41 protein-coding genes (2 of these 41 only partly in view) are annotated in these 57,671 nt (G+C 47.7%); 19 read left to right on the top strand and 22 right to left on the bottom strand.

Annotation, left to right across the window (positions count from 1 at the left end):
* Together J2X05_RS09825 and glgP are read left to right on the top strand one after the other, a co-directional pair.
* Positions 1-1,969: the 3' portion of a cation-translocating P-type ATPase gene (locus J2X05_RS09825; RefSeq protein WP_310071926.1), read on the top strand. It extends 818 nt beyond the left edge of the window; the window shows 1,969 of its 2,787 coding nt (coding positions 819-2,787); its start codon lies beyond the left edge, outside the window; it ends in the stop codon at positions 1,967-1,969.
* On the top strand, positions 1,956-4,502 hold the full coding sequence (gene glgP, locus J2X05_RS09820) for an alpha-glucan family phosphorylase (protein WP_310071924.1): 2,547 nt from the start codon (positions 1,956-1,958) through the stop codon (positions 4,500-4,502). The genes J2X05_RS09825 and glgP overlap by 14 nt, the downstream gene beginning before the upstream one ends.
* 37 nt (positions 4,503-4,539) lie before the next feature.
* On the opposite strand, the gene J2X05_RS09815 is transcribed toward glgP, so the two are convergent.
* Positions 4,540-4,980 carry a DUF4174 domain-containing protein gene (locus J2X05_RS09815; protein ID WP_310071922.1) on the bottom strand — a complete coding sequence of 147 codons (441 nt, stop codon included), beginning with the start codon at positions 4,978-4,980 and terminating at the stop codon, positions 4,540-4,542.
* Between the two features lie 179 nt (positions 4,981-5,159).
* On the opposite strand from J2X05_RS09815, the gene J2X05_RS09810 reads away from it, so the two are divergent.
* Positions 5,160-6,365, top strand: a complete 1,206-nt coding sequence (locus J2X05_RS09810) for an MFS transporter (protein WP_310071920.1) — start codon at positions 5,160-5,162, stop codon at positions 6,363-6,365.
* Positions 6,366-6,462: 97 nt separating this feature from the next.
* Here the strand turns inward: J2X05_RS09810 and purU are convergent, their stop codons facing one another.
* The 3 genes from purU to J2X05_RS09795 form a co-directional block, all read right to left on the bottom strand.
* Complete coding sequence (gene purU, locus J2X05_RS09805) at positions 6,463-7,323, bottom strand: formyltetrahydrofolate deformylase (RefSeq protein ID WP_310071918.1); 861 nt, start codon at positions 7,321-7,323, stop codon at positions 6,463-6,465.
* Between the two features lie 86 nt (positions 7,324-7,409).
* Entirely contained in the window at positions 7,410-8,324 is a 915-nt protein-coding gene (gene ilvE, locus J2X05_RS09800; protein ID WP_310071915.1) for a branched-chain-amino-acid transaminase, read from the bottom strand.
* On the bottom strand, positions 8,317-9,114 hold the full coding sequence (locus tag J2X05_RS09795) for a PhzF family protein (RefSeq protein WP_310071913.1): 798 nt from the start codon (positions 9,112-9,114) through the stop codon (positions 8,317-8,319). Before J2X05_RS09795 ends, ilvE begins: the two co-directional genes overlap by 8 nt.
* A gap of 189 nt (positions 9,115-9,303) precedes the next feature.
* On the opposite strand from J2X05_RS09795, the gene J2X05_RS09790 reads away from it, so the two are divergent.
* Both J2X05_RS09790 and fusA read left to right on the top strand, forming a co-directional pair.
* Positions 9,304-10,701 (top strand): aminotransferase-like domain-containing protein, encoded by a 1,398-nt coding sequence (locus tag J2X05_RS09790; RefSeq protein WP_310071911.1) that lies wholly within the window; start codon positions 9,304-9,306, stop codon positions 10,699-10,701.
* Positions 10,702-10,921: 220 nt separating this feature from the next.
* Positions 10,922-13,012 (top strand): elongation factor G, encoded by a 2,091-nt coding sequence (gene fusA / locus J2X05_RS09785; RefSeq protein ID WP_310071909.1) that lies wholly within the window; start codon positions 10,922-10,924, stop codon positions 13,010-13,012.
* 94 nt (positions 13,013-13,106) lie between these two features.
* On the opposite strand, the gene J2X05_RS09780 is transcribed toward fusA, so the two are convergent.
* From J2X05_RS09780 to J2X05_RS09750, 7 genes are all read right to left on the bottom strand, one after another.
* The gene (locus J2X05_RS09780; protein WP_310071907.1) at positions 13,107-20,294 is read right to left on the bottom strand and encodes a fibronectin type III domain-containing protein; all 7,188 of its coding nucleotides are present in this window, start codon (positions 20,292-20,294) and stop codon (positions 13,107-13,109) included.
* Positions 20,295-20,446: 152 nt separating this feature from the next.
* The gene (locus tag J2X05_RS09775) at positions 20,447-21,013 is read right to left on the bottom strand and encodes a phage tail protein (RefSeq protein WP_310071905.1); all 567 of its coding nucleotides are present in this window, start codon (positions 21,011-21,013) and stop codon (positions 20,447-20,449) included.
* Positions 21,014-21,318: 305 nt separating this feature from the next.
* The gene (locus J2X05_RS09770) at positions 21,319-21,801 is read right to left on the bottom strand and encodes a GNAT family N-acetyltransferase (protein WP_310071903.1); all 483 of its coding nucleotides are present in this window, start codon (positions 21,799-21,801) and stop codon (positions 21,319-21,321) included.
* A complete protein-coding gene (locus tag J2X05_RS09765) occupies positions 21,791-22,957 on the bottom strand; it encodes a sulfotransferase family protein (protein WP_310071901.1) in 1,167 nt (388 codons plus the stop codon). Before J2X05_RS09765 ends, J2X05_RS09770 begins: the two co-directional genes overlap by 11 nt.
* The gene (locus J2X05_RS09760; RefSeq protein WP_310071899.1) at positions 22,954-23,559 is read right to left on the bottom strand and encodes an aspartyl/asparaginyl beta-hydroxylase domain-containing protein; all 606 of its coding nucleotides are present in this window, start codon (positions 23,557-23,559) and stop codon (positions 22,954-22,956) included. The genes J2X05_RS09765 and J2X05_RS09760 overlap by 4 nt, the downstream gene beginning before the upstream one ends.
* Positions 23,560-23,623: 64 nt before the next feature.
* Complete coding sequence (locus J2X05_RS09755) at positions 23,624-24,514, bottom strand: AEC family transporter (protein ID WP_310071896.1); 891 nt, start codon at positions 24,512-24,514, stop codon at positions 23,624-23,626.
* Positions 24,444-24,668 carry a hypothetical protein gene (locus J2X05_RS09750; RefSeq protein WP_310071894.1) on the bottom strand — a complete coding sequence of 75 codons (225 nt, stop codon included), beginning with the start codon at positions 24,666-24,668 and terminating at the stop codon, positions 24,444-24,446. Before J2X05_RS09750 ends, J2X05_RS09755 begins: the two co-directional genes overlap by 71 nt.
* A gap of 134 nt (positions 24,669-24,802) precedes the next feature.
* Between J2X05_RS09750 and J2X05_RS09745 the strand changes: the two genes are divergently transcribed.
* A complete protein-coding gene (locus J2X05_RS09745; protein WP_310071891.1) occupies positions 24,803-26,284 on the top strand; it encodes a tryptophan halogenase family protein in 1,482 nt (493 codons plus the stop codon).
* Between the two features lie 113 nt (positions 26,285-26,397).
* On the top strand, positions 26,398-27,423 hold the full coding sequence (locus J2X05_RS09740) for a DUF72 domain-containing protein (RefSeq protein ID WP_310071889.1): 1,026 nt from the start codon (positions 26,398-26,400) through the stop codon (positions 27,421-27,423).
* A gap of 59 nt (positions 27,424-27,482) precedes the next feature.
* Here J2X05_RS09740 and J2X05_RS09735 read toward each other — a convergent pair whose 3' ends face one another.
* Entirely contained in the window at positions 27,483-28,424 is a 942-nt protein-coding gene (locus tag J2X05_RS09735) for an HDOD domain-containing protein (RefSeq protein WP_310072530.1), read from the bottom strand.
* A 211-nt stretch (positions 28,425-28,635) separates the two neighbouring features.
* On the opposite strand from J2X05_RS09735, the gene J2X05_RS09730 reads away from it, so the two are divergent.
* From J2X05_RS09730 to J2X05_RS09700, 7 genes are all read left to right on the top strand, one after another.
* Positions 28,636-29,289 (top strand): protease inhibitor BamI-like protein, encoded by a 654-nt coding sequence (locus J2X05_RS09730; protein WP_310071887.1) that lies wholly within the window; start codon positions 28,636-28,638, stop codon positions 29,287-29,289.
* A gap of 21 nt (positions 29,290-29,310) precedes the next feature.
* Positions 29,311-30,720: a M12 family metallo-peptidase gene (locus J2X05_RS09725; protein ID WP_310071886.1), complete on the top strand. Its 1,410-nt coding sequence runs from the start codon at positions 29,311-29,313 to the stop codon at positions 30,718-30,720.
* 168 nt (positions 30,721-30,888) lie between these two features.
* The gene (locus tag J2X05_RS09720) at positions 30,889-32,562 is read left to right on the top strand and encodes an Aq_1262 family (lipo)protein (protein WP_310071885.1); all 1,674 of its coding nucleotides are present in this window, start codon (positions 30,889-30,891) and stop codon (positions 32,560-32,562) included.
* A gap of 244 nt (positions 32,563-32,806) precedes the next feature.
* Complete coding sequence (locus J2X05_RS09715; protein ID WP_310071884.1) at positions 32,807-34,594, top strand: alkaline phosphatase PhoX; 1,788 nt, start codon at positions 32,807-32,809, stop codon at positions 34,592-34,594.
* A 238-nt stretch (positions 34,595-34,832) separates the two neighbouring features.
* A complete protein-coding gene (locus tag J2X05_RS09710) occupies positions 34,833-36,125 on the top strand; it encodes an AGE family epimerase/isomerase (RefSeq protein WP_310071881.1) in 1,293 nt (430 codons plus the stop codon).
* A gap of 743 nt (positions 36,126-36,868) precedes the next feature.
* Positions 36,869-39,811, top strand: a complete 2,943-nt coding sequence (locus J2X05_RS09705) for a ribonucleoside-diphosphate reductase subunit alpha (protein ID WP_310071878.1) — start codon at positions 36,869-36,871, stop codon at positions 39,809-39,811.
* Positions 39,812-39,965: 154 nt separating this feature from the next.
* Positions 39,966-41,276 carry a ribonucleotide-diphosphate reductase subunit beta gene (locus J2X05_RS09700; RefSeq protein WP_310071876.1) on the top strand — a complete coding sequence of 437 codons (1,311 nt, stop codon included), beginning with the start codon at positions 39,966-39,968 and terminating at the stop codon, positions 41,274-41,276.
* Positions 41,277-41,403: 127 nt separating this feature from the next.
* Here the strand turns inward: J2X05_RS09700 and J2X05_RS09695 are convergent, their stop codons facing one another.
* Genes J2X05_RS09695 through J2X05_RS09650 form a run of 10 tightly spaced genes read right to left on the bottom strand, consistent with a single transcriptional unit; the run spans position 41,404 to position 53,117 of the window.
* Positions 41,404-41,613 carry a KTSC domain-containing protein gene (locus J2X05_RS09695; RefSeq protein WP_310071874.1) on the bottom strand — a complete coding sequence of 70 codons (210 nt, stop codon included), beginning with the start codon at positions 41,611-41,613 and terminating at the stop codon, positions 41,404-41,406.
* Between the two features lie 14 nt (positions 41,614-41,627).
* Positions 41,628-43,499, bottom strand: coding sequence for an ATP-binding protein (locus J2X05_RS09690; protein ID WP_310071871.1), 1,872 nt, complete (start codon positions 43,497-43,499; stop codon positions 41,628-41,630).
* Entirely contained in the window at positions 43,492-44,754 is a 1,263-nt protein-coding gene (locus tag J2X05_RS09685) for an SIR2 family protein (RefSeq protein WP_310071867.1), read from the bottom strand. The genes J2X05_RS09690 and J2X05_RS09685 overlap by 8 nt, the downstream gene beginning before the upstream one ends.
* Positions 44,755-44,774: 20 nt before the next feature.
* Positions 44,775-46,055: a DUF2130 domain-containing protein gene (locus J2X05_RS09680; protein WP_310071864.1), complete on the bottom strand. Its 1,281-nt coding sequence runs from the start codon at positions 46,053-46,055 to the stop codon at positions 44,775-44,777.
* A 19-nt stretch (positions 46,056-46,074) separates the two neighbouring features.
* Positions 46,075-47,100: a hypothetical protein gene (locus J2X05_RS09675; RefSeq protein ID WP_310071860.1), complete on the bottom strand. Its 1,026-nt coding sequence runs from the start codon at positions 47,098-47,100 to the stop codon at positions 46,075-46,077.
* Positions 47,101-47,106: 6 nt separating this feature from the next.
* Positions 47,107-47,838, bottom strand: a complete 732-nt coding sequence (qatD, locus tag J2X05_RS09670; protein WP_310071856.1) for a Qat anti-phage system TatD family nuclease QatD — start codon at positions 47,836-47,838, stop codon at positions 47,107-47,109.
* Entirely contained in the window at positions 47,835-49,109 is a 1,275-nt protein-coding gene (gene qatC, locus J2X05_RS09665) for a Qat anti-phage system QueC-like protein QatC (RefSeq protein ID WP_310071854.1), read from the bottom strand. The genes qatD and qatC overlap by 4 nt, the downstream gene beginning before the upstream one ends.
* Positions 49,106-49,936 carry a Qat anti-phage system associated protein QatB gene (gene qatB, locus J2X05_RS09660; protein ID WP_310071852.1) on the bottom strand — a complete coding sequence of 277 codons (831 nt, stop codon included), beginning with the start codon at positions 49,934-49,936 and terminating at the stop codon, positions 49,106-49,108. The genes qatC and qatB overlap by 4 nt, the downstream gene beginning before the upstream one ends.
* Positions 49,937-49,939: 3 nt before the next feature.
* Positions 49,940-51,790, bottom strand: coding sequence for a KAP family P-loop NTPase fold protein (locus J2X05_RS09655; RefSeq protein WP_310071849.1), 1,851 nt, complete (start codon positions 51,788-51,790; stop codon positions 49,940-49,942).
* A 37-nt stretch (positions 51,791-51,827) separates the two neighbouring features.
* Positions 51,828-53,117 carry an AlbA family DNA-binding domain-containing protein gene (locus tag J2X05_RS09650; RefSeq protein ID WP_310071846.1) on the bottom strand — a complete coding sequence of 430 codons (1,290 nt, stop codon included), beginning with the start codon at positions 53,115-53,117 and terminating at the stop codon, positions 51,828-51,830.
* Positions 53,118-53,474: 357 nt separating this feature from the next.
* Between J2X05_RS09650 and J2X05_RS21185 the strand changes: the two genes are divergently transcribed.
* The 5 genes from J2X05_RS21185 to J2X05_RS09630 all read left to right on the top strand — a co-directional run.
* A complete protein-coding gene (locus tag J2X05_RS21185; protein WP_374725268.1) occupies positions 53,475-53,708 on the top strand; it encodes a BcepMu_gp16 family phage-derived protein in 234 nt (77 codons plus the stop codon).
* Positions 53,709-53,952: 244 nt separating this feature from the next.
* A complete protein-coding gene (locus J2X05_RS09645) occupies positions 53,953-54,714 on the top strand; it encodes a hypothetical protein (protein ID WP_310071844.1) in 762 nt (253 codons plus the stop codon).
* 2 nt (positions 54,715-54,716) lie between these two features.
* Positions 54,717-56,642 (top strand): TnsB C-terminal domain-containing protein, encoded by a 1,926-nt coding sequence (locus J2X05_RS09640; RefSeq protein ID WP_310071843.1) that lies wholly within the window; start codon positions 54,717-54,719, stop codon positions 56,640-56,642.
* A gap of 4 nt (positions 56,643-56,646) precedes the next feature.
* Positions 56,647-57,606, top strand: coding sequence for a TniB family NTP-binding protein (locus J2X05_RS09635; RefSeq protein ID WP_310071842.1), 960 nt, complete (start codon positions 56,647-56,649; stop codon positions 57,604-57,606).
* Positions 57,593-57,671: the 5' end (the start) of a TniQ family protein gene (locus J2X05_RS09630; protein ID WP_310071840.1), read on the top strand. Its footprint extends 1,910 nt past the window's final position; 79 of the gene's 1,989 nt are visible here — the first part of the coding sequence; its start codon is at positions 57,593-57,595; its stop codon lies beyond the right edge, outside the window. The genes J2X05_RS09635 and J2X05_RS09630 overlap by 14 nt, the downstream gene beginning before the upstream one ends.

Raw genomic sequence — 57,671 nt, 5'->3', positions numbered from 1 at the left:
TTTGGTGGTGACGGCAGCAACTATGGCCTTTGGTATTTTGATTCGCGACTACACTATCGCGCAGATGTTCCAGGCGGCCATTGGTATCGCCGTCGCCGCCATTCCTGAAGGACTACCCGCAATAGTGACTATTGCCTTGGCATTGGGTGTGGGGCGCATGGCAACGGAACATGCGCTGGTGCGCCGCCTGCCCGCGGTGGAAGTGCTGGGTTCGGTGGATGTGATCTGCACCGATAAAACCGGCACCCTTACCGCCAATGCCATGACTGCGCGCCAGTTGATTACCGCCAATAACCATTATCTGATCAGTGGCGAAGGCTATGAACCGCGCGGGGATTTCCGCCGCAAGGGTGAACACCACGCCAGCTCAATTCACACTGATGATCAGCAGTTGGCCAGCGCCTGCCGCATCGCACTGTTATGCAACGACGCCAACCTCACACATGCCAACAATCGTTGGCAGCTGCATGGCGACCCAACCGAAGGGGCACTCTACGTGTTGGCGCTCAAATTTGGCCTGTCCGCTGAGCGGGCACAACTGAGGCCGAGGCTGGATGCACTTCCATTTGAGTCGGAAAAGCGTTACATGGCGGTATCACACAGCGCTGAAAATGGTGTCCAAACCATGGCCGTAAAAGGGGCGCCCGACCGGCTGCTGGAACTTTGCCAATGGCAGTTAGGTATCACCGGAAATGAGCCGCTAGATAAAACTTACTGGCTACAACAACTCAATAGTCTGGCCGCGCAAGGCATGCGGGTAATGGCGCTGGCCTACAAACATCTTCCCGACGACCAGCAATCGCTAACACACCAGGATATGGACGAAGGCCTGGTGATGGTGGCACTCGCCGGTTTGAGCGACCCGCCCCGCCCCGAGGCTATAGCCGCGATTGATACCTGCCACAATGCCGGCATCCGGGTGATGATGATTACCGGCGACAATCCGGTCACTGCAGCTGCGATCGGTAAGGAGCTCGGGCTCAATGCCAAACGGGTGATGACCGGTGCCGAACTGGACTTACTGGGCCCCGCTGATTTCAGCCAGATCGCCGAAACGGTGGACATTTTTGCGCGCACCAGCCCCGCCAATAAATTGCAATTAGTTGAAGCCTTACAAACACGCCACCACACGGTTGCCATGACCGGTGACGGGGTTAACGATGCCCCCGCCCTGCGCACTGCTGATATCGGCATCGCGATGGGCATGAAAGGGACAGACGCCGCGCGCGAGGCAAGCGCCTTTGTGCTGACCGATGACAACTTCGCCACTATTGAGCAGGCCGTCGCTGAAGGGCGCACTATCTACGACAATATCGTCAAATCCATCGCGTTTATTCTGCCGACCGACTTGGCCGAGGCGAGCATTATTATCCTCGCCATAGTGTTTGGCTGGATGCTGCCGATCACCCCGGCGCAAATTCTCTGGGTCAATACCATCACCGCTGTCACCCTCGCGTTGGCGCTGGTATTTGAACGGAGCGAGGCTAACATCATGGCGCGCCCGCCGCGTAACCGCCGCCAGGGCTTACTCACCACTGCGTTGCTATACCGGATTTTGCTGGTCGGTGGGCTGGGCGCCGCCACTGTATTTGCGCTGTTTCGCTGGAAGCTGGAACAGGGAGCGAGTATCGAACAGGCACGCGCTATGGCGGTGAATGCGCTAGTGCTGTTTGAATGTTTTTATCTGCTGACCGCGCGCACGTTTTACGATTCGATCTGGCACACTCGATATTGGCACGGCATACGCCCCAGCCTCCTGGCGATTATTGTGGTAGTTATCTTCCAGTTGCTGTTCACCTATCTTCCTCTGAGCCACACCATTTTTGCCGTCGCCGCGCTCAGCCTTGCGGATTGGCTGATCATTGCACTTGCCACCAGCCCGATCTTGCTGGTGGTCGAGCTGGAGAAAGTTATCGCCCGACGTTACAACAAAATCACCAAGGGAGTATCAGCCCATGCCCGGTTTTGAACGCCTGCTACCCGCGCCGCTGCTGATACTGGAGGAGCTTGCAGCTGACTTGCATTGGAACTGGAACCACGCCAGCGACCAACTCTGGCGCAGCCTGAATACCGAGGTTTGGGAGCAGACCCGCAACCCGGTAAGTGTGCTGCAACTCACCAGCGGTGCCACACTCGAACAGCTCGCCAGTGACCCCGTATTTCTTACGCAACTGCAGCAAGTTGTCGATGCACGGCGATATTATCTGCTCGACCCGGGTTGGTACTCGCGCACCTATCTCAACCAACCCGATAAACCCAACACCGGGGTGCGCGGTATCGCCTACTTCAGTATGGAGTTTGGCATTTGCGATGCCCTGCCGCTCTATGCTGGCGGGTTGGGTATTCTCGCTGGCGACTATCTCAAAACCGCGAGCGATTTGGGGCTGCCGCTGGTGGGGATTGGGCTCTTGTATCAAGAGGGTTATTTTCGCCAAAGCATGAACCGCGATGGCTGGCAGGAAGAAACTTATCTCTACAACGACCCTGGCAGTTTGCCCATCCGCCCCCTGCGCGATAGCGATGGCCGCTGGCTGGATATCGAAACCGGATTTTTATGCCGCCGGGTGCGGTTTCGTATCTGGGTGGCACAGGTCGGCAAAGTAAAACTCTATCTGCTCGACAGCAATCATCCCTGCAATCAACCACACGACCGCGGCATTACCAGCAAACTTTACGGTGGCGGTACCGAGCTGCGGCTGGTGCAGGAAATCGCACTGGGCATCGGCGGCTGGCGGCTGATTGAAACCCTCGGGTTGGATATCGACATCTGCCACCTGAACGAAGGCCACGCGGCCTTTGCCACGCTCGAGCGCATCCGCAGCTTCAGCGTGGAAAATAACACCAGCTTTTGGGAGTCACTCTGGGCGACGCGCGCGGGCAACTTGTTTACCACTCATACGCCCGTTGCCGCCGGGTTTGATCGCTACCCCACCGAATTATTGCGCCGTTATGCGGGAGAATCGGCGCTGGCTATGGGGGTGACGCTGGACGATATTCTGGTCCTCGGGCGCGCCGATCCCAAAAATACCAATGAACCCTTTAACATGGCCTATCTCGCTATGCGCACTTGCGCGCACAGCAACGGCGTAAGCGAACTGCACGGGCGTGTGAGCCAGCGGATCTTCCAACCCTTATTTCCGCGCTGGCCCGAGCGCGAGGTGCCCGTAAGCCATGTCACTAACGGCGTACATATGCCGACCTGGGATTCCCCCGAAGCCGATGCCATCTGGACCCAAGCCTATGGCAAAGAGCGGTGGAGGGATGACCTGCAAAAAATGAATCCCAACGCCCTGCAACAAGTCACTGACCAACAGCTCTGGCATATGGCCGCCAGCGGACGAGCGCGTTTGGTGGACTACGCTCGCCAGCGTTTCGCGCGCCAATGGCGCCATGAAGTACTCGTTGAAACCAACCTGCCCCCGGGCTCCCCCAACTGCGAGATTCCGATTGAACTGCCGCTCGACCCCAATATTCTCACCCTGGGTTTTGCGCGGCGTTTCGCCGAGTACAAGCGCCCTGATTTACTGCTGCATGACCCGGAGCGACTGGCACGTATCCTGTGTAATCCCAAATACCCGGTGCAGTTGATTGTCGCGGGCAAGGCGCATCCAGCCGACACTATCGGCAAAACCAAACTGCAGGGTTGGCAGAGGTTTTTGCTACGGCCAGAGGTAGCGGAGCATTTGCTATTTATCGAAGATTACGACATCAGCCTCGCGCAACATTTGGTTCAAGGTGTGGATGTGTGGATTAACAACCCGCGCCGCCCCTGGGAAGCCAGTGGTACCAGCGGGATGAAAATCCTGGTTAATGGCGGATTGAATTTATCCACATTGGATGGCTGGTGGGCCGAGGCCTACAAAGCGGAATTTGGCTGGGCGCTTGGTGACGGCGAGGAGCATGATCCTGCGCAAGACAGCGCTGACGCGGAGCAACTTTATCGACTGTTGGAAAACGACATTATCCCGCGCTTTTACGCGCGCGATGCCGAAGACATACCCCGTGAATGGATTGAGCAGATGCGCAGCAGCATGGCGCAACTCACACCGCGTTTTAGCAGTAATCGCATGCTGCAGGAATACATCGAGAAGCATTACCTACCCGCCGCCACGGCGTTTCAGGCGCGGGTTGAAAACCACGGTCAGCTCGCCAAAACCCTCAATGACTGGACGCGACATTTACACAGGCATTGGCATGAAATTCATATCGGCGAGCGCAGTTTCACTGACGCCGAGACAGGCTGGCGGTTGGAGGTGAATATCTACCTCGGAGCGATTACACCGGACAATATTACCGTGGAGGCAATCGCCGATAACGAGGGCAAACAGCCCGCAGAACGCATCAGCCTGACACTTACCCGCGCCGGTATCGCCAACACCTATCACTACAGCGGCTTGCTGCCGAAGGCCCGCCCCGCTGGCGATTTTAGCCTGCGGGTGATTCCCGCTCACCCACAGGTGCAAGTGCCAATCGAGACCACTCTGATTTGTTGGCAGACGTAATCATCAATACATGACATGGAAAGGTAGGCCTCAGGATTTAATTCGGGGTTTTCTTTTCGCTGCGCCGCATGGGCATGCCGTCAATTAACGTAAATAACTGCTGACTGGAAACCATCTGACTCTCTCGCAGCTTTATGCCACCATCCTTACCGATCAGTACCACCTGTAACTTATCATCCTTGGCAATACCCAAGGCAGTTTTGACGGACAACGCGTTTATAGTTGCCATCTCAGGCTGTTTGGTCATGGCGACAAGCACATCATTGTGAATCTGGAAAACAACCAAATCCCGCTCCTCAAAGGCATCCTTGTTTTGAGTAAATTCTTGTACCTGCCCAAGAAATTCGTCAGTGGAATTATCTGCTGTATAAATTACGAGAATCCTGTATTGCCACTGATACACACCAAAAGGATTGTCCTGGCTCACAGCAATAGACATGGAGAAGAAACTCAGGATAAAAATAAAAACCGATCTCATAAACTTTACCCTCCGCGCGTAATTGGCTTTTTTTGCCTCGGGCGAAGCCCTTAGTCGGCTTGCAATTAACAAATCCTCACTCGGGCGATGCAGACCCGATGTTATAGTACCAATCACTTTTTATCCCCCCACCTTAGTACTTACTATCCGCAGTTCACAACCGTTATTTGAGAAAACCTATGCTTGACAAGGATCTACCCGCTCCAGCGACACTCAGCACCGGAGCCCCCCAAACCTTGGGGTTCGCTCAACAAATGTCCACCCGCTTCGCCTTCCTCATCACTGGCCTCGCCATGTCCGCTTGGGCGCCGCTGATTCCGTTTGTCAAAGCGCGCCTCGCGATTGGCGAATCCACACTCGGCCTCTTAATCCTGTGTTTTGGTGTTGGATCACTACTCGCCATGCCAGTCACGGGATTATTAGTGAATCGCTACGGGTGCCGCCGTGTTATCACCAGCAGCCTATTGTTGATGTGTTTGAGTTTGGTGTGCCTCGCGATCGCTCCCGGCGTGCGGGGCATGGCTGTTAACTTGCTGATATTCGGGATGATGCTCGGCGCGACCGACGTGGCCATGAACATGCAAGCCGTAGTCGTGGAAAAAGCCAGCGTCCGGGCGATGATGTCGGGCTTCCACGGTTTTTACAGTTTGGGCGGGATATTCGGGGCAGTGGTAATGAGCGCATTGTTGTGGCTGGGTTTATCGCCCTTTCACGCGCTCTTGAGCCTCACCTCCGTATTGCTGCTGATGCTGGCCTATTGCGCAAAAGATCTTTTACCCAAGAGCAATAACGACAACAACCCCGACAACATCAGCGGCGAACGCGAACCCTTTTTTGTATTGCCGCGCGGCAAAGTATTACTGCTCGGCAGCCTCTGTTTCATCGCCTTTTTATCGGAAGGTGCGGTGCTGGATTGGAGCGCTGTATTCCTCAACAGCGTACGCGAGATCGATCCTGTCCTCGCCGGTTTGGGCTATGCCTGTTTCTCTGTCGCTATGACCATTGGCCGTTTCACTGGCGATAAAATTGTTAACTCCCTCGGCGGCACCCGGGTTGTGCTTTGGGGCGGGCTCTGCGCCGCCACAGGATTTTTACTCGTCGTATTTGTCCCCTTTACTGCCGTCGCATTTATCGGTTTTACTCTGATCGGCGTGGGCGCGTCCAACATAGTGCCGGTGCTATTTACCGCCGCCGGCAATCAAGATTCCATGCCGATGGGCTTGGCAATTTCAGCAGTGGTCAGTATGGGTTATGCGGGATTATTGGCAGGTCCAGCGGTGATTGGTTTTATCGCGGAGTTGAGCAGTTTGAATGTGTCGTTTGGGATTGTTGCGCTGGGGCTGTTGGCGCTGGCAGCATCGGCTAAAAAGGCGACTAGCAAATAGTGTAGCCACATTATTGGTTCCAATAAAAAACGCGGCGATAACCATATCGCCGCGTTTTTTATAATACACCTCTTCACCAACAGACTTATGAAAAGTCTTATCGCGAAAACACCACCGTTTTGGTGCCATTTAACAACACCCGATGCTCAGCATGCCAGCGCACCGCGCGGTTCAACACCACCGCCTCAATATCGCGCCCAATTTCCGCCATTTCATCCGGCGAATTCACATGGGATACACGTTCAACAGATTGCTCGATAATCGGGCCTTCATCCAAATCGGCCGTAACAAAATGCGCGGTCGCACCGATCAGTTTTACACCGCGCTCAAAAGCTTGGTGATAAGGTTTTGCACCTTTAAAACCCGGTAAAAACGAGTGATGGATATTGATCGCACGGCCATTTAATTTACGGCACAAATCGTCGGAGAGAATTTGCATATAGCGTGCGAGCACCAAAAATTCCGCCTGCAAATCCTGCATCAATTGCCACAACTGCCCTTCTTGTTCAGCTTTGGTATCTGGAGTAATCGGTAAATAATGAAACGGCAATTCATACCATTCAGTTAAATCGCGCATTACATTGTGGTTAGAAACAACACCCACAATATCAATCGGCAGCGAGCCATTTTTCCAACTATTAAGTAGCGCATTCAAACAATGTCCCCACTGGGAAACTGCAATCAACACACGCGGTTTGGTGTGGCTATCGAAAATATTCCAATCCATTTGATACTGTTCACCGAGCGGCTTAAACAGCGAGCGAATCTGCCCAAGGTTGTAACCCACCGGGCACTCAAATACGGTGCGCATAAAAAAGCGGTTACTTTGCACATCTTCAAATTGAGAAGACTCTTTAATATTAAAACCCAAGGTCGCAAATAAGGTAGCAACAGCGGCCACTAAGCCTTTGGAATCCTGACAACTAAAGGTTAAAACGATCTCTTTGACGGCAGACATTGCGTGAATTCCCGTTGGTTATCTCAAAACAGTGACTATGAATAGCCGGCAAGCCTACGGGATCAAGCGGGTGTAATTCAAGCACTTCACACCTCCTGATTCACCAACTCCCTAAACGCCGCCGCCAAACGCGAATAAATCGGACCGGGGCACTCAGGTATTTCGCGTCCATCGGCGTAACCAACAGGAATCAATTCCGCACCAGTACCGGTTAGAAAGCATTCATCTGCCGTGAATAGATCGTAAGGGGCGAGTGGAATTTCACGCGCTTTTATGCCGAGTTTTTCAGCGAGTTCCAATACCACTTGGCGGGTGATGCCGTCGAGTGCGCCTTCAATAACGGGCGGTGTTAGTAATTCGCCGCGTTGCACGATAAAAATGTTATCCGCACTACCCTCTGCAATCCTGCCTGCGCTATTGAGCAAGATTGCTTCATCGGCGCCCGCGTGGGTGGCTTCCATGCGCGCGAGAATATGGTTGAGATAATTCAAACTTTTGATGCGTGGGTCTAGGCCATCAGCACCTAAACGGCGCGTGGCGGCGATAATGACTTTTGCACCTTCGCTGCGCACTCTTTCGCTCACCAATTGCAAACGATCGGCAACGATAAACACTACCGGCGAATGGCAACGCGCGGGATCAATTCCTAACGGGCCGGGGCCGCGCGTGACGACTAAACGTAAATAACCATTTGCTTCCGGTGCGGCAGAAATGGTTTCAATGACAGCGTGAGTTAATTGTTCGATGCTGTAGGGAATGCTGAGTGCAATCGCACGCGCCGAGAGAAATAATCGCTCAAGGTGCGCTTGCAAACGAAATGCTCGCCCGTTGTAAAAACGTATTCCTTCGAATACGCCATCGCCATATAAAAGTCCGTGATCGAAAACAGAAACGGTCGCTTGTTCGAGCGGGACTATTTGGCCGTTGCGCCAGCATACCGGAGTGGCTGCAGTAAGTTTCTGCTCGGCAATTGCTAAATCAACCATGCTTAAATTAACCATAAAAGTCTCCAGTCAGCATAGTGCGGGCTTTGCCGCTTATTAGGACGCGATCATCTTGCCAATCCAGCGTTAATAAACCGCCGCGCGGTGATGCTTGTTGCGCGCGCAAATGAGTTTTGTCGAGGCGATTGCCCCAATAACAGGCGAGTAAACAATGCGCGGAACCCGTGACGGGATCTTCATTGATGCCGACCTTGGGTGCAAAAAAACGCGAGACCATATCCAAACCAGAACCTTCGTCACCCAGTGTGGTGAGGATTAATCCGCGCGTAGTGAAGGAGGCGATTTGCTCAGCATTGGGTACAAAATTGCGCACAGCCTCGGCGGAATCCAAGACGGCGATAAGATCATCCCGCCCTCGTCCAAACCAGTGAGGTTGACCGCCGAGTAATTGCAAAAGCGCCGGAGGAACGGTGGAGACTGACTGGGGGAAATCAGCGGGAAAATCCAGTTGGATTTCATCGCCTACGCGGGTAGCAGTGAGCCGGCCGCTGAGGGTGTGGAATTCCAGGGTCTCGGCTGTTTCACCAGCGTGCTGCCAAAGTGCATGGGCAGCAGCGAGAGTGGCATGTCCGCAGAGGTTCACTTCCACCTGCGGAGTAAACCAACGCAGGTTCCAGCTGCCCTCTGCCCGTTTATGCACAAAAGCTGTTTCGGCCTGATTCATTTCCAGTGCGACATTTTGCATCCAACTGGCAGGCTGCTCTTTATCCAAAATACACACGCCCGCGGGATTACCGCTAAACGGTTGGTCGATAAAAGCATCGACCAATAATAGTGGGTAACTCATGACTCCTCCTGTAGTGTCCTTGCGGTGTGGTGGTGACTGTTTTTTTGTGAGAAAGCAGTATATTTCTTGTGCAACAACCATTACAGTTTCAAAATAATATAATTGATACGGTACAGATTAAATTAACTGCATCTGTATCTATCGATTTTTATTAAAACTGTACCTATTGAACGCAAGCATGGAGCCTTGATGGACATTCTCTACCGCAAACTTGCAGATGAACTGGCCAGCCTGATTAACGCCGGTGGATTCCAATCGGGAGACCGCTTGCCCGGTGTGCGCAATCAGGCGCAATTGCGTGGTTTGAGCATCGCCACAGTGATTGCAGCCTATCGCCAACTCGAGGATTGGGGTTTGCTGGAAGTGCGCAACCGCTCGGGGTTTTACGTTAAAACTAAACCTGCCGCAGCAGCGGCTCCACCGCGCATAGTGGTAACCACCATGCGCCCTGCTCCGGTTACCGGGCAGGATATGGTGCTGCAATTAATTAAAGCGGCCAATGACCCCGCTGTTGTGCAACTGGGGGCGGCGGTTCCCGCAGCGGAGTTTTTGCCGACCCGCGCGATAGAACAGGCGCTTACCAAGGCCGCGCGCCAGTATCGGGTGCGCACTGCTAACTATGAGTTCTCGCCCGGCGCGCCGGAACTGCGACGGCACTTATCGCGCCGCCTGGCTGATGCCGGTTGCGCAGTGCACCCGGATAATCTGGTAATCACCAATGGCTGCCAAGAGGCACTTACACTGGCGTTGCGCGCGGTGACATCGCCGGGCGATGTGGTTGCCATCGAATCGCCGACCTTTTATGGATTGTTACAAGTCATCGAATCGCTGGGCTTGGAGGCGTTAGAAATTCCTACCAATCCGCACTCAGGTATGTCGTTGGAAGCGCTTGAATTGGCGCTCAGCCGCTGGCCGGTAAAGGCGTGTGTCGTCACGCCCAACTTTAGTAACCCGCTCGGCTGCCTGATGCCAGATGCGCACAAACAGAAACTAGTGGCGATGCTCAAGGCGCGGGAAATTCCGCTGATTGAAGATGATATTTACGGCGATTTGAGTTTCAGCCATGCGCGCCCTTCGCTGCTCAAGGGTTTGGATGAGAATGTCATTCTGTGCAGCTCGATTTCCAAAACCCTGTCACCTGGTTTGCGCGTAGGCTGGATCGCGCCGGGGCGCTACCAGGATAAAGTCGAGTACATGAAATACGTGCTAAATCTGGCGACAACGACCATCCCGCAACTGGCGGTGACCGCGTTATTGGAAAACGGGCAATACGAGCGTCACTTGCGCCGCGTACGTGGGGATTATGCGCAGGCAGTAGCGCGCATGATCGATGCGATCATCCATTATTTTCCAGAGGGCACTAAAATCTCGCGCCCTGAAGGTGGTTTTGTGATTTGGCTGGAATTGCCAGGCGATGTTGATAGCTTTTTATTGGCAAAAAAAGCGCTGGCGCAAGGAATTAGTATCGCACCCGGGCCGATCTTTTCGGCGAGCCAAAAATACCGGCAATTTATCCGGCTCTCGTGCGCTTGCGTATGGAGCAACAGGATTGAGCGCGCATTGGTGAGTTTGGCGGGGCTACTGTGAAGGTGGATAGGATACAAGTTCGGACACTGCATTTACTTAAGCAAGATCATGTTAAATCTCCCGCCTGCATGCATTTGCCGCTTGGCTGTAACCTAACAACGATAGATTAACGAAATTGACCACTTTTTCTTTGGGCATTTTTGGATAACTTCCTGTATATTACGCCGCTATTTTACAACCCAGCTTTTCTAACCTTGCTTAACCTATAAAAGAGAGTCCTATGGCTGACTTATCCCTTTACAGAAACATCGGTATCTTCGCTCACGTTGACGCCGGTAAAACCACTACCACCGAGCGTATCCTCAAGCTCACCGGTAAAATCCACAAAATCGGTGAAGTTCACGAAGGTGAATCCACCACTGACTTCATGGTTCAGGAAGCTGAGCGTGGTATCACCATCCAATCGGCAGCGGTTACCTGTTTCTGGAAAGGTTATCGCTTCAACGTTATCGATACCCCCGGACACGTTGACTTCACCGTAGAAGTTTACCGTTCATTGAAAGTATTGGACGGCGGTATCGGCGTATTCTGTGGTTCTGGCGGTGTTGAGCCACAATCAGAAACCAACTGGCGCTATGCGAACGACTCTAAAGTTGCCCGTCTGATTTTCGTAAACAAGCTTGACCGTATCGGTGCGGACTTCCTGCGCGTTACCGACCAGGTGAAGAAAGTTCTGGGCGCTCATCCATTGCTGATGACCCTGCCAATCGGCCGCGAAGACACTTTCGTCGGTGTGGTTGATCTGTTGAACCGTCAAGCCTATGTATGGGATGACTCTGGCTTGCCAGAAAACTACAAAGTTGTCGAAATCCCAGCTGACATGGTGGACGATGTTGAGTTGTACCGCGGTCAATTGGTTGAAACTGCTGTAGAACAAGACGACGATCTGATGATGGCGTACATGGAAGGCGAAGAGCCTTCGATTGAAGACATCAAACGCTGCATCCGTAAAGGTACTCGCGATCTGGTGTTCTTCCCAACTTTCTGTGGTTCTGCATTTAAAAACAAAGGTATGCAATTATTGCTTGATGCCGTTGTTGATTATCTGCCAAGCCCAACTGAAGTTAATCCACAGCCACTGACTGACGCTGAAGGTAATGAAACTGGCCAATACGCTATCGTTTCTGCTGATGAGCCATTCCGTGCGTTAGCGTTCAAAATCATGGACGACCGCTTCGGTGCCCTCACCTTCTGCCGCATCTACTCAGGCGTGTTAAACAAGGGCGATACCCTGCTTAACTCCTTTACCGGTAAAACCGAGCGTATCGGTCGTATGGTGGAGATGAATGCTAACGATCGTACCGATTTGACCACTGCGCAAGCGGGCGACATCATTGCTTTGGTAGGTCTGAAGAACGTTCAAACTGGTCACACCCTGTGTGATCCAAAACATGAATGTACTCTTGAACCTATGGTATTCCCGGAGCCAGTAATCTCTATTGCGGTAACTCCGAAAGACAAGAGCATGATCGAGAAGATGGCTACTGCCATCGGCAAATTGGTTTCAGAAGATCCAACCTTCCGCGTTGAGACCGATCAAGATTCAGGTGAAACCATCCTTAAAGGTATGGGTGAATTGCACTTGGATATTAAAGTAGACATCATGAAGCGTACTTATGGTGTTGAATTGAACGTTGGTCAACCACAAGTAGCCTACCGCGAAACCATTACTCGCGGCATCGAAGACAGCTACACCCACAAGAAGCAATCAGGTGGTTCTGGTCAGTACGGTAAGATCGACTACCGCATCAACCCGGGCGAGCCAAACACTGGCTTCGTATTCAAAACCTCATGCGTTGGCGGTAGCGTTCCAAAAGAATTCTACCCAGCAATTGAGAAAGGTTTTGCATCTATGATGGGCACAGGCCCATTAGCTGGCTTCCCGGTATTGGACGTTGAAATTGACCTGTTCGACGGTGCATTCCACGCCGTTGACTCCTCGGCAATTGCGTTTGAAATCGCTGCTAAAGGTGCTTTCCGTCAATCTATGCCAAAAGCGGGTCCACAACTGCTTGAGCCAATCATGAAAGTTGACGTGTACAGCCCGGAAGATCACGTAGGTGATGTGATCGGTGACTTGAACCGTCGTCGCGGCATGATCTCTGGCCAAGAAGCTAACGTAACTGGCGTGCGCATCAAAGCTAATGTACCCCTTTCAGAAATGTTTGGTTACATCAGCACCCTGCGTACCATGACCTCAGGTCGCGGTCAGTTCTCCATGGAATTCTCTCACTACGCTCCATGCCCTGCGAACGTAGCTGAAGCAGTAATCGCCAAAGAGAAAGAAAAGAAAGCTGCAGCTGCCAAGTAAGTTTTAGGCAACCGCAAAAAGAAAGCCCCGCCAGTGCAAATTGGCGGGGCTTTTTTATTACAACCGATGTTTTTAACCGTACTACAAACCAATACTAGAAGCTGAAACTACTACTCAAGGCATACAAATCGATATCCTGATCGCCAAAGAATATCCGGCGACCACTTAAACCCAGGCTAAAGGCATCACTCAAGGCAAGGTCGATTTTTACACCGGCCAATGGATCTACACCATCGTCTTCCTCCAAAGCGAAAGCGGCCTTCTCTAATTCCACCTCGCTGTTCCAGATAAACGCACCAGCTTCTGCTGAAAGGGTGATGGCCGATCCGGCTTTGAAGCTCAAGCCTTGCACCAAAGTCACGCCGGTTGCCGTAACTGGATACTCTTTTGCAAAGTCGCCAGCAAAGGCATCCAGGTCTGCATCTCCATCCAACGACAAGTTGACTTCTACATCACCCAGATCGAGATAACCCACTTCACTATAGGTCAGCTCGCTCCACCGGTAGCCAGCGGCAATCTGAAAACCGGTGCGGCTGTCATCATAACTATCAAGAGTGAACTCGTGTCCCGCATCTTGCAGCGCGCCGGTAAAATCCGCCTCACTTTGGCTGCTATTGACTGTGAAAACATCCAATCGAAAATAGGTATTTTCAAGAGCCTGGGTGTTAATAGAAAACGCAGCGAGCGCGATGGCCGCCAAGCGCGCGGGTGTAGCGCGCTTGGCGATTACCAAACAACCCAATAGCAACAGCCAGAGCACAGGTACTGCACCGCCACCTTTGGAGTTCACTTGAACGGGTGGCTTGGACGGTGGTGGCTCAACTGCTTTGGCCTCACTAACTGCACCCGGGTCTACCACAGCAGAGTTGACCAAACCATCATCATCATTCGGACCACCATCCTCAATTGTCAATTGCACACAAACGTGGCCTGCAGTTAAACCAGGCGTCCACTCGGCGCTACCCGGTGGTGGACAATAACCTGGGTTGCCAGCCGCTGAATGCACCGCGTTATCAGCATCCGATACAAACGTCACCCAAGCTCCGCGCTGGTATTTGCGGTAAACCGCATTGGCTGGAATTGCCGAACGTTGGGGTATTACCACACGCACTGATTGGCCTGGTGTCGGCAAATCCCGTATTGCAAAGTCAAACACACCACCCACTGGCTCAAAGGCCGGGTCAATCACCAAATCATCCAGAGTACCGACCTCCTGATCCAGTATTTGCACACCACCGGAATTACCGCTGCGTGCAAACAAGCCCAGACCACAACGTACACCCGGATCACACTCAATCAGATAGGCATTAGTAGTATTACTTTGCTGCGGCAGAATATTGCTGGACGGCATGTTATCCAGATAATCCGGTATACCATTGTCATCGCTGTCGCCGGTACCTTCCAGGCTATCACCAATACCATCCAGATCGGTGTCGGTGTTGGTATCCAACACCGGCAGTGCAGTGACTACACGGAAGTAAACCGACGCATTCACAGTGACACCAGCGGAATCGCTGACTGCAACTTGCACCTGGTTACTGCCGTTCAAACCAGATGGATCAAATACACGGGTTGCATTGGTTGGATTGCCATCGGTATCAGCCAAGCCGCTGGTGGCTGACCAGTTAAAGCTATGGGTATCACCAGGATTGGCATCAGTCACCGTCGCCGTCACCGTCACAGGTCCGCCAGTGGTAGTAATCAGGCTGGTACCCACTCCACCCTGGGAGATAGCCATGCTGACTACTGGCGGCACATTTCCCTGACGCAGATCGATGACATGGCGATTGGCAGCACCGGCATTGACGCCATCGCCAAGCACTACCACCAATTGGCTGTCGCTAAAACCGGTAACCGCCGCCAGCGCAACGGGAATTGCTAGCTCTATCTGGCCGGATTGGGTGAAGGTTGCAGTGCCGCTCACCAGATTGTGCTCTTGCGCTGTCGCTGTGGTCGATGCATCTATCGCATAGGTAACGGTTAATGGATAAACCGGTGATGCGCCATTCAGCAACACCTTGAATTCCACATTACTGCCGCGCACCGCAACCTGGGATTTGCTCAGGGACACCAATGGTTTGATGTTGACCACCTGAATCGCCTCTCCCGTTACGCCCACTGCATTAGTAGCCTTCCATTTGATTTCATGGCGGCCGGGGGACAACTGCAATACGTTGCCAACACCCAACCCTTCCAAGCTTGCAGTGCAGCAACTGTTGCCACTGACTCCATCGCTGGCCATGGTTTTCAGCGCCTGCTCTATCTGTGCCTGAGTGGCTCCACTGGCAAGACCCAGCAATTGACGCAAGCTAACCGGCGTAAATAACGCTGTTGCATTCAATTCCAGATCAGCGGGTGGAGTAACAATCGGCTGCAGCGGGTCAATAGTCGCAATGACTTCAATTTCAAATGCGGGCAACGCCACTGTTACAGTGCCATCGTTAACACTAATCACTATACCGCCAGAAATACCGGCATCGGCATTCGCAGGCGTACCAGTCAAGGCACCCGTTGCTGTGTTGAAACTGGCCCAGGTAGGTTTGTTGGCGATGCTGAAAGTCAGTACATCAGCTGCATCTACATCAGCCGCCGTCGGAGTGAAGCCATAGGCCACATCCTGGTCTACCGTAAGCGCGGGAGCGCCACTGATGACAGGCAGGTCATTAACGGATTCTATAGTGACACTGACGGTAATACTGGCTGCATCTTCACCATCACTTACCTGCACGACAAAGCTGTCGCTGCCGTGATAATCCGCTGCTGGCTGATAACTCACGTTACCGGTAGCAGAAACACTGGCAGTACCCTGCTGGGCTGGACCACTCATGGTCCAACTCAAGGGGTCACTATCACCATCGGTTGCATCCAACATCAATGCAAAGGCGGTCGGCACGCCGTCTTCACTCATGGTGACACTAACCTCAGAACCCTGGCTAATAACGGGTGGCTGGTTCGGCGGCGGCAATACGGTGAATGAATGACTAACTGTCGGCGCAGGATTAAAAGCAGTGTTACCTGCTTCATCTGCATTGAGTGTACAGGTGCCTTCCATAAGTAGAGTCACAACACCTTCTGGTGTCACCGTACAAATCGATAATGTTGATGATGTAAAAACTGGTACAAGTCCAGATGAGGCAGTAGCAGTAACGGTTAGTGCGACACCCAGGGGATGGTCGCCCGGATCAGTAAAACTAATCGTTTGCCCACCAATAGGAGTGACTGTATTGGAGACCGCCGATTGGGCACCTGCACCTGCAGTGTTGCTGGCACTAACACGGAAGCTGTAGGCAGTTCCGTTCGTCAAACCAGTTACGTTAATTGGGGAACCAGTGCCTGTCGCGGTGATCCCGCCCGGGCTTGCTGTCACTGTATAACTGGTAATGGCCGCTCCGCCATTGTTAGCCGGTGCATTAAAACTGACGCTGGCACTGGTGTCACCCGGCACCGCTATAGCAGCGGTAGGAGCGCCCGGCACGGCAGGGTTGACGCTAAATGAGCGGCTAACCGATGGCGCCGCCAACCAACTTGCATTGCCGGCCTGATCAGCTGTCAGAGTACAGGTACCTATAGCTACCAGAGTGACCACTCCTCCGCTAGTAACGGTACAAACCGCGTTAGTTGTCGAGCTGAACACTGGTGTAAGGCCGGACGATGCCGAGGCAGTCACAGTCAAAGGCGTACCCAGTATCTGATTACCGGGTGAAGAGAAGTTAATGGTCTGCGTGCCTCGCGGCGTCACTGCGTTGGATGCACCGGAAGCACTACCGCTACCGATAACGTTAGTTGCAGTGACACTAAAGGTATAACTGGTGCCATTGGTCAGACCGCTAACGGTAAGAGGAGAACTCGCACCTGATGCTGTAGCACCACCGGGGCTGGCGGTGACGGTATAACCAGTGATAACTGAGCCACCGTTTGACGCAGGTGCAGTAAACGCGACCGTAGCCTGGGCATTACCGGCCGTGGCAGCGCCGATTGTAGGAGCACCCGGAACCACTGCGTTCACAGTAAAGCTATTAGTAACTTGGGGGGCAGGTAAATAGCTGGCATCACCTGCCTGATCAGCGTTGATAGTACAAGTACCAGCAGTTACAAAGGTTAAAGCACCGCCCGTCGTGATAGTACAAACAGCAGGCGTCGATGAGGTGAAGGTTGGCGTTAAACCAGTCGCATCCGTAGATGCAGTAAGTGTTGGCGAGGTACCAAAATTTTGCGCACCCGGATTCGCAAAAGTGATGGTCTGGATTGCCGCAGGTGTTATCGAGTTGGACGCAGCTGATGCCGGGCTGGTGCCGGCTGAATTATCCGCCGTCACAGTAAAGGTGTAGGCTTGTCCATTAGTCAAACCTGTTATCACAATGGGTGAAGAAGCTCCATTTACTGGAGCAACGTCCGGCGGACTCACTGTCACCGTGTAGCCAGTAATACTGGTGCCGCCCGTGTTCACCGGCGCAGTGAAAGCAACACTCGCTTGGGTATCACCGGCTATTGCAGTTCCTATGGTTGGAGCATCGGGAACTACGGGGCTAACTGTGAAAGACTGGCTCACCTGTGGTGCAGCCAGGAAAGACGAATCGCCCGCCTGGTTCGCATTGATCGTACAGGTTCCTGCAGTTATAAAGGTCAACACACCGCCACTGGTGATAGTACAAACACTGGTGGTAGATGAGGTGAAAGTGACAACATAACCACCACCTGCCGACGAACTTGCGGTCAGCGTTGGTGAAGTACCAAAGCTCCGTGTTCCTGGATTAGCAAAGGTAATGGTTTGCGGAGATGCCGGGATAATCGAGTTGGAGGCAGCCGATGCTGCGCCCGTTCCCGCCGAGTTGGTAGCGGTCACAGTAAAGGTATAAGCCACTCCGTTTGACAGCCCGGTCACCGTGATTGGCGAACTTGAACCAGTACCGGTTGCGCCGCCGGGACTTGCAGTGACGGTGTATCCACCAGCAAGGATCGACGCGCCGCCAGTGCTGGCCGGTGCGGTAAAGGTCACTGTCGCCTGGGTATCACCGGCGGTTGCAGTGCCTATCGTTGGGGCACCGGGAACTACCGGATTCACAGTAAAGGTTTGGGATACCGTCGGGGCTGGGTTGGTAGCTGAGTCACCCGCTTGGTCAGCATCGATAGTACAGCTACCGGCTGTCACGAAGGTCAGTACGCCACCGCTGGTGATGGTACAAACACCGGTAGTGGATGAGCTGAAAGTGACCGTCAACACGGACGTTGTTGATGCACTCAAAGTCGGCGTAGTACCAAAGTTCTGCGCACCGGGGTTGGCGAAGGCAATAGTTTGGTTAGCTTTAGGCGTCGCCGAGTTGGATGCACCCGATGCGGTACTGGTACCAATTGCATTGGTCGCTGTAACGGTAAATGTATAAGCAGTTCCATTACTCAGGCCAGTTACTGTAGCAGTACACGCTGCTGGTCCGGCACAGGTACCAAACGCACCGCCGGGGCTAGCTGTTGCAGTATAAGTGGTAATTGCTGAGCCACCGTTGTTGCCCGGAGCTGTGAAGGTGACAGATACCTGGCCGTCGCCTGCAGTGGCTGTACCGATGGTGGGTGCATCGGGAGCTGACAACGCATTGCTGGTCGTGATGCCATTGCCTGTTAAATCAGCTACAACAACTGCGGAATCGGCACCCGCAGCCCAATCTTCAGCGGCAGCAAGATTGTAGGTTGTACCACCGATTGAGCTAGTACCATTTTTATTCAGAATCAGATTAACCGCATCTTTATCGGTTGAGCTGAGTGTCAGGGTAAAGCTGGTACCGGAAGTTACTTCTACATCGCTGGTATCGGTCAGTGCGTAAGTACTTCCACCTTGGCCGGTAAACGTGAACTTATTGGCAACGATGTCGTTGGTGGCACCATTTGATTTCAACAATCCGGTGCTCGTTACCACCAGCGCACCAGTCGATGCATTGTAGGTGGCACTGGTGATGGTCGGTGCAGCCACATTACTGACGGTAACGCCATTGCCCGTTGTATCAACAATAGCGACTCCCGCATCAGCACCCGCATTCCAATCCTCAGCGGCAGCCAGATTGTAAGTAGAAATATCTGTAGAGAGAGTGCCATTTTTATTCAGGATCAGATTAGCGCCCGCTTTATCGGTAGCGCTTAGCGTCAAGGTAAAACTGGTGCCGCTTGAAATCTCCACATTGGCAGTATCTGTGAGAGTGTAAGTGCTGCCACCTTCGCCCGTCAGCGTGAATTTATTAGCAATAATTTCGTTAGTGGCGCCAGTGAGTTTTTTCAGGTTGGTACCAGTAGCGACCAATACGCCTGTACTGGCATCGTAGGTAGCTGATGTAACAGTGGGTGCAGCAACAGTCGCCGTTATGCCGTTACCTGTTAGATCAGCAGTGGCCGCCGAGTCTGCAATAAAACCTGCCGCACCAGCGAGGTTATACGTAGTACCACCAGTGGAGCTGGTGCCATTTTTATTGACGATTAAGTTCACTGCCGCGCGATCAGTCGCGCTGAGTGTCAGAGTGAAACTGGTAACAGAAGAAATCTCTACATCGGCCGTATCAGTAAGGGTGTAAGTGCTGCCACCTTCGCCGGTCAGGGTAAAATCGCTAGCGTCAACATCATTGGTTGCACCGCCGGTTGCCGTGAAGTTGGTGCCAGTCACGACTAACGCACCCGTGGAGGTGTTGTAAGTAGCGGAGGTGATGGTGGGAGCTGGAATCACTGGTGGACTGAAATCAATATCATCAATATCAATATCTAAATCTGATCCAGATATACGAACCTCATCAATGTATTCCCAACTGGCATTAGCGGACACATTAAATGTACCAAAAAAGATGCCACCCAAATTATACGTAGTGCTAATCACTTCCGAGTTATCACGGTAACCTTTTATGGTGAGATTAGTAGTACCACCAAGGCCAGTAGAGACCACAAAAGTGTTGAGTTTAAACTCATCACCATCACTCGTTTTAAAACCCACAACCGTTGAAGAATTTGGACCCGAACTCCGGTAACCCAAGGCAAATTCTGCCCCAGTGGCAATATCGCCATCATTAACTATCTGAATTTGGGCAACGTCATTGTTGCTGTAGATAATCCCATCGATAGTGACAGAGTTGCTTCCTTTGTTACCAACTGATTGGGCATTAAAATTTTGATCTGCTGGGGTAACGGCATAAGCGGTTGGCATCACCATTGCCAATGCAGCGCCAAAAAGCAGTGAGCGCCATTTCAAGAGATGTGTTTTGGCGTAGGCCGCTTTTATTTGTTTGACGCTGTTTGAGGTGATCCACCACATGATATTTCCCCGGTAATCGTTAGAGGTGTTTACATTTTCTGTAAATATTCGGCACAAGATTCAAAATTTTTCTATTCAAATGGGACGCATCCGTTGCGAGCCCATGTATTTCGAATCAATAGTTACTACACAACTTGTATTCAGTATTCAAATTAATTGCGCGAAGGATAAATTCCCTCCAGTGCGATAATAAAATTCATACCCAAATACGGGTTGCGGATTGGCACAGGCAAGTTATTTCCTACCGGCGTGACGGTAACTCCGGCGGCAAATGGTTTGAGTGTTACATCAGGAGTATCCGCAGCGTATAGAGTACCTGCCCGTCCCGCAGCCGCCACTGGCCCAAGATTGAGATTTGCAGCAGGTGCTCCCACCGCTGTTGTGCTCGCTGCAACAGCCGGGATCGCCACATTCACAGCTACCGTTGGAGCATGGCTAGGTAATTGGCCAGTTGTAAGGGAGACATTCTCTGTACCTGACACTTGACCCAATGTGATGTTAGTTAAACCTGCACCGGTACCCGTACCTACCGGACTACGGCTTTGCAAGTTAGGTAATGCAAAAGTGGTTACACCATCGCCACCGTAATTGGTTCCCAACAGCGAGAACAAAGCAGAGTTGCTGGAAATTGCCAACAATTGACCGTTACAGAATGCCCAACCTCGCGGAGCATAAGTACCAGCAAACATGCGAATTTCACCCATAAATGGATCAGCCATCATTTTCTCCTTAACTAGTTTTAGGTTTACTTAATGTGTACAGAATTTACTCCTTGTGTTTTTAATAACGCCTGATTTTTCATCAGGCTAATCAAAAAACAGCACAACTCCCAATAAAAACTCATGCTTTTGCAATAAAAAAACGTGAATCAATCTTGACTGATATTCAAAAAAACACCGATTTGTATTTTCTTATGCCCAAATTGCGTCACCCAAAATACCCATACTTGAGTTTATAAGAATTCGGTTGTGCATCCTATTACGCCCCATAACAGGAGACAAAATTAATGAGCAAACAAGCTCTACTACCACAACAATATGTCATGTGTAGTAGATGATTCGGATAATGCAAACCCAAGATTCAGGTAAAGCTTTTTTGCGCGGGTGTTTTGTTGATCAACGGCAAGGCGCACAGGCCGCCTCGCTTGATCAGCCAAATGTTTAAGCGCACGCAATATACTTGACCCATAGCCTCTGCTACGCATGGAGGGCAAAAAAGCAATATCGATCAGATGCAGACTATCGGAAGTATTATTCAAGATTAATTTTCCAATAGGTTCTGCAAACAGATGGATAATAAATGTTTCTGCCAAAGGAAAGGAAGCGCCATAAGAAGCCTGCTGCAGGATGAATTGTTGCTTTATCAGCAAATCCACTTGCGCTTTTGGCAGTGGCATTTGATAGAGAAATACACGTGTAGAAAAGAACAAGGTTTCTGCAAAGGCTTGGTCTTGCGGCTGCAGCTCGCGCAGGTGCAACCCCAGCGGCAAAGAAATGTCATTGAGCATTTATAACTGTCCCTATCGAATTATTAGTTAACACCAACAAACGATTATAAGTAGAAGAAAGGTGTGCTTGTATTTTTTCCTGCTCTTGTCGCGTAAACAAAGACTGCTTCTTTTCTGCATCAGGTAAAAACACTTGCCCCGGACTCTTTGAATGAAACTGCATGCGAGCTTGTATTTTAAAAAAACCAAGCTCATCGAATGCAATTTCTAAAAACTGAAATAGTGTTGTTATAGTGTCAACATTCAACTGACAGTAATCAACTACGAGTCCGCCCTGCCCAGGATAACAATCGTGCATTGCCCATAACAATCCATGCAATACCTGCACTCTTTTCGCCAACAGCGTACCTGCATCATCCCAACCAGCAAATACCGGATGATAATCTGCCAAGCTCGGATCACCAATCATATGCCGCCCTGCCGAGCGATGATGTGAAGCCAAAATCTCCACCGGATTGCGCACCAAAAAAACCACCGGCACTTGCGGGTAATTTGCGCGAATCAAATCCCAACGGAAAATATCCCAGGCATTCCATTTAATAACAACATCTGGCCGCGTAGGAAATACACTCGCTTGTAAATTGATAAGCTGCTGCAGATGTTGTTGCTGGGCAGCCTCTTTGAGCGTTTGATCTAGCAGGATTTCGGTTAACACCGGGGATTCAGAAAACACGCAAGTAGTATCTAACTCGGACAAACAACCGGAAATCAGCGTTGAACCGCAACGGGATAAATGAAAAATAAATCCTGCCGGTGTTATGGGCTGCACAGCCTGCGCTTGAACATCCAGCGACGACAAAGCAGTTTTAGGTGTAATGAATTGATTAACTAAAACAGTTTGTCGATAACGGGAAATAGTTTCATCCTGAAATGGCTCAGTGGCATGTCCGGCAGGCAAGCACCAATGAATGCAGCGGTTTTTTGCATGATAGCGATAAGGCAACCAATTTCCTGCCAATTGAATTTTATCGCTATCTAAAACAAGTTGGTTTAGTTGCGCCAATTCAGCGAGTAATTGGTCATCGCTGAGCGTTGTTTGTTGCCACAATTTTTTAATGACAGACAACAACTCACTGACAGAAACAGCCTCCTGACAGCGCTCCAATTGTGCGGGCGAACTGATCAATTCACAGTAAGCCGAAAACAACTCACTCACTGCGATACTCCCGAACGAATTTGCTCGCACAACCATTCATTGGCAACACAATCGATTACCAAATTAATTCTGTCTTCCGTACCGCGATTATAAACTTCATGTACCTGATCCGCATTGAAGTACCACAGCTCGCCCGCGCGCATAGGAATTATTTTGTTATCAACGATAAAACTCACCGCAGCGCTGGTGTGAATCGGCACATGCAAACGCGCCTCACCAAATTCGATGCTTAACTCATGATCACGATGGGGTTTTATTTCTGCGCCGGCTTTTAAGCGCATTAAACGCGCGGCTTTAATGGGGCATTGCAGCTGATTAAAAATGGAGGCGATTGCCGGGCACTGCTCCAACACCGGCAAGTTTTCCCAGTCATCGCCATCGGCAATCGCAAAGCCTTGCAAGACAGGATGTGCATTCAGATGTTGCCGCTGGCAGCGTAAGGGCAACACATCCCAACCACCGGCATAATCATTTTTATTAACGTGATCAACCCAGACGTCAACGAGCGGGGAAATGTGCAGCAGTGCTTCAACCTCCGCTTGCAGTGCACCAAGTTGAATAGCGCAAGGGAGTTTTACAAAGGAAACAACAGGATTTTCCATTCACAATGCTCTTATTTATTGAATGAAATCCTTTTCTGACGAATACCTCTACCCACAAACAGATTTACAGAATCGCAACCAGCAAAAACGGCAAGCCGATAAACGCCACTAGTGTGGACACTAACACCATAGCAGCTACTTCTTCTGGATGGCGATCATAACGCAACGCCAGTAAATAGTTGAATACTGCTATAGGCATGGCAGATTGCAATAACACAATATTACGCGAGACGCCTGTCAGCCCCATTAATTCGCACACGACAAACCCGAATAACAACCCACCACCTACACGTAGAAAGCTAAATAATAGGCTACGTTTCCAAAAATGAATTTTTAATGTTGCAAGTGATACACCCAGTGCAATCGTCATTAACGGGATGGCGATGCCGCCGAGCAAGTCGAGTGTATTGCTAATCCAACGCGGCAATTCGGTGTGCGTAACGAGCAAGATGACTGCGATGATCATTGCATAAATCACCGGCTGTTTGGCGATTGCCTCCATGCGTTTAAAAATCCCGCCTTCACTGGTTGTCACTAACAGCAGGCCCACGGTAAAGGTTGCAACCATCATCACCATAAACGAGCCCAGCGCGAGTGCCAAACCGGTTTGACCGTAGGCAAATAAACATAACGGTAAACCCATGTTGCCGTTGTTGGGAAAAATTAAAGGTGGCAGATAAGTACCAATTTCAAGTTTCATCCAGCGCAATAACGCCCAGCCAAATAAACCCATAGCGGTCATAACGATAGCAGTAGCGAGCGCGACCTGCCCCATCACCGCTGGCTGCACATCGACCTTTGCCATCACACTAATGATCAAACAGGGGGTGCCTATATTCATCACAATGCGAGAGATAAAGTCCGAGGGAAATTCAGTGCCTGTTTTACCCCAGATAAAACCCGCGCCGACTGAAATCATAATAGGCGCGAGAATAGCGAGCAGTTCGCTCAACATAAGAGAATCCAAAATCTACGATGAAAGGCGCATATATTACCGGCACAAGCTGATTGACGATAGCAGGTACAAGAATCAAGTTGTTTTCAGTAACTGCCTCATCAAACTGAAATAATACTATCCAGGCGATGTCATTTTCACTCTTATCACTCATTAACTCCGCAAGCCATAGGCAAAATTTATAGCCTTTTGATTGTGAAGCCAAAACATCTCGGATAAAAACGCGTCCCTAATGCCAGTAGCCGTGGCATTTTTTGCGCGATTTTTACTTTGACTTCAGAGGTGGGTATGTCTCAAAAAATAAAAAAGGTAGTGATTGCTGGAGGAGGAACATCAGGTTGGTGCACTGCTGTTTCTTTATCACGTCATTTAGGAACCCTATTAGATATTACATTGATCGAGTCTGCTGAAATCGGCACGGTAGGTGTAGGCGAAGCGACATTCCCGACTATTTGTTCTTTCCACAAAATTCTGGGCATTGATGAACAGGAATTTTTAAATGCAACCCTGGGTAGCATCAAGCTGGGTATTTCCTTTGAGAACTGGGCCCGCAAGGGCGACAGGTACATCCACCCTTTTGGCACATTCGGGAAGTCAAACTGGTTGGGGGACTTTCATCACTACTGGCTGGCCGCCAAAGCTCGCGGCTATGATGGTTCGATTGACGATTTATGCTTCGAGTTGCAGGCTGCTAAAGCCCATAAATTTGCGCTCACCGAAAATCCAAAACTGAATTATGCCTATCATTTTGACGCAAGCCTTTACGCAAAGTTTTTGCGTAAGCTTAGTGAGGAAAAAGGTGTGCGTCGCCTTGAAGGAAAAATAGTTGGGGTCAAGCAACATCCGGATACGGGTTTTATTGAGTCTGTGGTAATGGAATCAGGTGCGAGTATTGAAGGTGATTTTTTTATCGATTGCACAGGATTTCGTGGATTACTCATTGAGGAAACCTTAAAGGCCGGTTACGAGAAGTGGGGGCATTGGCTGCGTAATGATAGCGCCGTAGCTTTACAAACTGAATTTTCTGGCGATATCCCGCCTTACACGCGCGCCATTGCGCATGACAGCGGTTGGCAGTGGAAGATTCCGTTGCAGCATCGTCAGGGTACAGGCCATGTTTATTCCAGTTCATATATTTCTGATGAAGATGCAAGAAAAACCTTGTTGGAAAATCTGGATGGAGACATACGCGCAGAACTTCGCCTGCTGAAATTCCACACAGGGCGCCGCAAGCAATCATGGGTCAAAAATTGTGTTGCGATAGGCTTGGCCGGTGGATTTGTTGAGCCGTTGGAATCAACCAGCATTCACCTGATTCAAATAGGCGTGATCAGGTTATTGCAGTTATTTCCATTTGAAGGATGCAACGAGCATTTGATCCGACGTTACAATGACCTCGCTCACGCCGAGTACGAATGGATTCGGGATTTTATTATTTTGCATTACAAAGCGACTGAGCGCGACGATACCCCTTACTGGCGCGACTGCCGTGATATGTCCATCCCCGATTCGCTTGCAGAGAAGATTGAATTGTTTAAAGCAACCGGTCAAATCTACCATCATCCCGATGATATTTTTAGAGTAACTTCCTGGCTCCAGGTAATGTTAGGGCAAAGAATAGAGCCGCGCAGTTATCATCACATTCCGCACGCGATGAGTGATGAGAAAATTTTTGCCGGTCTTATCTCAATAAAATCGAATATTGCCGCCGCTGTTGAAAAATTACCTTCACATGCTGACTTTCTCAAAGCCTATTGCTCGGTAAAATAATCTGTATACACTCGGAACTCGCGTTGAGTGAGTTCCGAATGATGTGTGTGTCATAATTAGTCAGCTCCATCACTCTGATGCTATTAATTGACTCTCACGACACATTATTACTTATGCAGAATCCTCTTTTTGGTGACGCCGGCAAGCCTGCGAAAAAATCCGGTAAAGTCGTAGAGCCAGCGATTATCGATCCGGCGTTGATCGAACTCGCACAAAGCCTGCCTGCGCATCTACGTCTGGGTACCTCTTCGTGGAATTATCCGGGTTGGAATGGCTTGGTGTGGAATGGCGAATATCCCGAAACCAATCTGTCGCGCTACGGACTCGCAGCTTACGCACAGCACCCGTTGTTTCGCACAGTGAGTGTTGATCGCAGTTTTTATCGGCCACTAAACGTCGCCCAGTTTGCAGAATATGCATCGCAGGTGGGACAGCATTTTCGCTTCGTCGTAAAAGCGCCGAGTTTAATCACCGATGCGTTGGTACGCGACGAATCCGGACGCGGCATGCGACAAAACCCGAATTTTCTCAATGCAGAACAGGCGGTGCAGATGTTTGTTGAACCGGCCTTGGAAGGCTTAGGGCGCAGACTCGGGGCATTGGTATTTCAGATCAGCCCCTTACCCACCGCATGGCTTGGGCAAATGCCGAAATTGATCGATCGATTACACACTTTATTAAAAGCCATTCCCGATTTAAAAAGCATCGCACCTGATGGCGTTGTCGCAGTAGAAGTGCGCGATCCACAATGGTTAACACCACAATTTGTCGATGCACTGCGCGATACCGGCGCAACCTATTGCATGGGCTTGCACGCCAAAATGCCGCGCATCACTGAACAACTTCCGATTTTGCGCGCACTTTGGCCAGGGCCATTGGTATGCCGCTGGAATTTGAATCCACTACATGGCGCCTACGGTTATGAAGATGCACAAGCACTCTATTCGCCTTACGACAAAATGATGGATCCCGATCCGGAAACGCGCGCAGCCCTGGTGCGGGTAATTTCCGGTACCGCACGCGCCGGGCAAAATGTTTTTGTTACGCTGAGCAATAAAGCAGAGGGGTCAGCGCCGCTTTCCGTGATTGAATTGGCAAGGGCGATTCGGGCGGATAATCACCCGAGTGGAAACACATAAACGCAGCGTGAAATAACTAAAAACCCGGCACAACGATGCCGGGTTTTTATTGTTGAAACCTAAAACAAACTCTTCGCCACAATGCGAATCTCTTGCACGTTGCTCATCACAAACGTGAGTCCACCAGCGACCACAGAATTTTCCGGCTCTTCCAATTTTTGGTAGGCCGTTAATTCCTGAATGGGTGGCAAATCGGTTTTGGTGTGGGTTAATTTGAGCGAGTGATACAAGCCAAGGTTAATCAGATCGCTAAGATTAGGTGGGCCGGGGCTCTCGCCTTTCCAATTGCCAATCTCCTGCACAACCTTGAGGTACTGCTCATCCACTTGCCACTGCTTGAGGGTAATTACGCCGAGGGATTTTGCGTATTCTCGGCAGAGCGCGACATATGCCGGGATATCAGGGGTATCGTCACTGTTTCTAAACGCTGAAAGCACAGCCAATGTGCCCACTTCACTCAAAAGTGCCGCCATAAGTACATTGTCGGGCAGTACATTTTTGAAATGCATATGCTTGGCAATATAGGTACTCACACTCGCCTTCAATGCCAAGCGACGCCAGGCCTCTAAGAAAAGCCGTTTGTGTTTTACCGAATGCACCGAGAACAAACTTTTTATCGAGTGCACCATGGTAATCCGCTCCACTTGATTCATTCCCAGCAGGCGAATCACATCGAGCAGGTTTTGCGGCGGTGTTTGGCTACCCACTAAGGGGCTTGATGCATATTTCAACAACACCGCTGACAAGGCGGGGTCTTTGGCCAGCAGCCTGCTCAATTCCATCATGGAGAGATCTTGCTGCCCCATGGCTTTGCGGATTTCAAACGTAATAGACGGCAGGCTCGGCAATTGCTCTTGACCGCTTAATAGATCGCCGATCACACCGCGATACACCGAATAATCTGATTGAACTGCTGTCACGCTGGAATCCATAGCACACACATTGGTAATTAGAGAGTATTTGCCGCCAAGCGTAGCAGATTTGCCCGCAGGGGTAATCATTGTATTCACTCAACTTAATCTCACCCGCCAGATTACCTAACAACCACAGTGCCAGCCAATCTCCGCTAACCACTATTTAAAATCCTTAAAGGGAGGAGGCGACTTTTTTGCTTAATATATAAACAATTAATATAAACGTCACAGACATCAGGCACATTGGGAATGTTTGGTGATATGACTTGGATTAAATCCAGATTAAGGGACACACAGAATGCGGAAGGCGTATTTTCTGATTGGCACTATCTGTTTGGCCTGCGTGACGGCCTTTATAAGTGCGCGATATGTAGGGTTAGCTCCTGCAGAGGATAAGATTCAAAACAGCGCAACCGCGCGCGCTCACACCCAATTGACCGCCGCCCAGCCACCGGAAAAGTATCCAAAGGCACAGACTACACCCTTCCAAACTCACTCACCTATCGCGCCCTTGCCGCATCATATCGATCAAAGTATCGATACGCCTCCAATGGCTATCACCTCCTCCCTGATTAGTGATAACAGCAGGCCTATTGATGAACAAGAGCTCGCCGAGACAGCCCAAAAACTCATTACATCTGCTGACAGGCTATTTGCAGTAGACATTGATGCCGCACAACTATCTGGACTAAAACCCAACACCGTTATCAATCTGGATTTACCGCAAATTGGTTTGGTTGATTACATCATCCAGGACATTTCATCGCAAAACGGAATTACCAGTTTATCGGGGCACATCAATGGTGATAGCAATAGCATTCGCGGCATTCACATAAGCTGGAAAGACAATGCCATGTTTGGCTCCATTTCAACACCCCATAACGTGCTTCACCTCGCCACAATCAATAACAAACACTTCCTCTTTATCGCCAACCCGGAACTCACCGATTAATCACAAAAAAGGAGATTCACAATGAAGTATGTATTTATGTTGCTCTTTGTATTTTTTTCAAACCTGAGTTGGGCACAAAATAAAGTGGATGTACTGGTACTGTATCCCGATACGGTAGCAAATGTTTTAGGCAATAATGTTGCCGTACAGGCTGCAAACTTTATTAACCAAGGTAACTCAGCGTTTACCAAATCCAATATCAATATACAACTCAACCTGCTAGATTCCGTACAAATTAGTGGTTATTCAAATACCGCATGTAATTCATCGGTAGTAAGTAGCCTTGAAACGAATACTGAAGTTACCAATTTACGTCGATTCCACAAACCGCATGTCACTATCTTGCTGTGCGACAGCCCGACCAACAATATCGCAGGCAATGCCAACTACCCATCGACCGTCGGGAGCGGCGGCGCTCCCAAAGCACTTGCTGTTGCCTTGTATTCGCACGCATACACTTTTGCGCATGAACTTGGCCATATATTAGGTGTTGGACATGGAAAAATATCCGGCAGTACCACACATACAGGCGTGCCAATTAGCACATCCATGGGGTACGGTGTTGCGGACAATTACAGAGACGTGATGACCTACCCGAATGCATTTGGTAACGCGGTGCAGTATTTATTTTTTTCCAATCCAGCGATAAAAACGTGTATCGGACAAACCAATACCACCTGTGGCACTAATGAATACAATGCGGCAGGTGGTATACCGACTGTTTACACGAATTATGTGAGCAAATACAAAAGCCATTGGACAAACCTACAACCCACCCAGTTAACAACATTTAAGTTTGATATACCCAACCCTATTGGCAGCATGAAAATTGAGATGATATATCCAACCCGCAAGCTAATATGCAACCCATCTTATGCTGCACAAATTTATTCCTGCGAACACAAAACCTTTTCAAGCGGACAACATATTTTCCAAATTACTGGCCAAGGCTCGACATGGAAATATGAAAGCGGAGTTTGCCAAGCTGGCACCGATGCAAGCCAAAAAACCTGTGCTTACAATGTCACCGTAGCAGATCACAATAAAACTATTTTAATGAGCGCAAAATATAACGGGCCACCTTTACCAGAAACAACAATCACTTTTAATGCAAATTTTAATATATTGGGCGGTGGCAGCACATCACTCTCCCTGTATGACAATGGATTAAAACTCTGTGAGTTCCGTTATTCATGGAACGAAAGTATCAACACCTGCACCATCACCTTACCGAGATCTAACGCTCGACTCGAATTGCGAGGATCGGTACTGGATCGATTTGAGTGGAGCGATCACATTAATAATAATTACAATAATTATGGTAGTTGTGATCCGCAAGATGACTCCAATTACACACCAAGTTTGTGCAATATTAACAATCTGAATGGAACCCCCATGACTAAAACGTTCTCTGTCTGGGTATATGATTAAAATTCAATTATCAACACAGGCAACAATCATCCTCTGTTGCCTGTATTACTTATCCTCACCCTCTTAACAGCGCGTACAACCGCACACTGCAAGAAAATTGTAATAATCGCTTGTTAGGCTTTGGATCCATTTAAGTGCCATCCAAACCTTACAAGCGGTATTGATTGTATGAAAGAAACATCTCTTCTTATTGTTGTATATGTCTTTTTTTTGCTCGGCATCGCTGGATGCGATACCACTGCGAGCGAATCAAACACAGAAATAGTAAAAAATGAAGCGCCCGCCACAGATACGGTAATGGCACTACCGGAAGTTGTTCCCGAACAAAGAGTGACAGTCTCAAACGACATCATTACCAATCTCGAAGCGCCCATCCCCTCACAGTGCTACACCAAAACTGAGAATCGCCACAACCCCTGCTACACATGCCATCAAATGTATGACCGAAGCAAAGGCGAGTTTCGCATGAATGAGTTGGATGACGGAGGCTTACAAGGTGCTTATATTTTTTCTGAGGATGGCTTGAGTAACCATTGGAAGAATCTGTTTGTTGATCGTCAGGATTGGATTAACAGCATCAGCGATAGCTCAATTCAAACCTATGTAAATACCGAGAACTACAGCCAACTCCCAAATGATCTGACCGCGCGCAACTGGAAAGGCTTTATTCCTGATTTGCAAAATTTCCACCAGGCCGCCGCCGCCTTTGATGAGCAAGGCATTGCGAAAGATGGCAGTCACTGGATCGCGTTTAATTACAAACCTTTCCCCGGCACTTTCTGGCCCACTAACGGTGCGACAGACGATGTAGTTATTCGTCTACCGGCGCAGTTTCGCGAAATCAACGGCCAATACAATGCAGCGATGTATTTTTTAAATTTATCGCTGGTTGAAATAAACATCAAACAACTGGCGAACATCAGTATCGCGCCGCAAGATGAAAAGGAGCTGGGCATTGATTTGGATGGCGATGGCAATCTGGGCCAAGCAGTGCAACTGGTAAAACGCGATCAATATTTGGGCGATGCAGCGCAGGTAGCGGTTATCCCCCAACAATATCCGGAAAATACCGAATTCATGCATTCAGTTCGCTACGTAGGTAATGATGAACAGGGCAATATTTTTGTGCCCGCGCGCATGAAAGAACTGCGCTACATGAAAAAAATTCGAGCTCTGGAACAATACGATGTCGCCAGCCGCTACGCGCGTGAACGCAAAGAAAAAAATCTGGAGCAATTGCCCAACTTCAATGATCACGGCGAACTGGGAATGGAAAATGGGTTTGGCTGGATGCTGCAAGGCTATATAGAAGACCACGATGGCAAGTTGCGTCCGCAAACCCATGAAGAAACCTTCTTTTGCATGGGCTGCCACGCCGCAGTGGGCGCCACTATCGACCAAACATTTGCGTTTGCACGCAAAGTCACCGGTGCGCAAGGCTGGGGCTACATCAACTTGAAAGGCATGCTGGATGCACCCAGTGTAAGTGAACCCGGTGGTGAAATTTTGCATTACTTACAGCGCGCCGGTGGCGGCAGTGAATTCCGCGAAAATCCGGAGATGCTCAGCCGCTGGTTTACCGAAAACGGGATTGTCGATACCGAAAAAGTGAAATCCGCCGATGTGTACAAATTGATCTCCCCTTCGCGGGAACGCGCTATGCAGTTGAATAAGGCTTATACCCACATAGTGCGTCACCAAAGTTATATTTATGGGCGCGATGCGACTTGGCTGACCGCAAACAATGTGTTTGAAACCATCGATGAATCTGAACCACCCCTTGCGCCGGAATTTCGTTTTTACAATTGGGATCTTCGTTTGGACTGGAGCAGTCTCCAGTAGATTAAATGGCAAAATTGAACAAATAAAAAAGCACTGTCGCGAAAGCGGCAGTGCTTTTTTATTTTTACTTGCTAAACATCGCGCTGAAACCACACATGGAGACGGCAACGAAAATTAAGTGCATTTGGCGTCAAAAAACCTTCATTTAAATGACACAAATATGTTGTCAAACCTTCATACAGCATCCCTAGGCTTCAGTCCTCGAAAGTAAACTTTTTAAAGACCAACCTTGGGATCAATAACCATGACCTTCAACAAAAAAATATTAGCCGTGTTAATTTCTTCCACCATTATGCTCACTGCCTGTGGCGGTGATGACGGTAAAGATGGTGCTACGGGTCCAGCAGGAGCTACCGGAGCAACTGGCCCAAAAGGTGACACTGGAGCGACTGGCCCGCAAGGTCCTGCAGGATCTAACGGCTCAAATGGAAGTAATGGCTCTAATGGTAGCAATGGAACTGACGCAACAGCACCAGCCAAAATGATTCGCCTCGCTACTACACCAATGGGCTCTGAATTAACTGGTATGTTCAAGACCGATAATGGTGAATTCTTTTTCAATATCCAACACCCGTCAGACACACTACCTGGTGATGAGAAAAAAGCGGCAGTCGGTGTTTGGAATGGCGTAGATTTGGATAATCTTGATCCCAAAATCACCCCGGTTCCAGTTCCAGTGAAAGGCTCTCCAGAATCACAAACTACCAAAGTTGCCGTAGGTAGCTATCAAGCCCTTGGCCGTGAAGGCGATACCTATGCCGGTGCACTGCCTTTCGGCTTTGGCAACATCACCAACCCTGCGGGCAACGTCAGCATCAAGCAATCCAACAACCCTGACTTCAACGCATTTATCCCAAGCAACGCCACCGGCAGCGAAGGCTACCTGTTCAGCGCATGGGAAGATCGTCCGGGCGGTGTAAGCCGTCTGAACATCGCCAAACAAAGCGATGGCACCTGGCGCGTAAACGATGCCATGAACGTTAACTTTGGCAATGTTAAAGGCACCATGATCAACTGCTTTGGTACCGTTTCTCCTTGGGGCACTCCGCTGACCTCAGAAGAAAACTACGAAGCTGAAAATTCAGTGCGCTGGAACGACATGACCTACTCCACTGGCTACCCGAACTACGCTGATGTTTTGAAGATTAAGGATTACCTGGGAGGCACCTTCCCCAACCCTTATGACTACGGCTACATCGTTGAAATAACCCAACCAAAAGCGGCTACGCCGGTCGCGGTGAAGCATTTCACTCTGGGCCGTTCAGCCCATGAAAACCCGGTGATCATGCCCGACAAGAAAACCGTTTACCTGACCGATGACGGCTCAAACAAAGGCTTCTACAAGTTCGTAGCCGACGTTGCCGGCGATTTGTCAGCAGGTACTCTTTACGCTGCAAAAGTAACTCAAGACGCGACCAACGATACCGCTAAAGCCGGTTTTGATATCGAGTGGATCATGCTGGCACACGCGACCAACGCGCAAATTGAAAGCTGGGTACGCAGCTACGATGGCATTGATGAAACGGATTATGTATCCGGCTCAACCAACTTTATCAGCGATGCTGAAGTTGCTACCTGGGCCGCTGGTGGTGCTGCCGACAACCGTGTTGCGTTCCTTGAAACTCTGCGCGCTGCCAAAGCCAAGGGCGCAACCGTTGAGTTCAACAAGATGGAAGGTATCAACATCAACTACGATGGCGCCAAAGATCGCAGCGTGCCATTCATGTACGTTGCCATGGCTGAAGTACGCGGTGCAATGGCCGACACTACCGGTGACATTCAGGTTAAAGAAAACCGTTGCGGCGCTGTTTACCGTTTCGGCTTCGACATGAACTACAACGTGGATCGCATGCAACCTGTGGTCGTGGGCGGCGCTTACAACGGCAGCAGCACTACCGACAAGTGTGACGTGAACGGCATAGCTCAGCCTGACAACATCGAAGTATTGGATGACGGTCGTGTACTGATTGGTGAAGACACCAGCAACCACGTTAACAACATGTTGTGGATCTATAACCCTAAAGGTGTGTGATAACCGAAAAAAGTGTTTCAGGATAAAAATACGTCATCAAGCTGTAACGCATTCAGTTCATCATAAAAAGCGTTAGAGCAAGGAAGACAACAGGCAAGGAGGTATACAAGGAGGTTATTGCATGCATCAGAAGGGGCTCAGGCCCCTTTTTTTACACTCAAATGTAACCGGTTACTGTAATATGCGCCCGCTCAGGCAAACCGCCCGAACGCAGCTCATTCGAATAATCAGGAACCCCATGAAACAACTCTTTTTTAGCCTCGCGCTCGCGGTGCTCCCAGCTACCGTGCTTGCGCAGCCCACAGCACACCTACCATCAACAGAAGCCCTATTGCAGATGGCTGGTGAGTTTGAGCAGGAACTCACCGGCAATATCCTGCCCTACTGGATTAAACAGGCACCCAATCCCGAGACCGGCGGTTTTTACGGGCAAGTCAGCGCCGACGGCAAACCCGACCCAAGTGCCGAGCGCGGCGCCCTGCTCTCCAGCCGAATTTTATGGAGTTACTCAGCCGCGTATCGGAATTACCGGGATGAGGCCTATCGCAAGCTGGCCGATCACGCATTTAAAGATCTGGAAGCCACTTTTTGGGATAACAAAAACGGCGGTCTTTATTGGTCAGTAGCGGGCGATGGTAAACCAGCGCAAACCCATAAACAGATTTACGGGCAGGTCTTTGGTATCTACGGCTACAGCGAATACTTCCGCGCGACCGGTAACCAGCAGGCACTGGAACGCGCTAAAACCCTGTATCGACTAATCGAACAATACGCGTTGGATAGGGAGTATGGCGGCTATCTGGAAGTAGTGGGTGAAGATTGGCGACCACTCGCCAAACCCGTAAATAGCCTCGGTGTGACAACCGCCAAATCGCAAAATACGCACCTGCATGTGATGGAGGCTTACACCAATTTATTGCGCGTTTGGCCGGATGGGCAGCTGAAAAAACAGCAAACAGCGCTGCTGGACATCATGCTCGGCAAAATCCTCAACCGCACAACCAACCATCTCGCCCTATTTATGGATGCCGATTGGCAGGTGCAAGGCGATGGCATTTCCTACGGTCACGATATTGAAGCCGCTTGGCTAATGGTGGAAGCCGCTGAAGTATTGGGTGATGCCGACCTGATCAACCGCACCCGCGCGCTGGCCGTGAAGATTGCCGATACAACTCTCGCTGAAGGCATGGATACGGATGGCGCCATCTACAACGAAGCCTCGGCCCGCAAGGGTTTGACTAATACAGGCAAGGATTGGTGGGCGCAAGCAGAAGCTCTGGTCGGTTTTATCAACGCCTATGAAATTACCGGCGATACCAAATACCTGAGAGCAACTACGCGTACATGGGGTTTTATCAAGGCGCACTTGGTGAACAATAAAACCGGTGAGTGGCATTGGGGGACAAACAAATCCGGCCAAGTGATACTCCAACCTACCCTGAGTATGTGGAAGTGCCCTTACCACAATAGCCGCGCCATGATGGAAAGTGCACGCCGTTTACAGCGCTTGGCGACGCTTGCCAAACACTAATAGAGACACTGACACCAGCAAACTCAAGCCGCCCTTGCAGCACAAGGGCGGCGCTCAAAAACCACGCCTTTTGTGTCGCCTAAACCCAATTAGCTGTTAAAAACTGCAAACACAATATGTAGTCATATCACATCCACATCTACATGCAAAAAAAGTCTAAGCTGCACGACAAACTGTCATTTTGGGTATGAGTCACGGCAACACTGGATTTCCCGTAGTTCTACAGCGATTTCGCCACTTGCCCCCAGTTTTTACCAGCTCCACCCACACCTTATCCACAGGTTTTCAAGCTTGCATAAAACCCCTAACCGCATTATCTTGTAGCCCATTCACGATTTACCCCTAGATATAGGTATTGCCGGTGTCCAACACCACAATATCGCCTATCGCTCATGGAGCAAATCGTCAAGCAGATTTTTGACCCAATTGAACGTTAATCACAGTCACTGCGTAAAAACCAGCTGTCATTAACGGCCAACCTGTCGTTTCAATACACTGGGAAGGCATCAGTAGTATGGGCACAACCGGCTGATTAACACACCACTATATCTAGTGGTGTGTTAATCAGCAGAAAACGGTGTTCTGAACCCTGATTTTAATAATCCAACCGCCATCGATTCGGCGGGCAAGCGGGTCAGCAAGATCGCAAACGCTAGTCAGCACTGCCTTTATATCGACAATGCTTTTTGTAAGAACAAACAGAATCAACTTCAATCGGGAATGACCTCACGCGGGAGACGTCTATGCACACTGACATTGAACAAACCACCGGCACAACCAACATCCAACACGACATCCACGGCGGCTCGTCGAGCCTTACCGCAACAGCGCCGGGGCAATTGCGTGTGATCAAGCGCAATGGAACGGTGGTTCCTTTCGATGCCAGCAAAATCGCCATCGCCATGACCAAGGCATTTTTGGCTGTAGAAGGTGGCACTGCCGCTGCCTCTACCCGTGTACACGAAGTGGTGAGCAGCCTCACCCAACAAATCACCGCCACCTTTAAACGCCGCATGCCTTCGGGCGGCACTATCCATATCGAAGAGATCCAGGATCAGGTTGAACTGATCCTGATGCGCTCCGGCGAACAAAAAATCGCCCGCGATTACGTGCTCTACCGCGAAGAGCACGCCCGTATGCGCGCCCAAAAACAACCTGCATCGCAAGAGCCAGATCCGGATTACCCCAGCCTCAACGTGATTCTCGACAATGGCACCCGCGCCCTTCTCGATATTGGCCGTATGCGCACCATCGTGCGTGAAGCCTGTGCCGGTTTGGCCGGTGTGGAAGAGAAAGCCATCCTCGATGAAGCCATGCGCAACCTCTATGACGGCGTGGCCGAAAAAGACGTGAACACCTCACTGGTGATCACCGCCCGTACGCTGGTAGAGAAAGAGCCTAACTACTCGTTCGTTACTGCCCGCCTATTGATGGACAAACTGCGCGCTGAAGCCCTGAGCTTCTTTGGTGTGGCGACCTCTGCTACCCAGGCCGAGATGGAAACCTACTACGCGCAAACCCTGCCTCTCTACATCAAAAAAGGTGTTGAGCTGGAGCTGGTATCCCCTGAATTATTGAATTTCGATTTGGAAAAACTGGGCAAAGCCCTGATCGCCGAGCGCGATCTGCAGTTCACCTACCTCGGCCTGCAAACCCTGTACGACCGCTACTTCATCCACAGCAACGACACCCGCATCGAACTGCCGCAAATATTCTTTATGCGTGTGGCGATGGGCCTGGCAATTCAGGAAGACAACCGTGAAGACCGCGCGATTGAGTTCTATCGCCTGCTCTCTTCTTTCGATTACATGAGCTCTACCCCAACCCTGTTCAACTCCGGCACCTTGCGCCCGCAGTTGTCCTCTTGCTACCTGACCACCGTACCGGACGACCTGCACGGTATTTACGGCGCCATGCAAGACAACGCCATGCTGAGCAAATTCGCTGGCGGTTTGGGTAATGACTGGACGCCCGTACGCGCACTCGGCGCTTACATCAAAGGCACCAACGGTAAATCACAAGGTGTAGTTCCCTTCCTGAAAGTGGCCAACGATACCGCTGTAGCAGTAAACCAGGGCGGCAAGCGCAAAGGCGCTGTGTGTGCGTACTTGGAAACCTGGCATATGGATGTCGAGGAATTCCTTGAGCTGCGCAAAAACACCGGTGATGACCGCCGCCGTACCCACGACATGAACACCGCTAACTGGGTGCCCGATGCATTCATGAAGCGCGTGTTTGATGATAAAGAGTGGACCCTCTTCTCTCCGAACGACGTTCCTGACCTGCACGATTTGTACGGTAAAGCGTTTGAAGAGCGCTACGCGTTTTATGAAGCCCAAGCCGCTGCGGGCAAAATCAAAGTCTTCAAAACCGTGCGCGCACTGGATTTGTGGAGAAAAATGCTGGGTATGTTGTTTGAAACCGGCCACCCTTGGATCACCTTCAAAGACCCATGCAACTTGCGCAGCCCGCAGCAGCATGTGGGTGTAGTGCACTCGTCCAACCTGTGTACTGAAATCACCTTGAACACCAAGGCGAATGATGAAATCGCGGTATGTAACCTCGGCTCGATCAACCTTGCGCAACACATTGTGGATGGCAAGCTCGATCAAGCAAAACTGGAGCGCACCGTTAAAACTGCGATCCGTATGCTCGATAACGTGATCGACATTAACTACTACGCCGTTGCGACCTCCAAAGCGTCCAACCTGCGTCACCGTCCTATAGGCCTCGGCATCATGGGCTTCCAGGACGCGCTCTATGAACAACGTATCGCCTACAGCTCACAACAAGCGGTAGATTTCGCCGATACCTCCATGGAAGCCGTGAGCTACTACGCGATCAAAGCCTCCAGCGAACTGGCAGCCGAGCGCGGCAAGTACTCAACATTTGATGGTTCACTCTGGAGCAAAGGCATTCTGCCGATTGACTCGATTGAGTTGCTCGCACAAAACCGTGGCGAGAATTACATCAAAGTTGACCGTAGCCAAACTTTTGATTGGGCGACTCTGCGTGCGCAAGTTAAAGCACAAGGTATGCGCAACTCCAACGTGATGGCGATTGCACCGACTGCAACCATTTCCAACATCACCGGTGTAACCCAGTCGATTGAACCGACTTACCAAAACCTCTACGTGAAATCCAACCTCTCTGGCGAATTCACCGTAGTTAACCCGCACTTGGTACACGATTTAAAAGCCCGTGGCCTGTGGGATGCAGTCATGGTTAACGATTTGAAATACTACGAAGGCTCACTGCAAAAGATCGACCGCATTCCGGCCGACCTCAAAGCCATCTACTCCACCGCGTTTGAAGTAGAACCCAAGTGGATCGTAGAAGCCGCCAGCCGTCGCCAGAAGTGGATCGACCAGGCACAGAGCTTGAACCTCTACATCGCTGGCGCAAACGGTAAAAAATTAGACATTACTTACCGTATGGCATGGTTCTCCGGCTTAAAGACTACGTATTACCTGCGTGCCTTGGCTGCAACTACCACTGAAAAATCCACCATTAACACCGGTGCATTGAACGCGGTATCTGCCGGTGGTGGCGCGAGCGGTTTGTCTGCTGCCCCTGTTACCGCAAAACCTGCGATATCAGAAGTAGAAGCCGCGAGTTTCGCCGAAGCAGCGCCAGTGCCATTGGCATGTTCGATAGACAATCCGGATTGTGAGGCGTGCCAGTAAGGCACCCGCCGCAAGAAATAAAACCCCCTCCCAACCTCCCCCTTAAAAATGGGGAGGAGTTAATACCGAGGGATGATCCAGTCCCCTCCCTTTTTTAAGGGGAGGGTTAGGGTGGGGTTAAAGCCCCTGCATTAAAGAATTAATGAGGAACACCATGCTAAGTTGGGATGAATTCGACAGCGAAGAAGCCGTAAGAGAAACCGCCCGTCAGGACGCGATTAGCAATGCATTGAGCAAAGCTGCCGAGCCTGTCGTGCAACAAACCCAAGCGCAAATTGCGCAAGCACAAGCGACTCAAGTCAGCGCCGCTGCCGATGCACAAGCCGTTAACACCGCCTTTGCTGCAGCCGCTAAAGAAACAGGCATCAGCCCTGAACTCGCCAAAGCACGCGCGAGCCTCGCCGCACTTGATCCAGCTCCAGGCTTGGAAGAATTGCAAATGGGCGCTGCCCGTATTCAGGTAGATGAAAAGCGCATGATCAACTGCCGCGCCGACCTGAACCAGCTTGTACCCTTCAAATACGACTGGGCATGGCAAAAATACCTTGATGGCTGCTCCAACCACTGGATGCCACAAGAAGTCAACATGACCGCCGACATCGCCACCTGGCGCAGCAAAGACGGCCTGACCGATGACGAACGCCGCATCGTAATGCGCAGCCTCGGTTATTTCTCTACTGCTGACTCATTGGTAGCGAACAACCTCGTACTCGCGATTTACCGTTTGATCACCAACCCCGAATGCCGCCAATACATTTTGCGTCAATCATTCGAGGAAGCGATCCACACCCACGCCTATCAATATTGCATTGAATCGCTGGGCATGGATGAAGGCGAAATCTTCAACATGTACCGCGAATTGCCAAGCGTTGCGAATAAAGCCGCATGGAGTTTGAAGCACACCCAAACTTTGGGCGACCCAACCTTCACTACCGGCACACCAGAAACTGACCAAGAGTTGCTACGCAATCTCGTTGCGTTTTATGTAGTGACCGAAGGTATTTTCTTCTACTGCGGCTTCAGCCAAATCCTCAGCATGGGCCGCCGTAACAAAATGACCGGCGTTGCCGAGCAGTTCCAATACATCCTGCGCGATGAATCCATGCATTTGAATTTTGGTATCGATGTAATCAACCAAATCAAATTGGAAAACCCGCACTTGTGGACTGCAGAATTCCAACAAGAAGTTATCCAAATGATTTTGGAAGGCACCGAGTTGGAAATCCAATACGCACGCGATTCTATGCCACGCGGTGTACTCGGTATGAATGCCGCGATGATGGAAGAATACCTCCACTTCATCGCCAACCGCCGCTGCTCACAAGTTGGCTTGAAAGAACAATTCCCAGGCGCACAGAATCCATTCCCATGGATGAGTGAGATTATGGATTTGCGTAAGGAGAAGAATTTCTTTGAGACGCGCGTGATTGAATATCAAACAGGTGGGGCGTTGAGCTGGGATTAGTTTTTGAAAGACGGCGAACGACACGACCTGTGTCATAAGCGACGCATCCGATGTCATTGAGCGACGCATCCTGTGTCATGGAAATAAAAAAAGCCCCTCATGTGAGGGGCTTTCTCCATCCAGGAAGTTAAACTTTCGAATAGCGATAACTTCCCTTTATATGAGCAGCCAAATATCCTCCAACGGAATCTGCATCCCTCAAACCAATAAACTGGTGTTGAGGAACATCAAAGTACTGGTATGTCGTTCCATTTTTAAATTCTACTTGTAAAGTCGAACTGTCTTCGTCATACCCAACTGCAGCAACATTACTTGACTCAACACTTACCATATCCATAGCTTCACCTATTTTTATATCACCTTATCAATTTTCGGGCTTTGCGCCCTCCATGTTTCCACTAATTCCTCGTAGTTGGGATTGATCTCTAACTTAATACCCCAACCACCAGGATTTTGTGAATCTTCTATTGACACCTCATCAAAAATAATCGGATCTTGGCTATCAGGTCTTCGATTCTTCGGAGGCGGTTCAATCATAGTCCTCATTGGTAATTTAACGGCCTCACCTAAAATTATTGCCTCACCCGTCCTTAAGATAGGTAACATGCTAGTTAAGCCATCCAAATTGTCAGAAATTGCTGCGGTTATATGTCCCCTATCGATAGTGTTAGCAAGACGAAGAGCAAAAAAGGTTCCGCACTGAGAAAGGATTGTTGGATTAATTTCAGATGGACGCTGACTTACAATCATCGCACCTATTCCATACTTTCTTCCCTCTTTCACAATTCTCTGAACTACGATTGATGCCATGCCTTCAGACTTGCTGTTTAGATAGATATGAGCCTCCTCCATCACCAGTAGCAATGGGCGCTGCCTCCCACCTTGAGATAAATTTCTAGACCAAAATAGTGCTTCATATAAAAGGCGAAGGAGTGCGCCAATAGTTGTTTGTAAGATATCGGAAGGAACACCAGACAAATCAAGAATCGTTACTGGCTTTTTACTACCAATCCAGCTTTCTAGTAATGAGCTCAAATCCTTTGCTACCTGCCCATCAGAAGCGGGAAGCCAATCTCCTGGGCTAAATATAAAATTGTAGCGAGGAATTCTAAGTTTTGTGCCTAACAGCAAAAGCTGCTTTCCAATATTTAACGCTCCCGGTAAATAATTTATTTTTCTTGCTCCAGCGTCAGTCACTACATTTTTAAAAATTGGGGGTATACCATCCTTCGCACTTCCCATCATTGGATTACCGCCTGCGTCCAACTCATAAGCCAAATTATCAATTGGTCTTCCCACACCATCCTTATAATAAGTACCAAAAGTTTCTACAAATAACTCATACCACAAATTATGAATATTGAATGGTATTGGAGAGTCGACACTAAGTGCATCTACAGAAGCCCCTTTTCTCGCATACTTTTTTAACGAATCTAATTTGTACTTATGAACTCTCTCCATGACAATGTTCTTATCTTTTTCATTACTAAATTCTCCAAAGCTTATTTCACATAGCTCATCAAAATTCAATGCCCAAAAAGGTATATAAAATTCATGCTCTTTTAATTTAGAAGAGGAGCTTGCATTTAGCTTGTAAATATTGGCCCTTTCTTGCAACGCATTTCCATATTCCCCGTGCAAATCCAACATAATAATTCTTGAGGAGGGATATCTAACAACATCAGATAACGCATTAACAATACTTGCTACCGTAGTGGATTTTCCAGATCCGGTAGTACCGACAACAGCCGAATGTCTAGTGATTAATTTATTGACATCGACTAATGCAGGTATAGAGTCGGCATTTGAAACATGGCCAAGCCTAACAAAATGAAATTCATCTGGTTGCCCATAAATATTATTTAACTCTTTTTCAGTAACCAAATGTACTGCATCTCCAATCGTTGGATATTGGGACAGTCCACGTCTAAAGATACCGTTTCTAGGTCCCTCACCAACAAGTTGAATAGTCATCCAACGATTGCCACTCATTTGATCATTTTGATGGCTCTCAGGTACCGCACTAGCTCCAACCTGACTGATGATGCCGAAGAGATCATCAAACCCAATCGGAATTCGAACAAAGCTACCAATTTGCCCAACTCTATATCCCTGACCATCAATATAAACAAATCCTGTCAAAGACTCCTTGGACAAAATTATACTAACCGTAGTGCCTTTTACATCCTGCACGTCTCCCAAATACGTCTCTTTGTTAGACATTTGATGATTCCCTTTTAATTCCTATAATTTTTTTTAAAAAATCAGTAAAAACTGAAAAGTCACCAAGCTTTAATTGATTTTCACTTCCAAAAAATCGAACTAATTCTATATCGTCTTCTTCCTTTGCATGGACCCTTCTCCACTGTCCCAAGTTGGTTCCTATAATTGCTTTATCGAAAGTCCATATATTTAAGTTATGCTGCTTTTTTGCGAGCTTATAAGCCTCTGGGTATCTCTCAGTCAAAGTGGTACTAACTTCGCCCACATCTATATCAACTTCAGCTTCAACTTCAGAATCAACTTCTGCTTCTACTTCTGTTTTTAATTCAACCTCATACTCTCCATACATTAAACCAAGCACCATAGCAGTTGGGTTTGCCTTTAATGCGTTAACAATTGTGTCATTGAGATGTGCATCATTAAATGAGTATCCTGATAAAATAAGAAAAGAGGATTTTTTTCTTATAAATCTATTTAATTGATCGATCAATGCAAGATAAGGCATTTTTCTGCTTTCTTCATACTTTAAATGCGACGGATAAATTAGATGAGAAACATTTTGCTTTATTTCAGATGACCTATACACTCTCCGCTCACCGTTTATTTCCTCTTGACACCAATTAATAGAACCATGAATTTTCCATAATCTTGACCAATGAACAGGTATTAAATTATCTTCAACTGCCCGCAAGTCAAAAAAGGATCTATTCGCACCAACAAAACCATCAAAATATGGAACTTCTAAATCCTCAAGTGCATGCTCTAACAGTAGATCGTAGTTGGTTGTAAATATTTCTACTGCGACCTTTCTATCTATTGAACGGATCCACTTGCAAAGGCTATGGTATGGAGTTTCGTTGTTGGGCAGGGAAACATTAATTTTATTTATTATTTCAGTACATATTTTTGATTGGATATCTGTAAGGTCTGCCTCCGTCAACCCTCTGACATCCCCACCTTTTGATACCACCAACAAGCTCCGTAAAAAACTTAAGATATCCTCAATATTTTTTATATTTTTTCCAGCCTTCTCTATCTCCGCTATAAGCAAATTATATTTTTTATCGAGGCTCAGTTGAGCATTAATATGTAAAGTTAAATTTTGCACATCAGGAATGAGAGGCCATTCACCTTCAGGCATTTCGACAGACAATGGGCATCCCGCCGATATAAAAAAACCAATGGCTTCATTATCCTGAGCTAACGATTGACGAAGATACTTTAAATGCCTTATTGGATCGTGATAGTTGTCCATTTATTCCACCTAATTAATAATTATTGATTATCATCAATACCAATATGTTTTAGTTCCAATGCCTCTATTTCCAACAGAGACTTACCCGCAATACCTTGTAAATCACCGTACATTCCGACAGTGGCACCCATCACATTCTCGATTTGCTGTCCACGCTTTGCCCATTGTTTCATTATTACTTTTCTCTCCCTGTCAAGATCTTCTTGCATAGTAGAAAAAGCCTCAACAATTGCTTCTACTCTTAAACGAAAACGAGGGCCAGTTAAATATTGATAAATCAAATCCGTCTTCGTTTGCTGACCTTCATTCGACTGTCTGGCCAAGGCGATATCTAATAGAGACTGCCGTAGAATTAAAGCCACAGGCAATACGGCACGAGGATGAGTAATCCAAACGCCATCAATCATATCGAATGTATCAACATCTTTAGGTAAAGCGTGACTCACAATAATTGCTATTTCGGCCTTAGCCTCTCGTTGGTCCCCTCGAAGTTTTGTCAGCCAGGCATCACTCCAATTTTTGGTACGTTTAAATTCCCATAAAATTGAACCACAGGACTGCCCACTTGTCCCCATAACTCGATGGATCACGTCACCACCAAATTCCCCCTTTGGCACGGGGTCGATTAAGTCGAAAGGAAACTTTGAGCGCAGCATACTTTCCAACTCTAATTCCTGAACTTCACCCTGCAACTGCTGCGACCCCTGCTCTGCTCTTCGCTTTAAATCTTCTATTTGCTTTTGCATCGCAGATATTGTTTGTTCTTTCTCCATTACCTTTAGCTTTTGCTCATCTTCAGCTTCTTTTTTAGCTTTCTGACGAGTAATTTCTAAATTATCTTGCACTCGTTTTTCAATGGTTAGCTCTAACTCTCGTCTCGCATCATCCAATTCACGTTGTTTTTTCAGCAATTCAGCCTGAGCATTTTGAGCCTCTAGGAGCTTAGCCTCTCGGCCTCTTAATACCTCTTGCAAACTCTCAACTTCACGAGATTTTTGCTCAAGATCATTGGCAACTGTAAGATTTGCTTTCTTTTCAGCATCAGCAATAATTTTAATACGTTCTTGTTTCAAATTTTCCTGAACCTGATATTGAACTTGCTCATCAAGTTTTGATCTGGCGTCGGCCAATTCTTTTTCTTTATCTTTAGCTGCCTTCTCACGTTGAGCTACTTCAACATCCTTTTGGTTAAGCTTTTGCTCAAATTGCTTTCTTGTGGCCTCAAGCAACGGAGCAGCCAGAGATTCTGTTAAATGAATCTCTGTATTACAATTAGGACATTTAATTATTGGCTCGGCCATATTCCACACCTTACATTAATTAGCTATTTGTGCTACCAATTCTTATTTTGTTAATAAGATTAGGATTCCCCATTCTTAAATCACCATTACTGTAACCAGTGAAATAAGTAACCTGCGCAAAATCCATTCGCCACTTAAAATAGTTATTTGAAGAACCATCGAATATTAACTCACCAACATTCCCATGGTTTGCCACACTTAAATACGCACTCCAATATTTTCTATAATGCCTGTCAATCGTTTCAAATAATTTATTTCTTTCATCGGTAAAAGAAAGGTCACTAAAAAATAAAACAGTGCAAATATCCACATCTTTTCCTTCAAGGTTCCAGCGAGCACCGCTATACCAATAACTCAAAGCTTGGAAAATTCCACGTGAAGATCTTTTATGAAACCCATCCCTTTCACCCGGATTCAAATATTTTATTTCAACGCCTATATATTTATCAGTAAACCCTGACGAAATTAACTCTGGTTTTGCCTTAATAATTAAATCCAAGCGCACATTTTTCTTCGTTCTATTAACATATCCAACACCATGAACTTCCGGATACACATAAAACCATCGCGATAATTCAAAAGATAACCATACATGTAAGTCTTCCTCGGAACTAAATGGGGTTTTATAACTATTTCTTTGAACATCTGTGGCGTGAGTTAAATATCTACTCAAATATCCATTAATGAGATTTATGTTAACACCATCAATATGGCTTAAGTCTGATATAAATCCATTAAGATTCTTTTCGAAATCTTCATATGGTAAGGGATGAACATAACCATTCGAATTAACTTCAACACTTGCCCTAAAAAGTTCATTCCGTTTTTCCCAATAGCGCTCTTTCAATGTCACATCAAATAAAGCTTTGGGAGTTTCTACCGTGCTTTTTAAAATAGCATTTCCTATCTGCTCACCACAAAACGTACAGCGATTTACATAACTTGTATTACCTTTGTTGCCTATATTCCGCACACAAAGTTGTAAATGATTTTTACAGTCATGATTCAAATCTTCTAACGTTTCTGCAAACTCAATGTGATCCATACACTCTCAATTATTTATTGCTAAGTTTCGTAGATTATCTTTAAGCTGCTCTCTAATCTCTAATTCAGGCACCGACCAAATTGAAGCAAGAAACGGAATGGCATTTTCGGACTCCCAAGGAAAAGCTGAACGCCCATCAATTTGAACAAACGGCCCATCAGTTTCTGTGAGGACCCTATCTTTCGGCATCTTAGCCGCCAATGCTAAACCTTTTTTGCTGGCCAACATTGCTGGACCGACACTGAACCAACATCCTAACGATATGGCTCTATCAAGTTCTCGCTGCGTTCCAGAGAACCAATGCAGAATTGCAGTGCCTGCTCCAGGGTGGGCTTCAATTTCATCTAAAACCGCTTTGGCAGCTCTGCGACTGTGCAAAGACATAATACGGCCACCGGAGCGCTGGCATAACTTCAGAATATGGGTAAAGACAAAGTATTGATCAGACCAATACTCTTTATACTCAGGGCCACCATCAAGACCTATCTCTCCCACATATCTTGTTTCTGGAAGCAACTGCTCGAAAAGGGGAAGTTCATGTTTTCGGTTATGTGCGATTTGAGGATGCAGGCCTAACGCAGTTCGTATTCTCGAAGCACCAGATGCAAGCTCACTCGTTCCTTTCCAAGCAGAAGGCGTAGTAGTGACCGATAAAAGATAAATACCTCTACTAATACATTCACTAGCAATGGCATGAGGATCAGGATAAAGATCAAGATGGCAGTGAAAATCTATCATGTTACTTTATAGACCTTATGCAAGACTTCGAGCTCGGCCAAACCTCGAACTAACATATCTTTAAGGCCTTTCTTATTGCTGATCGATGGATAAGACAACGCCTGATCCAACCAGGCATCAGTGCCGTCAGCACGAGCAGCAGCAAGCGCAATTGCAACAGCACGCACATCATCAAATCCAGCATGTTCCTTATCTTTTTTCCCTAGATTGTCATGTACATAACCGGTTGAATCTTTTTTATCCCAAGTCAAAAATGCAGCTCGACGCACCTGACAAGGAACGCATCTACCACAATGGTGATAATTGAAACGCTGAAAACGACCGCAACTAGTCGAATGGACAGCATACTTCTTAAGCAAGTTTTGATCTTTGCAATCTAATAACATTTGCCCTTTGGTTTTTTCTTCGTACGGATTCTGAATATCAACACGCAGCCCAGCCGCCTCAAGAATAAATTTAAAACGAGAAAGAAATTCGGGATGAGCTGTACGAGTACTTAAACTGCCAATACGCCCACTAGTCAATGGAGGATTAATGGCGATGAAACCATTTTCACACATATATAATGGAACCCTACCCCCTTCGTGATACTGCTGTAAGCAAGTAGCCGCCACCACACCAAACGCTAAAAAAATAAGTGATCTTGCCCTTTGAGATGGCTCATCGCTACCAGGAGAAGATGCATTGTGATTGAGCTGCAAATGATTCAAACCACCGCCAATAGTTTCAGCAAATTGAATCTGCTTTTCACCATCACCGCGCACAGTTTGACTTATAGCAAATGGCTTAAGGCCGCCAGAAACAAGATCAATGGTCCCAATTAAACTATCGAGCCCTCCGGAAAGAAGCACTACACAATTTTCTGTTGGGTGTACGACTTCCTTCTGTGATGGTTGCACATCACCGCCGGGATAAAAATTAAGCGACCATATATCCGTTGTCAGGAAACCCAACGCTGCTTCAATTGCTTTCTTCTGTTGCGACCAAAAATCAGGTTCAGCTACAGCAATATGAAGCTCTATCTCTCGTGTCCAGCCATCAGGACTGTCATCACGTAACACCGCAAAATCTGCAGTTACAACGGATAGCGCAATAGACAATAAATCCCAAGATCGAGGTGCTGGATCAAGACGTCTACGCAAAATTTCGGATCTCGCCGCCTCACCGGCACATCCTTGTTTTAAGGATTGAGCTTTGCCGTACAAAACAACACACAAAGCCTGCGAAACATTTGGTAATTTAAAACTAGCGGGGCCACAAATCAGTTTCATTTTATATATCCCTCAAATACTTCAAACGTCTCCTGCAAAGCGTCTTTCACAACATGCTTAATCTGCCCTGTTGTTAAGGTTTTACCAGTCTCTTTTAATTTCCGAAATGCGGCTGACACAGTTTCTTTAATATATTCGCGAGCTTCTTTCAGTCTGGCTAGGGCTGCTGTTGCATTGGGGGATTTTGCAAAAATTGTTTTACCAACATCTAACTCAAAACGATGAACAACATCGAAGGCTGTAAAAGTTTCGATTGCAAATTCGCGGTGCTCTGGATTTAAATTCACTAAATCAGCATCAGGAAAGCGGGTTAGTACCTCAGATAAAGAATCTCGTATTGCTGCACGTTGTGCTTCAGCGTCCTGAGTGCCATCTACCGGGCGAACAGCCTCCGTCACGGCACTCATAACTTCGTCAGCAGATTTTCCAGCCAACAAAACTGGATCTAGACCATTATTTGCGACGAAGGATTGTCCCGATGCCAAGCCAGCCAATACACCGCCAAGTACGGCAGCGGTGCTAGCTGTGCCCGCAAATCGACGGGTGGCAGTCTTTGAACCTCCGTAACCAGATCGAATGTAATGCTTAAGTCCTTGACGAAGGTCACTACGACCGCCAGACCCAGCATACCCTCCCAAGCTCCTTCGAGCGCCTCCAAAACGGCCAGACGGGGCTATCGGTACTCCACCACTAGGAGCGGCTGAACTATCTTGCGAATCTTGTGACTGATCATCGCCTGACGAATTTGTTGAGGGAAGGTCAGGCGCCCAAGGAGGAACCATAGGAACACCAGGACCAGGACCTTTGCTTGATTGTGATGTTCCCATTTATCACTTCCTTTGCTTTTTTATAGCTGCTTTAACAGGAGAAGAAATCTGTCCCTTTTCCCACTCATCAAATACTGATTGAGCCCATGGCTGATCACCTATTTTAGGTATGATGTTCGCCCTAATTTGAACAGCGGGTCTCTCACGGAGAAGCGCCGCCAATCTAGGCCCCTGAGGTGGGTCGACCTCGGTTAAAGTTAAACAAGCGATTAATATAGGAGGAACGCCCCACTCCTGTTCTTGTCGTGCTCGATCCAATAAACGATCCATGATTACTGTAGTTTCAGATCGTGCGAGTGCAGTTAAACGATCTTTTAAACTTGCAGCCATGTCTGGATGTTGTAGCAACGCAGTAAGTAGCTCAGCCGCTTCCGATGAAAGTCGATCTTCTGGAGTGATTAATGGAATATGCTCTCGACTAACATATAAAGCTCCTCGAAGATCTGTATTCGCCAAAGCCGGTGGCAAAGTTAGCCATTCCTTAAAAAAGAGCCCCGTCCAAGGATCTTCTAAAGTAAGCTCTTGGCCAGCACTCGCCTTTTCTTCCCACTCAGAAAGGAACGTTGGTTTTCCTGCGTCATTCAAACTGACCCTTTTCATCAACTCTGAATAAGCTGCTGGAGTACCTAAACGTTCAAACAGAAGAAGCTTTGCCAAAACAGCTTCGTCAACGCCCACTCCCTGTGCATTGGATATTGCCATGCGAATTGATAACGCATTTAAAAAGCGTTTTATTAATCTCGGATTTCCCGATATGTCAGAAGCAGTAGTCATTAACGGAGCTAACCGATCTGCGGTATCGAACTTGCCAATTAATTTTTCAGGGATTGCTTGATGAAGGCTTTGTACAAAAGCACGATCAACACGTTTTCCTTGCCATGTTTGTCGTAACTGCTTGCATACCCCTTGCCTAATAGTTTCTTTAATATCCGAGGCCAATTCACTGTTATCTACAAATAGCATCATCATGTACGCTCGTACCTCCTGCGTCCCCAATGGAGGAACGCGTATCGGTACTTGAATTAACTTGTCAAAATAATTAGTAATTAGCTTGTCGTCTGGAACACCTTCGAAATGCCGCTTCACGGCATGTTTAATCATGTCATTGTCAGCAGCGATTACGAATGCAGTGTTCTTTAAAAATAAGAACAGTCGTATTGCTTCAAGTGTGGATATAGTGGTTTCGGGCAAGCATCGATCTAAATCATCAATTAAAACGACCAAGGTTACACCTAGCTCCTCCAGTGTTTCCTCAAAGTTATCGCGCAGGGCTTGAATCTCTTTTGGGGGAGAAGTTTGTTCCACTGGATTGAGCAATCCTTTTCCTACTTCCGCTACCGCTCCAGCTTTCTCACCAGCATCTTCAAGAAGCTTTGCATCGACACCACTCGATACGGCGCGCTGACCTAAACCCCAGATTTCGCCAAGAAGCCCTGTAGGAGGTAACCCAAATGACATCGCTGCGGCAGATCCTGCTACTAGTTTTGCAGCGCGAAGCCAATTAACACGCTTAAGTAAAGACCTCGCTTTCTCAACTCCTTTTTGACGTGCTTCGGCTTCAACCTCTAATTTTGAGGCAATAACATCCATAAGTGCAGCACGCGCATCATCGTATCCTTGATAAAGCCATGCATTGAACTCAACAAATATAAATTCACGCTCACCCTCTTGGCGCGTCCGTTGCGCCAAAGACGCTTGAGTCAGCTTAATCATTGAAGATTTTCCAATGCCCCAAGCTCCTGAAACGCCTATGGAAATTGGACGCCCTTGCGCTTGAACAATAATTTCCGCAACAGTATCTGCCACGCCGGAAAAATTTAGGAAATCTCTTTCTGTTTCATTATCTGGCCACATCGTTAATGACTCCTACCATGGATACATAAAAGAAAAATTAAAATTCAAAGGGTAATTTTTTGGTTTCCGGCCTTGACTCCGCAGAACGCATTTTCCGGCTGGTAGCTCCTACTCGAACATAGGCCCATTCTTGAGTAACCCCGTAGTTAAGCTCTTCAGATCTGTCAACATCTACAACAATTATGTATTTATCACCAATTACGAAGTGACTGACATCGTAGCATTGGTTGTTTTTCAGGTTTTCAGATAGGCGTTTGTTAATCCCCTTAACATAAAGAAGAACGGCTTCTTCTATAGCGCAATTATAATGCTGCACTAGAAAATCATTAACACCATCAATATTTCCCTCATCATTCACACCAATCAACAGCTGACCACCAGAAGCATTAGAAAAGGCACACACTGTTTTCTCAAGCTCTTCAGATTTTTGATTCCTATTTTTAGTAACCTCAATATATTTTTTAAACTCCAGATACTGCCCCTCTCCTGCCTCTATAAGTGTCAGAAGCTTTTTTGAAGTAGTTTTATCAACACTGCTATCCAATCGATACTTCCAATGCGATTTTGATCTGTAATCTAAAATTTCGTTATTCCTGTTAATCAAAAATATCTCTGAATCCGATAGATCCTGTACCGTCATATTTAGCTGGTCTTTTTCGGAAAGGTTTATTGATTGACCAGATGAGTTTTTTCCCACTAAGCAAGCATACACATTCGCTTTAAATGACAAGAGCTGGGCATCAAAATTGATACAAGCCGAATAGTTATTTATTTTTATAGCGAATTCGCCCTTTTGACCATCTGAATTACCATGGAAATGATCAAACTCAAGAAAGTTTTTAATATGCTGATTTACAGAATCGATATACGGAAGATTGAAACCAATAAGAGGGCTTTCATGAAAAGATAATTCGTTTTCCAATTTTGTTACGTATTTCACTACTGGAAATTTACTTTTGGTTGCATGACTGGGTATTAATCCTCTCATCCAATTTATCTGGGATGAATCGGCTTTTCTTAACGGAGGGAAGTTTTCGGAAATCATGAATCCCTCGCCTTCTAATGCAGCAAGAAACCCAGACAAAGAGAAATCCAGTATCTCTTTTTTTATAAAAGAAAATGAAGGATAAATGACTTCTACAGAATCAATCGACGTATTGGAAGCTAATTCGCAATGGCCTAAGAGATACCGCCAATCTCCATTGTGATCTTTAGTAAATACAACACTAAAAACGGCACGCTGAAGAGATGTTTCACAATTACTTAACTCGACCCACTCATTGAGTAAGAGGGCACTACTACACTGGCGTTCTTGCAGATGCATCATCCTGAATTTCCATTATTGTTATGAACACGCAATGTGAAATATGTCACATAAAGGCGCACTAGGGAATACACCCCAAGCAATCCCGTCGCACAATTCATCGTCGCAAAAAGCAGGCTTGAGATCTCCCAGATTAATAAGGTAAGTGCCATCTACTGGTTAGTAAATTACACCTTATTACACTTTAGCCATTTTCGGCTGAGCAGAAAAATCACCGTTCTAACAAGCTTTTTTTAGGTTTTGTCAAAAACCCCAAACGACACGAAATTAACATTTTTTCTATTAAAATCAATATGTTGTATTCAGGCCGGTCATCACTTATAGTCCGAAGATGAGCTGATCAAACTGGAATAAATCGACATGAACAGAAACTCGGAACGAGTAATTAATGAATTTAAAGCGCGAGGCATAGCCATCGCTGACTGGGCGCGGGGAGAGGGATTTAGTCCAGATTTGGTGTATCGAGTACTTAGATCAAACAACGTACCACGCAGGGGACAAAGCCATCTAATAGCCTTGAAGCTGGGCCTGAAACAGGAGCCAGTGGAATCAACTTTAGACTTTTCAAATGTTAAACCGAGCAACAACGAGTAGATCAATGAACTGTTAAACCACTGAGAGATAACTGATATGAAACAAACGCAAGGGCCATAAACGCAAATGGCCCCCCATGGGAGCCATTTGCGTTTAAAACAATGGTTGCTTCAAAGAAACTACCAAAGGTGTCAGAAACCTAAGTTTCCAATAAAAGCAGCCATGTGTCAACTATTGCCCAAATTTTAAAGGGCAATAAAACCAGGCCAGATTGGCCTAGAACTAACTGCTTTTGGAGATACTTATGTACTTGCAAACCCCAAACACTGCCCCGGCGGCGGCTAACATTTTTTTGCCCGAATTTTTTCATGACGAACTGAATTACCAGGAACGCCAACATCAAAAAATACTTGATCAGATTCAATTTGCTTTCAAAAAACCACCCACAAAGGCAAACGTGCTGCCCGGCCAAAGACTTATAAAGCAAGGCGGCAAAGGGCGAAGAACATCGCTTTTCCCAAGTCGCAAAGCCGGTGGACTTGTTCCCCTCGAAAGCCAGCTTGAGCTAGCGCATGCTGTAGGAAATCTTGAGCGGACATACAAAAATTATCGAAGCCAAGCTATTCGTATTGAATTACCGGGTGGGAAATGTTGTTACCCCGACTTCGTCGTACTTACAAATGCAGGGTTTTATGAAGTCCATGAGGTAAAACCTGACATTTACTATCTTGATGAGCAGACAATAAGAAAGTTAAAAATCGTAGAAAAAATTCTGTATTCCGCAGGCATAATTTTTAGAATTATTGATTCATCTAATATCCCATCATTTAGAAAAACTGAAAAAATACTTGAAGTTTACTCACGCGGACACGTTCGATACTGGACTAAAAGTCAAATCTTATTAGGAGCCACTCTTCTAAAGTTACATCCAGTCGATCAAATCGTCGATGGATATAATGTTCTGCAAAAAAATGACCTTCCCGCACATCTATTGGAGTACCTGATATTTCATGACATTGTGAGCTTGCCTGCCCTTAAAAAATCTATGCTCGGTGAGGAGGTATAAAAATGGACATTAACTTCACCCCAAAAATTGGTACGCGTTTCTCATTACACGGAGCACATTTTGAAATAACTTTTGCTGAACATAGCCTGATTAGATATGCATCAACTGCGGGTGGAAAAGTACACAAAACCACATTTGAGCAATTTGACTCGTTGAAGAAATCAGGAAAAATTCAGATAACACATTCAGGTCATAATGACATAAATCACAACAACATTACGTATGTTAGGTATCGATACAGATATGTAGAAGCGGCTCTAGTTGAATTGACCCATCCCACCTCGATGAAAGGATTGCGCTCAATAATCAATAGGGTTAGCAATGAGATAAATGACATTAAACCACCAAGTCCGCGCGCAGTGGCGCGCTGGGTCAAAAAAAGCAGGCAAAGTGGAAACAATGGACTTATAAATCGAAGAAATAGCGGCAATCAAAATCTCAGGTTTATCCCGGAAATTGAAAACCTCATCAATGAAGGAATAGCAAAAGTATATCTCACACCGGAACGACGGTCCGCCGGAGATGTTACTAGCTATGTTGTAGGTAGAGCTGTTGAAATCGGCCTATGTAACAAATCGTGCGAAGACATTCAATTTCCAACCGAGCGCACAATACAGAGACGGATTAAAAAACTTGATCCATATGTTATCACCCTCGCCAAAAAAGGATCTCTTGCTGCCGACAAGCTAGCAAGAGCGTCAGGAAGAAAACTGATCAGCGAACTTGTAATGTCTCTTGTACAAATAGACACACATTACCTTGACATCCACGTAATTGATGAAAGCACGGGAGATGTAATTGGTAGACCATTCCTGACATGTCTAACCGATATTGCAACGCGAGCTGTAGTAGGTACCTATGTATGCATGTATCCTCCTAGTGCAACTACTGCATTAGGTGCTTTAAAAGATATGCTTTCTAGAGCCAACCTAGGCCTACCGGGAGGAATTCCGAGCAGAATAGTACCAGATAACGGTATTGAATTTTCCAACTCTTCGTTTGTTCGAATTTGTGAAACGCTCGCAATAACTGTAACACCAGCGCAAATTCAAGATCCTGACGGAAAAGCTCACATTGAATCGTTTTTTCGGACGTTGACGCATGGAATTGTACAAAAAATCCCTGGCACTACGTTTTCAAATCCGACTGAACGTGGTGATTACGACTCATTAAAAAAAGCGGTTTTTACGATTGATCAAGTGTGCAGTTTTATCCAAGAATGGATCAACGAGATCTATCACAAAACGATACATACCAAAACTGGACGAGCGCCAATTTGCTTTTGGGAAGAAAAGACTAAAAATATCGGGCCAATATCGCTATCAGAAGATGAGGTTAATGCTCTCGCTCGCCGTCCTGAAACCAGGTCAATTCATAAGGGGATTATTCAGTATGATTACATTGAATACTATTCGCATGCACTAGCAACCCTAGAAGCACAAGGATTTATCAAAGTAACTATTTTAATTGACGATCTCAACTTAAATTCGATTTTAGTGCAGCATCCAGAGGACAGAGCAACGCTAATTTTAGTTGAATCGAACAACCCTGAATATACCAACGGACTGACCATATACGAACATGAAGAAGCAAAAAAAATTCGTGATGAAATGACAAAGTCAGACATCACAAAATTAGGGAAGCGTTCATTTGAATTGTCCCGCTGGAAACTCCTTGAGCGCGTTCAGCAAGAAGCGATTAAAATGAAACGATTTTTAAAAAAGCTCACAAATGGCGAATCCCGTAAGGTTTACACGCAACGAAAAATAGCGGAGATAAAAAATTCAATTTTACCGCCAGTCCAAGACATAAAGGTCGATGCACAGACGACACAACCTGTAATCGAAGTAATTTCGTTAAGCGACACCAATACACCACGCGTTAAAAACGAAAATATAAACCCTTTTAAATCTATCGAACTGGAGTAACACCATGAATGCCTATAATCCAATTACATCTATTGCAAAACTCGACAAAATCGTTGTCTATCACCAAGATTTTGACAGAGCAATTGAAGGTATTGAACATTGCTTGCAAAAAAGTAGCGCTTTCCGAGAACCTGTCGGGTGCATGCTTACGGGTCAAGGTGGTTACGGAAAAACAACTATTTGCCGAGTTATCATGTCCAAAATGCCCAGTGAAACAAAAATTGTGGATAACCATGAAAAAATCGTTATACCCGCCTTCTATTGCGCTGTGCCTTCGCCAGCCACAGTTAAAAGCGTAGCTATTGCTCTGCTTATACAACTAAAAGATCCAAATCCATTTGTTGGTACAACTGCCCAGCTAACAAAACGAGTCTGTCTTTTACTAAAACAGTGTGAAACAAGACTAGTATTTCTCGATGAATTTCATCATTTATATGATGTTTTACGAAATTCAACACGGGTAAATACAGCGGTCTGCAATTGGATTAAATCAATTATTAACGAGACTCGAATAATGTTCTGTTTAGCCGGGAATACTGATTTCCCGCACTTTTTAGTGCAAGACTCACAACTAAGCAGACGCTTCCCAAAGGAATTTCGAATGAATCCTCTGCAACCTTCAATACAAGAAGATTCAGGATCAATAAAGCCATTCATCGAAGGAATAATCTCACGTTGCAAGAAAATTTTGAATATCGATTTTACATCCGACTTTTCTGAAGACCATACTTGCAACCAAATTTACGCGGCGACTTCTGGGAACCCGGCGTTTGTCATGTCGCTTTTAAAGGAAGCCATCTACATTACTTTGCAAACCGGTGGCAGTGTGGTGACGGTTAATGATTTTGCTATAGCATGGGACGACGGGATATGCTCGCTGGCTAGCCGAATTAAAACTAACCCTTTCAACATGAGTCCTGGTGTTTTAGCGTCGCATTTGCGAGGCAAGAATGGAGCACATTAACCTTCCGGTTAAGCCAATTCCATTCCCTGACGAATCAGCAGCAAGTCTGCTGATTCGTTCAGCGC

It is taken from the genome of Cellvibrio fibrivorans (assembly GCF_031457055.1).
GTDB lineage: Bacteria > Pseudomonadota > Gammaproteobacteria > Pseudomonadales > Cellvibrionaceae > Cellvibrio > Cellvibrio fibrivorans.
This window is presented reverse-complemented; position numbering and strand designations above follow the sequence as displayed.

Coding starts and splice junctions, on each gene's coding strand:
- glgP (WP_310071924.1), top strand. CDS start 1,956: ATGCCCGGTTTTGAACGCCTGCTACCCGCGCCGCTGCTGATACTGGAG.
- J2X05_RS09815 (WP_310071922.1), bottom strand. CDS start 4,980: ATGAGATCGGTTTTTATTTTTATCCTGAGTTTCTTCTCCATGTCTATT.
- J2X05_RS09810 (WP_310071920.1), top strand. CDS start 5,160: ATGCTTGACAAGGATCTACCCGCTCCAGCGACACTCAGCACCGGAGCC.
- purU (WP_310071918.1), bottom strand. CDS start 7,323: ATGTCTGCCGTCAAAGAGATCGTTTTAACCTTTAGTTGTCAGGATTCC.
- ilvE (WP_310071915.1), bottom strand. CDS start 8,324: ATGGTTAATTTAAGCATGGTTGATTTAGCAATTGCCGAGCAGAAACTT.
- J2X05_RS09795 (WP_310071913.1), bottom strand. CDS start 9,114: ATGAGTTACCCACTATTATTGGTCGATGCTTTTATCGACCAACCGTTT.
- J2X05_RS09790 (WP_310071911.1), top strand. CDS start 9,304: ATGGACATTCTCTACCGCAAACTTGCAGATGAACTGGCCAGCCTGATT.
- fusA (WP_310071909.1), top strand. CDS start 10,922: ATGGCTGACTTATCCCTTTACAGAAACATCGGTATCTTCGCTCACGTT.
- J2X05_RS09780 (WP_310071907.1), bottom strand. CDS start 20,294: ATGTGGTGGATCACCTCAAACAGCGTCAAACAAATAAAAGCGGCCTAC.
- J2X05_RS09775 (WP_310071905.1), bottom strand. CDS start 21,013: ATGGCTGATCCATTTATGGGTGAAATTCGCATGTTTGCTGGTACTTAT.
- J2X05_RS09770 (WP_310071903.1), bottom strand. CDS start 21,801: ATGCTCAATGACATTTCTTTGCCGCTGGGGTTGCACCTGCGCGAGCTG.
- J2X05_RS09760 (WP_310071899.1), bottom strand. CDS start 23,559: ATGGAAAATCCTGTTGTTTCCTTTGTAAAACTCCCTTGCGCTATTCAA.
- J2X05_RS09755 (WP_310071896.1), bottom strand. CDS start 24,514: ATGTTGAGCGAACTGCTCGCTATTCTCGCGCCTATTATGATTTCAGTC.
- J2X05_RS09750 (WP_310071894.1), bottom strand. CDS start 24,668: ATGAGTGATAAGAGTGAAAATGACATCGCCTGGATAGTATTATTTCAG.
- J2X05_RS09745 (WP_310071891.1), top strand. CDS start 24,803: ATGTCTCAAAAAATAAAAAAGGTAGTGATTGCTGGAGGAGGAACATCA.
- J2X05_RS09740 (WP_310071889.1), top strand. CDS start 26,398: ATGCAGAATCCTCTTTTTGGTGACGCCGGCAAGCCTGCGAAAAAATCC.
- J2X05_RS09735 (WP_310072530.1), bottom strand. CDS start 28,424: ATGATTACCCCTGCGGGCAAATCTGCTACGCTTGGCGGCAAATACTCT.
- J2X05_RS09730 (WP_310071887.1), top strand. CDS start 28,636: ATGCGGAAGGCGTATTTTCTGATTGGCACTATCTGTTTGGCCTGCGTG.
- J2X05_RS09725 (WP_310071886.1), top strand. CDS start 29,311: ATGAAGTATGTATTTATGTTGCTCTTTGTATTTTTTTCAAACCTGAGT.
- J2X05_RS09720 (WP_310071885.1), top strand. CDS start 30,889: ATGAAAGAAACATCTCTTCTTATTGTTGTATATGTCTTTTTTTTGCTC.
- J2X05_RS09715 (WP_310071884.1), top strand. CDS start 32,807: ATGACCTTCAACAAAAAAATATTAGCCGTGTTAATTTCTTCCACCATT.
- J2X05_RS09710 (WP_310071881.1), top strand. CDS start 34,833: ATGAAACAACTCTTTTTTAGCCTCGCGCTCGCGGTGCTCCCAGCTACC.
- J2X05_RS09705 (WP_310071878.1), top strand. CDS start 36,869: ATGCACACTGACATTGAACAAACCACCGGCACAACCAACATCCAACAC.
- J2X05_RS09700 (WP_310071876.1), top strand. CDS start 39,966: ATGCTAAGTTGGGATGAATTCGACAGCGAAGAAGCCGTAAGAGAAACC.
- J2X05_RS09695 (WP_310071874.1), bottom strand. CDS start 41,613: ATGGATATGGTAAGTGTTGAGTCAAGTAATGTTGCTGCAGTTGGGTAT.
- J2X05_RS09690 (WP_310071871.1), bottom strand. CDS start 43,499: ATGTCTAACAAAGAGACGTATTTGGGAGACGTGCAGGATGTAAAAGGC.
- J2X05_RS09685 (WP_310071867.1), bottom strand. CDS start 44,754: ATGGACAACTATCACGATCCAATAAGGCATTTAAAGTATCTTCGTCAA.
- J2X05_RS09680 (WP_310071864.1), bottom strand. CDS start 46,055: ATGGCCGAGCCAATAATTAAATGTCCTAATTGTAATACAGAGATTCAT.
- J2X05_RS09675 (WP_310071860.1), bottom strand. CDS start 47,100: ATGGATCACATTGAGTTTGCAGAAACGTTAGAAGATTTGAATCATGAC.
- qatD (WP_310071856.1), bottom strand. CDS start 47,838: ATGATAGATTTTCACTGCCATCTTGATCTTTATCCTGATCCTCATGCC.
- qatC (WP_310071854.1), bottom strand. CDS start 49,109: ATGAAACTGATTTGTGGCCCCGCTAGTTTTAAATTACCAAATGTTTCG.
- qatB (WP_310071852.1), bottom strand. CDS start 49,936: ATGGGAACATCACAATCAAGCAAAGGTCCTGGTCCTGGTGTTCCTATG.
- J2X05_RS09655 (WP_310071849.1), bottom strand. CDS start 51,790: ATGTGGCCAGATAATGAAACAGAAAGAGATTTCCTAAATTTTTCCGGC.
- J2X05_RS09650 (WP_310071846.1), bottom strand. CDS start 53,117: ATGATGCATCTGCAAGAACGCCAGTGTAGTAGTGCCCTCTTACTCAAT.
- J2X05_RS21185 (WP_374725268.1), top strand. CDS start 53,475: ATGAACAGAAACTCGGAACGAGTAATTAATGAATTTAAAGCGCGAGGC.
- J2X05_RS09645 (WP_310071844.1), top strand. CDS start 53,953: ATGTACTTGCAAACCCCAAACACTGCCCCGGCGGCGGCTAACATTTTT.
- J2X05_RS09640 (WP_310071843.1), top strand. CDS start 54,717: ATGGACATTAACTTCACCCCAAAAATTGGTACGCGTTTCTCATTACAC.
- J2X05_RS09635 (WP_310071842.1), top strand. CDS start 56,647: ATGAATGCCTATAATCCAATTACATCTATTGCAAAACTCGACAAAATC.